The sequence below is a fragment of the Micromonospora sp. DT229 genome, assembly GCF_049844505.1.
In the GTDB taxonomy this organism is placed as follows: domain Bacteria; phylum Actinomycetota; class Actinomycetes; order Mycobacteriales; family Micromonosporaceae; genus Micromonospora.
The window spans coordinates 370,643-422,031 of the sequence record NZ_JBNCLD010000003.1; the positions used below are offsets into that span (position 1 = coordinate 370,643).

49 protein-coding genes (1 of these 49 cut by a window edge) are annotated in these 51,389 nt (G+C 71.7%); 28 read left to right on the forward strand and 21 right to left on the reverse strand.

Annotated elements, in window-relative coordinates; genetic code table 11:
• The 3 genes in view from ACLQ2T_RS07200 to ACLQ2T_RS07210 are tightly spaced (at most 51 nt apart) and all read left to right on the forward strand, a layout consistent with a single transcriptional unit that may run on beyond the window.
• On the forward strand, nt 1-736 hold the 3' portion of the coding sequence (locus tag ACLQ2T_RS07200) for a sulfurtransferase (RefSeq protein WP_425765181.1). The gene continues 122 nt to the left of window position 1, outside the view; the window shows 736 of its 858 coding nt (coding positions 123-858); the start codon falls outside the window, past its left edge; the stop codon is at nt 734-736.
• Nucleotides 737-787: 51 nt separating this feature from the next.
• The gene (locus tag ACLQ2T_RS07205) at nt 788-1,969 is read left to right on the forward strand and encodes an acetoin utilization protein AcuC (protein ID WP_425765182.1); all 1,182 of its coding nucleotides are present in this window, start codon (nt 788-790) and stop codon (nt 1,967-1,969) included.
• A gap of 25 nt (nt 1,970-1,994) precedes the next feature.
• Entirely contained in the window at nt 1,995-4,550 is a 2,556-nt protein-coding gene (locus ACLQ2T_RS07210; protein ID WP_425765183.1) for a GNAT family N-acetyltransferase, read from the forward strand.
• Nucleotides 4,551-4,588: 38 nt separating this feature from the next.
• Here ACLQ2T_RS07210 and ACLQ2T_RS07215 read toward each other — a convergent pair whose 3' ends face one another.
• Together ACLQ2T_RS07215 and sigB are read right to left on the reverse strand one after the other, a co-directional pair.
• Nucleotides 4,589-4,996 carry a VOC family protein gene (locus tag ACLQ2T_RS07215; protein WP_425765184.1) on the reverse strand — a complete coding sequence of 136 codons (408 nt, stop codon included), beginning with the start codon at nt 4,994-4,996 and terminating at the stop codon, nt 4,589-4,591.
• Between the two features lie 294 nt (nt 4,997-5,290).
• Nucleotides 5,291-6,295, reverse strand: a complete 1,005-nt coding sequence (gene sigB / locus ACLQ2T_RS07220) for an RNA polymerase sigma factor SigB (protein WP_425765185.1) — start codon at nt 6,293-6,295, stop codon at nt 5,291-5,293.
• A 237-nt stretch (nt 6,296-6,532) separates the two neighbouring features.
• Between sigB and ACLQ2T_RS07225 the strand changes: the two genes are divergently transcribed.
• Entirely contained in the window at nt 6,533-7,321 is a 789-nt protein-coding gene (locus tag ACLQ2T_RS07225) for a sporulation protein (RefSeq protein ID WP_425765243.1), read from the forward strand.
• Nucleotides 7,322-7,365: 44 nt separating this feature from the next.
• On the opposite strand, the gene dtd is transcribed toward ACLQ2T_RS07225, so the two are convergent.
• Together dtd and ACLQ2T_RS07235 are read right to left on the reverse strand one after the other, a co-directional pair.
• Nucleotides 7,366-7,788, reverse strand: a complete 423-nt coding sequence (gene dtd / locus ACLQ2T_RS07230; RefSeq protein ID WP_425765186.1) for a D-aminoacyl-tRNA deacylase — start codon at nt 7,786-7,788, stop codon at nt 7,366-7,368.
• Nucleotides 7,788-9,272: a DUF7059 domain-containing protein gene (locus tag ACLQ2T_RS07235; protein ID WP_425765187.1), complete on the reverse strand. Its 1,485-nt coding sequence runs from the start codon at nt 9,270-9,272 to the stop codon at nt 7,788-7,790. The genes dtd and ACLQ2T_RS07235 overlap by 1 nt, the downstream gene beginning before the upstream one ends.
• A gap of 178 nt (nt 9,273-9,450) precedes the next feature.
• On the opposite strand from ACLQ2T_RS07235, the gene ACLQ2T_RS07240 reads away from it, so the two are divergent.
• On the forward strand, nt 9,451-10,671 hold the full coding sequence (locus tag ACLQ2T_RS07240; RefSeq protein WP_425765188.1) for a S8 family peptidase: 1,221 nt from the start codon (nt 9,451-9,453) through the stop codon (nt 10,669-10,671).
• 47 nt (nt 10,672-10,718) lie between these two features.
• On the opposite strand, the gene ACLQ2T_RS07245 is transcribed toward ACLQ2T_RS07240, so the two are convergent.
• From ACLQ2T_RS07245 to ACLQ2T_RS07255, 3 genes are all read right to left on the reverse strand, one after another.
• Nucleotides 10,719-11,792, reverse strand: a complete 1,074-nt coding sequence (locus tag ACLQ2T_RS07245) for an ABC transporter ATP-binding protein (RefSeq protein ID WP_425765189.1) — start codon at nt 11,790-11,792, stop codon at nt 10,719-10,721.
• A gap of 34 nt (nt 11,793-11,826) precedes the next feature.
• On the reverse strand, nt 11,827-13,362 hold the full coding sequence (locus ACLQ2T_RS07250; RefSeq protein WP_425765190.1) for an ABC transporter permease: 1,536 nt from the start codon (nt 13,360-13,362) through the stop codon (nt 11,827-11,829).
• Nucleotides 13,363-13,427: 65 nt separating this feature from the next.
• The gene (locus ACLQ2T_RS07255; protein WP_425765244.1) at nt 13,428-14,486 is read right to left on the reverse strand and encodes an iron ABC transporter substrate-binding protein; all 1,059 of its coding nucleotides are present in this window, start codon (nt 14,484-14,486) and stop codon (nt 13,428-13,430) included.
• Nucleotides 14,487-14,689: 203 nt separating this feature from the next.
• Here ACLQ2T_RS07255 and ACLQ2T_RS07260 point away from each other — a divergent pair, with 203 nt between their 5' ends.
• The gene (locus ACLQ2T_RS07260; RefSeq protein ID WP_425765191.1) at nt 14,690-15,268 is read left to right on the forward strand and encodes an HhH-GPD-type base excision DNA repair protein; all 579 of its coding nucleotides are present in this window, start codon (nt 14,690-14,692) and stop codon (nt 15,266-15,268) included.
• A gap of 4 nt (nt 15,269-15,272) precedes the next feature.
• Here the strand turns inward: ACLQ2T_RS07260 and ACLQ2T_RS07265 are convergent, their stop codons facing one another.
• The gene (locus ACLQ2T_RS07265; protein ID WP_425765192.1) at nt 15,273-15,584 is read right to left on the reverse strand and encodes a hypothetical protein; all 312 of its coding nucleotides are present in this window, start codon (nt 15,582-15,584) and stop codon (nt 15,273-15,275) included.
• 2 nt (nt 15,585-15,586) lie between these two features.
• The gene (locus tag ACLQ2T_RS07270) at nt 15,587-15,886 is read right to left on the reverse strand and encodes a hypothetical protein (protein WP_425765193.1); all 300 of its coding nucleotides are present in this window, start codon (nt 15,884-15,886) and stop codon (nt 15,587-15,589) included.
• A 105-nt stretch (nt 15,887-15,991) separates the two neighbouring features.
• On the opposite strand from ACLQ2T_RS07270, the gene ACLQ2T_RS07275 reads away from it, so the two are divergent.
• Nucleotides 15,992-16,348 carry a DUF3099 domain-containing protein gene (locus ACLQ2T_RS07275; protein WP_425765194.1) on the forward strand — a complete coding sequence of 119 codons (357 nt, stop codon included), beginning with the start codon at nt 15,992-15,994 and terminating at the stop codon, nt 16,346-16,348.
• Nucleotides 16,349-16,440: 92 nt separating this feature from the next.
• Here ACLQ2T_RS07275 and ACLQ2T_RS07280 read toward each other — a convergent pair whose 3' ends face one another.
• Nucleotides 16,441-17,370 (reverse strand): carbohydrate kinase family protein, encoded by a 930-nt coding sequence (locus ACLQ2T_RS07280; protein ID WP_425765195.1) that lies wholly within the window; start codon nt 17,368-17,370, stop codon nt 16,441-16,443.
• A 4-nt stretch (nt 17,371-17,374) separates the two neighbouring features.
• Nucleotides 17,375-18,295, reverse strand: coding sequence for a pseudouridine-5'-phosphate glycosidase (locus ACLQ2T_RS07285; protein ID WP_425765196.1), 921 nt, complete (start codon nt 18,293-18,295; stop codon nt 17,375-17,377).
• Between the two features lie 92 nt (nt 18,296-18,387).
• Here ACLQ2T_RS07285 and ACLQ2T_RS07290 point away from each other — a divergent pair, with 92 nt between their 5' ends.
• The 3 genes from ACLQ2T_RS07290 to ACLQ2T_RS07300 all read left to right on the forward strand — a co-directional run bounded on the left by ACLQ2T_RS07290 (nt 18,388) and on the right by ACLQ2T_RS07300 (nt 21,222).
• Entirely contained in the window at nt 18,388-18,606 is a 219-nt protein-coding gene (locus tag ACLQ2T_RS07290) for a DUF3039 domain-containing protein (RefSeq protein ID WP_425765197.1), read from the forward strand.
• A 28-nt stretch (nt 18,607-18,634) separates the two neighbouring features.
• Nucleotides 18,635-19,288 carry a trimeric intracellular cation channel family protein gene (locus ACLQ2T_RS07295; RefSeq protein WP_425765198.1) on the forward strand — a complete coding sequence of 218 codons (654 nt, stop codon included), beginning with the start codon at nt 18,635-18,637 and terminating at the stop codon, nt 19,286-19,288.
• Nucleotides 19,289-19,491: 203 nt separating this feature from the next.
• The gene (locus tag ACLQ2T_RS07300; RefSeq protein ID WP_425765199.1) at nt 19,492-21,222 is read left to right on the forward strand and encodes a DEAD/DEAH box helicase; all 1,731 of its coding nucleotides are present in this window, start codon (nt 19,492-19,494) and stop codon (nt 21,220-21,222) included.
• A 288-nt stretch (nt 21,223-21,510) separates the two neighbouring features.
• Here ACLQ2T_RS07300 and ACLQ2T_RS07305 read toward each other — a convergent pair whose 3' ends face one another.
• Nucleotides 21,511-21,744 carry a DUF7455 domain-containing protein gene (locus ACLQ2T_RS07305; RefSeq protein WP_091672175.1) on the reverse strand — a complete coding sequence of 78 codons (234 nt, stop codon included), beginning with the start codon at nt 21,742-21,744 and terminating at the stop codon, nt 21,511-21,513.
• A gap of 243 nt (nt 21,745-21,987) precedes the next feature.
• Nucleotides 21,988-23,601, reverse strand: coding sequence for an RNA polymerase sigma factor (locus ACLQ2T_RS07310; RefSeq protein ID WP_425765200.1), 1,614 nt, complete (start codon nt 23,599-23,601; stop codon nt 21,988-21,990).
• Between the two features lie 284 nt (nt 23,602-23,885).
• On the opposite strand from ACLQ2T_RS07310, the gene ACLQ2T_RS07315 reads away from it, so the two are divergent.
• The gene (locus ACLQ2T_RS07315) at nt 23,886-24,701 is read left to right on the forward strand and encodes an inositol monophosphatase family protein (RefSeq protein WP_425765201.1); all 816 of its coding nucleotides are present in this window, start codon (nt 23,886-23,888) and stop codon (nt 24,699-24,701) included.
• Nucleotides 24,702-24,860: 159 nt separating this feature from the next.
• Here ACLQ2T_RS07315 and ACLQ2T_RS07320 read toward each other — a convergent pair whose 3' ends face one another.
• Nucleotides 24,861-25,376 carry a LytR C-terminal domain-containing protein gene (locus tag ACLQ2T_RS07320; protein ID WP_425765202.1) on the reverse strand — a complete coding sequence of 172 codons (516 nt, stop codon included), beginning with the start codon at nt 25,374-25,376 and terminating at the stop codon, nt 24,861-24,863.
• A 421-nt stretch (nt 25,377-25,797) separates the two neighbouring features.
• On the opposite strand from ACLQ2T_RS07320, the gene ACLQ2T_RS07325 reads away from it, so the two are divergent.
• Both ACLQ2T_RS07325 and ACLQ2T_RS07330 read left to right on the forward strand, forming a co-directional pair.
• Nucleotides 25,798-26,094, forward strand: coding sequence for a DUF4193 domain-containing protein (locus ACLQ2T_RS07325; RefSeq protein WP_007075406.1), 297 nt, complete (start codon nt 25,798-25,800; stop codon nt 26,092-26,094).
• A gap of 208 nt (nt 26,095-26,302) precedes the next feature.
• Entirely contained in the window at nt 26,303-27,100 is a 798-nt protein-coding gene (locus ACLQ2T_RS07330) for a hypothetical protein (protein WP_425765203.1), read from the forward strand.
• Between the two features lie 137 nt (nt 27,101-27,237).
• On the opposite strand, the gene ACLQ2T_RS07335 is transcribed toward ACLQ2T_RS07330, so the two are convergent.
• A complete protein-coding gene (locus tag ACLQ2T_RS07335; RefSeq protein ID WP_425765204.1) occupies nt 27,238-27,726 on the reverse strand; it encodes a DUF3093 domain-containing protein in 489 nt (162 codons plus the stop codon).
• 84 nt (nt 27,727-27,810) lie between these two features.
• Between ACLQ2T_RS07335 and dut the strand changes: the two genes are divergently transcribed.
• The 4 genes from dut to ACLQ2T_RS07355 all read left to right on the forward strand — a co-directional run bounded on the left by dut (nt 27,811) and on the right by ACLQ2T_RS07355 (nt 30,280).
• Nucleotides 27,811-28,341, forward strand: a complete 531-nt coding sequence (gene dut / locus ACLQ2T_RS07340; protein WP_425765205.1) for a dUTP diphosphatase — start codon at nt 27,811-27,813, stop codon at nt 28,339-28,341.
• Complete coding sequence (locus ACLQ2T_RS07345) at nt 28,338-28,994, forward strand: DUF3710 domain-containing protein (RefSeq protein ID WP_425765206.1); 657 nt, start codon at nt 28,338-28,340, stop codon at nt 28,992-28,994. Before dut ends, ACLQ2T_RS07345 begins: the two co-directional genes overlap by 4 nt.
• A gap of 145 nt (nt 28,995-29,139) precedes the next feature.
• The gene (locus ACLQ2T_RS07350; RefSeq protein WP_425765207.1) at nt 29,140-29,520 is read left to right on the forward strand and encodes an OB-fold nucleic acid binding domain-containing protein; all 381 of its coding nucleotides are present in this window, start codon (nt 29,140-29,142) and stop codon (nt 29,518-29,520) included.
• A gap of 76 nt (nt 29,521-29,596) precedes the next feature.
• A complete protein-coding gene (locus tag ACLQ2T_RS07355) occupies nt 29,597-30,280 on the forward strand; it encodes a DUF3159 domain-containing protein (protein ID WP_425765208.1) in 684 nt (227 codons plus the stop codon).
• A gap of 17 nt (nt 30,281-30,297) precedes the next feature.
• Here the strand turns inward: ACLQ2T_RS07355 and ACLQ2T_RS07360 are convergent, their stop codons facing one another.
• Together ACLQ2T_RS07360 and ACLQ2T_RS07365 are read right to left on the reverse strand one after the other, a co-directional pair.
• Nucleotides 30,298-30,987, reverse strand: coding sequence for a potassium channel family protein (locus tag ACLQ2T_RS07360; protein ID WP_425765209.1), 690 nt, complete (start codon nt 30,985-30,987; stop codon nt 30,298-30,300).
• 2 nt (nt 30,988-30,989) lie between these two features.
• Entirely contained in the window at nt 30,990-31,652 is a 663-nt protein-coding gene (locus tag ACLQ2T_RS07365; protein WP_425765210.1) for a potassium channel family protein, read from the reverse strand.
• Between the two features lie 155 nt (nt 31,653-31,807).
• Between ACLQ2T_RS07365 and ACLQ2T_RS07370 the strand changes: the two genes are divergently transcribed.
• The 3 genes from ACLQ2T_RS07370 to dxs all read left to right on the forward strand — a co-directional run bounded on the left by ACLQ2T_RS07370 (nt 31,808) and on the right by dxs (nt 37,208).
• Nucleotides 31,808-33,895, forward strand: a complete 2,088-nt coding sequence (locus ACLQ2T_RS07370; RefSeq protein WP_425765245.1) for an APC family permease — start codon at nt 31,808-31,810, stop codon at nt 33,893-33,895.
• A gap of 5 nt (nt 33,896-33,900) precedes the next feature.
• Nucleotides 33,901-35,160: a class I SAM-dependent RNA methyltransferase gene (locus ACLQ2T_RS07375; protein ID WP_425765211.1), complete on the forward strand. Its 1,260-nt coding sequence runs from the start codon at nt 33,901-33,903 to the stop codon at nt 35,158-35,160.
• Between the two features lie 98 nt (nt 35,161-35,258).
• Nucleotides 35,259-37,208 (forward strand): 1-deoxy-D-xylulose-5-phosphate synthase, encoded by a 1,950-nt coding sequence (dxs, locus tag ACLQ2T_RS07380; RefSeq protein ID WP_425765212.1) that lies wholly within the window; start codon nt 35,259-35,261, stop codon nt 37,206-37,208.
• Nucleotides 37,209-37,920: 712 nt separating this feature from the next.
• On the opposite strand, the gene ACLQ2T_RS07385 is transcribed toward dxs, so the two are convergent.
• A complete protein-coding gene (locus tag ACLQ2T_RS07385) occupies nt 37,921-39,096 on the reverse strand; it encodes a hypothetical protein (protein ID WP_425765213.1) in 1,176 nt (391 codons plus the stop codon).
• Nucleotides 39,097-39,406: 310 nt separating this feature from the next.
• On the opposite strand from ACLQ2T_RS07385, the gene ACLQ2T_RS07390 reads away from it, so the two are divergent.
• Entirely contained in the window at nt 39,407-41,263 is a 1,857-nt protein-coding gene (locus ACLQ2T_RS07390) for a hypothetical protein (RefSeq protein WP_425765246.1), read from the forward strand.
• A 4-nt stretch (nt 41,264-41,267) separates the two neighbouring features.
• Here ACLQ2T_RS07390 and ACLQ2T_RS07395 read toward each other — a convergent pair whose 3' ends face one another.
• Nucleotides 41,268-43,019 carry a hypothetical protein gene (locus ACLQ2T_RS07395; protein ID WP_425765247.1) on the reverse strand — a complete coding sequence of 584 codons (1,752 nt, stop codon included), beginning with the start codon at nt 43,017-43,019 and terminating at the stop codon, nt 41,268-41,270.
• Nucleotides 43,020-43,204: 185 nt separating this feature from the next.
• Between ACLQ2T_RS07395 and ACLQ2T_RS07400 the strand changes: the two genes are divergently transcribed.
• The 6 genes from ACLQ2T_RS07400 to ACLQ2T_RS07425 all read left to right on the forward strand — a co-directional run bounded on the left by ACLQ2T_RS07400 (nt 43,205) and on the right by ACLQ2T_RS07425 (nt 49,582).
• On the forward strand, nt 43,205-44,491 hold the full coding sequence (locus tag ACLQ2T_RS07400; RefSeq protein WP_425765214.1) for a PQQ-binding-like beta-propeller repeat protein: 1,287 nt from the start codon (nt 43,205-43,207) through the stop codon (nt 44,489-44,491).
• 82 nt (nt 44,492-44,573) lie between these two features.
• The gene (locus tag ACLQ2T_RS07405; protein ID WP_425765215.1) at nt 44,574-45,860 is read left to right on the forward strand and encodes a PQQ-binding-like beta-propeller repeat protein; all 1,287 of its coding nucleotides are present in this window, start codon (nt 44,574-44,576) and stop codon (nt 45,858-45,860) included.
• Nucleotides 45,861-45,972: 112 nt separating this feature from the next.
• Nucleotides 45,973-46,641, forward strand: coding sequence for a response regulator transcription factor (locus ACLQ2T_RS07410; protein WP_425765216.1), 669 nt, complete (start codon nt 45,973-45,975; stop codon nt 46,639-46,641).
• Nucleotides 46,638-47,831, forward strand: coding sequence for a sensor histidine kinase (locus tag ACLQ2T_RS07415; protein ID WP_425765217.1), 1,194 nt, complete (start codon nt 46,638-46,640; stop codon nt 47,829-47,831). The genes ACLQ2T_RS07410 and ACLQ2T_RS07415 overlap by 4 nt, the downstream gene beginning before the upstream one ends.
• A gap of 117 nt (nt 47,832-47,948) precedes the next feature.
• A complete protein-coding gene (locus ACLQ2T_RS07420; protein WP_425765218.1) occupies nt 47,949-48,335 on the forward strand; it encodes a VOC family protein in 387 nt (128 codons plus the stop codon).
• Between the two features lie 155 nt (nt 48,336-48,490).
• Nucleotides 48,491-49,582, forward strand: a complete 1,092-nt coding sequence (locus ACLQ2T_RS07425) for a Glu/Leu/Phe/Val family dehydrogenase (protein ID WP_425765219.1) — start codon at nt 48,491-48,493, stop codon at nt 49,580-49,582.
• 142 nt (nt 49,583-49,724) lie between these two features.
• On the opposite strand, the gene ACLQ2T_RS07430 is transcribed toward ACLQ2T_RS07425, so the two are convergent.
• Complete coding sequence (locus ACLQ2T_RS07430; RefSeq protein WP_425765220.1) at nt 49,725-50,222, reverse strand: polyketide cyclase; 498 nt, start codon at nt 50,220-50,222, stop codon at nt 49,725-49,727.
• A gap of 66 nt (nt 50,223-50,288) precedes the next feature.
• A complete protein-coding gene (locus ACLQ2T_RS07435; RefSeq protein ID WP_425765221.1) occupies nt 50,289-50,837 on the reverse strand; it encodes a TetR/AcrR family transcriptional regulator in 549 nt (182 codons plus the stop codon).
• 151 nt (nt 50,838-50,988) lie between these two features.
• Here ACLQ2T_RS07435 and ACLQ2T_RS07440 point away from each other — a divergent pair, with 151 nt between their 5' ends.
• Nucleotides 50,989-51,213 carry a hypothetical protein gene (locus ACLQ2T_RS07440; protein ID WP_425765222.1) on the forward strand — a complete coding sequence of 75 codons (225 nt, stop codon included), beginning with the start codon at nt 50,989-50,991 and terminating at the stop codon, nt 51,211-51,213.
• The last annotated feature ends 176 nt before the right edge of the window (nt 51,214-51,389 follow it).

Here is a 51,389-nt window from a genome sequence, read left to right on the forward strand (position 1 = left end):
CTACGCGGCAGGACATCTGCCGACCGCGGTCTTCGTCGACCTGGACACCGCCCTGTGCGGCCCGCCGGGACCGGAAGGTCGCCACCCCCTGCCCGACCCGGCCGCATTGCAGTCCGCGCTGCGGGCCGCCGGGGTGCGGGCCGGTCACCCGGTGGTGGTGTACGACGGGGGTGACGGCATGGCCGCGGCCCGCGCCTGGTGGACCCTGCGGTGGGCCGGACACCGTCCGGTACGCCTCCTGCACGGCGGCTTCCCGGCCTGGGCGGCGGCCGGTCTGCCGGTCAGCACCGACGAGCCGGACCCGGTACCGGGGGACGTGACCCTGACGCCGGGCGCGTTGCCGGTGCTGGACGCGGCGGGCGCCGCCCGGCTGGCCGCCGCCGACGAGGGGGTCCTGCTCGATGTGCGTGCCGCACCCCGGTACCGGGGCGAGCATGAGCCGATCGATCCGGTCGCCGGGCATGTCCCCGGTGCGGTCAACCTGCCCGCCCCGGAGTACGTCACCGAGGGACGGTTCGGCTCTGCTGCGGCCCTGCGCGACCGGTTCATCGCCGCCGGGGTGAGTCCCGGCGCGCCGGTCGGGGCGTACTGCGGCTCCGGGGTGACGGCCGCGCAGGCCGTGCTGGCGCTGCATCTGGCCGGTCGACCGGACGCCGCGCTCTATGTCGGCTCCTGGAGCAACTGGGTGGCCGACCCGCAGCGGCCGGTCGCGGTCACCCCTCCGTCGGGCCCCTGACCGCGCCAGCCGACCCCTGACGCCCGGCTGGTTGCGTGCGACCATGGTCAGATGTCCGAAGACACGGTGGTGGTGTGGGACGAGTCCCTGCTCGCCTACGACCTCGGTGACCACCCGCTTGACCCGGTACGGGTGGAGTTGACCATCGCACTCGCCCGGGAACTGGGTGTGCTGCAACGGCCCGGGGTACGGCTGGTCCGGCCGTGGCCGGCCGACGAGGCGCTGCTCACCCGGGTGCACGACCAGCGTTACCTGGACGCGGTCCGGATGGCCCCCCGCGAACCGTACTTCTCCGGCTTCGGTCTGGGCACCTCGGACAACCCCGTCTTCGACCGGATGCACGAGGCCAGCGCGTTGATCGCGGGTGCCTCCGTGGCCGCCGCCGAGGCGGTGTGGTGGGGGCAGGCCCGCCGGGCGGTCAACGTGGCCGGCGGCCTGCACCACGCCATGGCCGCCCGGGCGGCCGGGTTCTGTGTCTACAACGACCCGGCGGTGGCCATCGCCCGCCTGCTCGACCTCGGCGCGCAGCGGATCGCGTACGTCGATGTCGATGTTCATCACGGCGACGGGGTGCAGCAGATCTTCTGGGACGACCCCCGGGTGCTGACCGTCAGCCTGCACGAGACCCCGTTGGCGCTGTTCCCCGGCACCGGCTTTCCCGACGAGACCGGCGGCCCGGGTGCCGAGGGCACCGCGGTCAACATCCCGTTGCCGCCCGGTGTCTCCGACGCCGGTTGGCAGCGCGCCTTCCACGCGATCGTGCCGTCGGTACTGCGTGCGTTCCGCCCCCAGTTGCTGTTCACCCAGTGCGGCGCGGATGCCCACCGCAGCGATCCCCTGGCCGACCTGCATCTGTCCGTCGACGGTCAGCGGGCCACCTACCTGGCCCTGCGGGCCCTCGCCGACGAACTGTGCGAGGGACGCTGGGTGGCCACCGGCGGCGGCGGGTACGCCCTGGTGGAGGTGGTGCCCCGGGCCTGGACCCACCTGCTGGCGGTGGCCACCGGGGCGCCGCTGGACCCGGCCACCCTGACCCCACCGGCCTGGCGGGCCCTGGCCGCCCAGCGTCGGCCCGGCACGGAGGTGCCGGTGCGGATGACCGACGACGTCGATCCCGGGTACGAGCCGTGGCAGCCCACCGGCGAGCCGAACCCGGTGGACCGGGCGATCGCGGCGACCCGCAAGGCGGTCTTCCCGTTACTCGGCCTCGACCCGCACGATCCGCGCGACTGAGCCGGCCAGGGGAGGGCCGCCCGAGGTGACCACAGCAGAACATGCCATCGACGTCCTGCTCAGCGATGGCCGAACGGTCCAGTTGCGACCGATCCAACCGTCGGACGCCCCGGCGATCGTCGCCATGCACGCCCGGTTCTCCGAGCGCACCCGTTACCTGCGTTACTTCTCGCCGTACCCCCGCATTCCCGAGCGGGACCTCCAGCGGTTCGTCAACGTCGACCATGTCGACCGGGAGGCCTTCGTGGTGCTGGCCGGCGAGCGGATCGTCGCGGTCGGCCGCTACGAGCGGCTCGGCCCGGCCGCACCCGACGCCGAGGTGGCCTTCGTGGTGGAGGACGCCTACCAGGGGCGGGGGATCGGCTCGGTGCTGCTGGAACACCTGGCCGACGCCGCCCGCCGGGCCGGCATCGTCAACTTCGTCGCCGAGGTGCTGCCGGCCAACGGCGCCATGCTGCGGGTCTTCGCCGACTTCGGCTACCAGGTGCAACAGCAGTTCGCCGACGGGGTGGTGCACCTGACCTTCCCGATCGCCCCCACCGAGGCGACCCTGGAGGTGCAGCGCGGCCGGGAGCAGCGGACCGAGGCCCGCTCCATCGCCCGGCTGCTTGCCCCGCGTGGCGTGGCCGTCTACGGGGCCAGCGCGACCGGCCAGGGGGTCGGCGCGGCCGTGCTCGGGCACCTGCGGGACGGGGGTTTCACCGGCTCGGTGGTGCCGGTGCATCCCAACGCGACCCGGGTCGCCGGGCTGCCCGCGTACCGCTCGGCGGCCGACGCGGGGCTGCCGGTGGATCTGGCGGTGGTGGCCGTACCACCGGAGTCCGCGCCCGAGGTGGTCGCGGACGCGGCCAAGGCCGGGGTGCACGGCCTGGTGGTCATCTCCGCCGGCTTCGCCGAGGCCGGGGTGCAGGGTGCGGCCGCCCAACGGACCCTGGTCCGGGCGGCCCACGCGGCGGGCATGCGGGTGATCGGCCCGAACTGCCTGGGGGTGGCCAACACCGACCCGACGGTACGCCTCAACACCACCCTGGCCCCCCGGCTGCCGGTGCCCGGTCGGGTCGGCATCTTCAGTCAGTCCGGCGCCTTCGGGGTGGCGCTGCTGGCCGAGGCGGATCGACGTGGCCTGGGCCTGTCCAGCTTCGTGTCGGCCGGTAACCGGGCCGACGTGTCCGGCAACGACCTGTTGCAGTACTGGCAGGACGACCCGGCCACCGACGTGATCATGTTGTACCTGGAGACCTTCGGTAACCCGCGCAAGTTCGCCCGGCTGGCCCGGCGCATCGGCCGGGACAAGCCGGTGGTGGCGTTGGCCTCCCCGGCCCGCCCGCCCGGGGTGGGTGACTCCGTCGGCCCGGACGAGGCGGCCGTGAGCGCCCTGTTCGCGCAGTCCGGGGTGATCCGGGTGGACACCGTGGCCGAGTTGCTCGACGTCGGGGTGCTGCTGGCCAACCAGCCGCTGCCGGCCGGTGACCGGGTGGGCATCGTCGGCAACTCCTCGGCGTTGACCGGGCTGGCGGCCACCGCCTGCACGTCCGCCGGGCTGACCGTCGCGGTGGGGTACCCCCGGGACGTCGGGCCACGGGCCAGCGCCTTCGACTTCGCCGAGGCGCTGGCCGCCGCTGCGCAGGACGAGAACGTCGACGCCCTGGTGGCCCTCTTCGCCCCGCCCCTGCCCGGCCAGCTGACCGGCACGGAGGCGGACTTCGCGGCCGCCCTGCCGGTGGCGTTGACGGCCGACAAGCCTGCGGTGGCGACCTTCCTGGTCGGCCGGACACCGGCCGGAGTGCCCGCCTACCCGAGTGTGGAGGAGGCCGTCCGCGCCCTCGCCCGGGTCACCGCGTACGCCGACTGGCTGCGCCGACCCCCCGGGGTGCTGCCCGAACTGCCCGACATCGACCCCCAGGCGGTGCAGGCGGCGCTGCGAGGGGACGGGGCCGACAATGCGGCCCTGCTGGCCGCGTACGGCATCGAGGTGGTCGAGTCCGTGCCGGCCGGTTCGGCCGAGGAGGCGGTCGAGGCGGCGACCCGGCTCGGCTTCCCGGTGGCCCTGAAGGCCGCCGCCGCTGGCCTGCGGCACCGCCTCGACCTCGGCGCGGTCCGGCTGGACCTGGCCGACGCCGCCACCGTACGCCGCACCTACGCGGAACTGGCGACGACCTTCGGCACCCAGGTGCTGGTGCAACCGATGGTCCCGCCCGGGGTGGCCTGTGTGGTCGAGGTGGTGGAGGATCTGGCGTTCGGTCCGGTGGTCGGATTCGGGCTGGGTGGGGTCGCCACCGAGTTGCTCGGCGACCGGGCCTGGCGGGCCGTTCCGCTGACCGACCGGGACGCCGCCGAGCTGGTGGACGCGCCGCGCGCGGCACCACTGCTGCACGGGCACCGGGGAGCCGCTCCGGTGGACCGGTCGGCCCTGATCGACCTGCTGTTGCGGGTCGGACGGCTGGCCGACGAACAGCCCCGGGTCCGCTCCCTGACCCTCAACCCGGTGCTGGCCCGGCCGGACGGCCTGTCGGTGCTGCACGCCGGTGTCGGGGTGGGCTCCGCGGTAGCCCGCCCCGACACTGGCCCCCGTCGTCTGTGAAGCGTCGACGCGCGGCATCCGACCGGGTGTCGGATCGGTCAGGCCCGGCTGGAGATCTGCTGTACCGCCCAGGCATTGCCGTCCGGGTCCGCGAAGTGGATGAAGCCGACGTTGTCCAGCGGGTCCGGTACCGGCCTGGGGTTCTCGCCCAGCACCTGGATCTCGCTGACCTGGACGCCGCGTTCGAGTAGTTGGGCCCGCGCCTTGTGCAGGTCCGGTACGACGAGCTGGAGCCCCTTCAGCGACCCCGGCGGCATCTGCGGCACCGCGCCCTTGCCGATCACGATCGAGCAGCCGGAGCCCGGCGGGGTCAACTGCACCAGCCGGATGTCGTCGTTGACCACGGTGTCGTGGTCGACCGTGAAACCGAGTTGGTCGGCGTAGAACGCCTTGGCCCGGTCGAGGTCCGAGACCGGTACGACGACCACTTCCAGTGTCCAGTTCACAGCTTCACTCCTGGTGTTGTCGCCAGCAGTCCGGCGAGTCGGATGTAGCTCTCGGTGACGCCCGCGGGTCATCGGGTAGCGCAGTGCCGTGGCCCGCCCGAGGGGGTGGCGAAGCGCAGCGTGGTGCGCCGGCCAGTTCGGTGAATTCGTGGTCGACCACTGTCTCGCCGGGGTACGACTGATCGTCGAACAGTTCAGTGTAGATCAGCCGGTGGGGCGGGGTCAAGCCGACACGACGATGTCGGCCCCGGCGAAACCACCGGGGCCGACATCGCAGCAGTTCACCTCACCCGCTCAGCAGGCGTACGCCTCCAGTCGCTGGGCCCGCTCCGGGGCCCGCAACTTGAGCAGCGTCACCTTCTCGATCTGCCGGATGCGCTCGCGGGACAGGCCGAACTCCCGGCCGACCTCGTCCAGGGTGCGCTGGCGGCCGTCGTCCAGCCCGAACCGCAGGCGGATCACGGCCTGCTCGCGCTGGGACAGGGTGGCCAGCACGATGCTCACCTCGTTGCGCAACTCCCCCTGCACGGCTTCGTCGGCGACCATGGGGTCGGCGGCGGCGACGAAGTCACCCAGAGCACTCTCGCCGTCCTCGCCGACGGTCTGGTCCAGACTCACCGGCTCCCGGTCGTACGAGATCAGCTCGATCACCTGGAACTCGGGCACGTCGAGGGCCCGGGCGATCTCGGCGACGGTAGGTTCGCGGCCCAGCGACACCGACAGCTCGCGGCGGGCCCGGACCATCCGGTTGACCTGCTCGACCATGTGGACCGGGATGCGGATGGTGCGGGCCTGGTCGGCCATGGCGCGGGTGATGGCCTGTCGGATCCACCAGGTGGCGTAGGTGGAGAACTTGTAGCCCTTGGTGTAGTCGAACTTCTCGACGGCGCGGATGAGGCCGAGGTTGCCTTCCTGGATGAGGTCGAGGAAGGCCATGCCGCGACCGGTGTACCGCTTCGCGATGCTGACCACCAGGCGCAGGTTGGCCTCCAGCAGGTGGTTCTTCGCGGCCTGACCCTCCTGCACGATCACCGTCAGGTCGGCGCGCAGCTCGGCGGAGACCGGAGTGCAGGTGCTCAGCTTCTCCTCGGCGAAGAGCCCGGCCTCGATCCGCTTCGCCAGGTCGACCTCCTGAGCGGCGGTGAGCAGCTTCGTACGGCCGATGCCGTTGAGGTAGGCGCGGACCAGGTCGGTGGAGACGCCGCGCTCGTCGGTGGCGTCCAGGTCGGTCAGGGTGTCGATGCCGGGCTCGGCCTCGATGCCGACGCGCGTCTGGTGCTCCATCATCTGCAGACCCATCTCCGTCTCCCCGTTTCGTCCGTGCGATGTTGCGCGGCCAGTTCTGCCGGTGACACACAGCTTGGCGGTCGGGGCGTAAAACGGGAGTGAGGCGATCGAGAACCCGACAGCACCACATCGGTCGATTCGGTTGATTCGCCGGGTTCGGGTTGCCGACTCCGGTTACCGTGCCTGCGGCCGGGCCGACGAGGTGGTCTGCCGAGGTGGGACAGAGACGGTCGAGTGACGGAGGCAATGGTGGTCTTCAAGCGACTCATGCAGGCGATGGGAGTCGGTGGCCCCTCGGTGCAGACGGTGTTGGCGAATCCGAACTGTCGGCCGGGAGGCCAACTGGAGGGCACCATCACGGTCAACGGCGGAGAGCACACGGTGGACATCTCCTACGTGGCGCTGGGGTTGCTGACCCGGGTCGAGGTGGAGAGCGGCGACAGCGAGTACTCGACCAACCAGGAGTTCCACCGGCAACACGTCACCGGGGCCTTCCGGCTGGAAGCCGGACAGCGGCACGACATCCCGTTCCGCTTCGAGGTGCCCTGGGAGACCCCGGTTACCGAACTGTACGGACGGCACCTGGCCGGAATGACCATGGGACTGCGTACGGAACTGGAGGTGGCCCGGGCGGTCGACTCCAGTGACCTGGACGCGGTGGCGGTGCACCCCCTGCCGGCCCAGGAGCGGCTGCTGGAGGCGTTGCTGCGGTTGGGTTTCCGGTTCGCCCGAGCCGACCTGGAACGGGGGCACATCTACGGTGTGCACCAGACCCTGCCGTTCTACCAGGAGATCGAGTTCTATCCGGCCCCGCAGTACGCCGGCGCGATGAACCAACTGGAGGTCACCTTCATCGCCGACCCCCGACAGGTGCAGGTGGTGTTGGAGCTGGACAAGCGCGGCGGGCTGTTCACCGAGGGTAGGGACGTCTTCGGCCGGTTCACCATGGACCACGCGACCCTGGACCAGACCGACTGGGCCGCCCGACTCGACGGCTGGCTGCGGCAGTCCCTGCAACGCCGAGGACTCTTCGGCTGACCTCCCGGGCCGCCCTCACCGCGCAGGTGAGGGCGGCGCGCTCGTCAGAGGTCGAGCAGGATGGTGCGGGGGCCGACGTTGACGCTCTCCACCAGCATGTGCGCCCGGAAGCGACCGGTGTGGACCTGGGCACCACGCTGACGCAGCGCCTCGACGACCGCCTCGACCAGGGGCTCGGCCACCTCGGCCGGGGCCGCGGCCGTCCAGGAGGGGCGGCGACCCTTGCGGGCGTCGCCGTACAGGGTGAACTGGCTGACCACCAGGATCGGCGCGGCGACCTCGGCGGCGGAGCGTTCCTCGTCGAGGATCCGCAGCTCGTGCACCTTGCGGGCCATCGTCCGGGCGGTCTCGACGGTGTCGGTGTGGGTCACCCCGAGCAGCACCAGCAGCCCGTCGGTGATCGCACCGACCACCTCGCCGTCGACCGTGACGCTGGCCCGTCCGACGGTCTGCACCACCGCGCGCACTAGGACCCCACCGGCTCGATGAAGCCCCGCTCCACCAGGTGCGCCACGATCGGACCGGCGGCCTCGGCCAACTCCTCGACGGCGACGTCGTGCGCCACGGCGAGCAGGGCGAGCTGGTCCCGCAGCGGCAGCCGCCCGTCGGCCCCGCCGACCAGGGCCAGCACCAGCGGGTCGATCTCCTCGTTCCAGCGCAACCCGTGCGGCATGGCCAGGACCTGACGATCCACCCCCCAGCCGTCCTCGCCCATGGTGGCCTCCTGGTGCAGCCGCAGCCCCTCGGCGGCACGGTAGCGGGCGGCCAGCAGGCCCTCGGTGCCCTGCGCCCGCAGCCAGTCCTGCCGATCGAACCAGGTGGCGATGCGCTCACCCAGGGGCGACTGCACCCGTTGGCGCAGATCCTCGACCCGCAGCACCGGGTCGTCGTGCCCACTTCGACGCAGCGAGACGATGCCGAAGCCGATCGCCTCCACCTTGTGCGCGTCGAACCAGTCCAGCCAGTCGGCCATCCGCTGGGGATCGGCGACTTCACCGACGTCGGTGAGCCACAGGTTGACGTACGCCATCGGGTCGGCCACCTCGCGCTGGATGACCCAGGCGTCCAGTCCGGTGTCGGCGAACCAGCCGGTCACCCGCTCTGCCCAGTCCTCGCCGGTCACGTGCACCCAGTTGGCGAGGTACTGCATGGTGCCGCCCTCGGTGAGCAGGCGCGGCGCGGCTGCGGCCAGCTCGGCGCCGATGGCGTCGCCGACCCGGCCGGAGTCGCGGTACACATGGGTGGTGGTGCCCGGTCCGACCACGAAGGGCGGATTGCTCACCACCAGGTCGAAGCGGCGCCCGGCCACTGGTGCCACCATGTCGCCGCGCAGCAGCTCCCAGTCCTGACCGTTGAGGGCCGCGGTGGTGGCGGCGAAGCGCAGGGCCCGCCGGGAGACGTCCGTGGCGGTGACCCGCCGCGCGTGGGTGCTCAGGTGCAGGGCCTGCACCCCGGAACCGGTGCCCAGGTCCAGGGCGGTCTCCACCGGCCGTCGGACGGCGGCGCCGATCATGGTCTGGGTGGCCCCACCGATGCCGAGGACGTGCTCGGCGTGCAGGGGGCGGCCGGGGCGGGCGCTGGCCGGCACGTCCGCCAGCACCCACCAGTCGTCGTCGTACGGTTCCAGGTCCAGACCCATCCGCAGGCCCTCGCCGTGCCGTTCGACCAGCCCGGCCTCCAGTGCCTCGGCGATCGACAAAGGGGCGAGGGCCGCCGCCACGGCGGCCTCCGGCTCGGTCTGCTCGCAGATGAACACCCGGATCAGGGTGGCCAGGGGATCCCGGTCGGTGGTGGCGCGCAGGGCGGCCCGGAAGTCGTTGCGGGCCACCCCGCCGGTCGCCGCCGAGCCGAGCCGGGTGGCGATGCCGTTGGCGGTGAAGCCGGCGTTGGTCAGCGCGGTCCGCAGCGCGTCGACACCGGCGGGGGAGAGCAGCATGTCGTGTCCGTCCACCCTGTCATCCTGCCTGGTCGCACCGCCCTCTACTGCTAGCACCCGTGACATCCGAAGTCAATCGATGCACATCTCTGTTATATCCATCGATCTGACGCTAGCATCTCCTGCAACTCAATCCACGGGCGGGTCGTCCGGCCAGGAACCGGTCGGCTGCCCAGGTAAGGGAGGCAAGACGATGTCCTCAGGGTCCCCCGCGCGGCGTAGCCTCATCCGGGCGTTCGCCGTCGTCGCCACCGCGGCGGCCGTCTCCGCAGGCACCACCACCGCTGCGGTAGCCGCACCCACCGGCGAGATCCGCGGTGCCGGCGCGTCGAACGCGATCAGCGGAAGCTACCTTGTCGTCCTTCGCTCCGACGCGGTCGGCGCCGCCGGCTCGTCGGCCGCCCGGGCCGCCGTCCCGGACCGGGCCAGCACCCTGGTCAAGCGGTACGGGGGCAATGTCTCCGACGTGTTCAGCGCCGCGCTGACCGGCTTCTCGGTCAAGATGACCGCCGCCCAGGCCGCCCGGCTGGCCGCCAACCCGGCAGTGGAGTACGTGGAGCAGGACCAGAAGATCACGCTCGCGGCCACCCAGACCAACCCGACCTGGGGCCTGGACCGCATCGACCAGCGCAACCGTCCGCTGAGCGGCACCTTCACCTACCCGAACACGGCCACCAACGTGCGGGCGTACATCATCGACACCGGCATCCGGACCACCCACGGTCAGTTCGGCGGCCGCGCCACCTGGGGCACCAACACGGTGGACAGCAACAACACCGACTGCAACGGCCACGGCACCCACGTCGCCGGCACGGTCGGCGGCTCGACCTACGGTGTCGCCAAGGGGGTCCGCCTGATCGCGGTCAAGGTGCTCAACTGCTCCGGCAGCGGCACCACCACCGGCGTGATCAACGGCGTGAACTGGGTGACCGCCAACGCGGTGAAGCCGGCCGTGGCCAACATGAGCCTCGGCGGCGGGGTCAGCACGACCCTCGACAACGCGGTGGCCAACTCGATCCGCGCCGGCATCAGCTACGCCGTGGCGGCCGGTAACTCGAACGCCAACGCCTGCAACTCCTCGCCGGCCCGTACCTCTACCGCGATCACGGTCGGCTCGACGACCAACACGGACGCCCGGTCGTCCTTCTCCAACTACGGCTCCTGCGTGCACATCTTCGCCCCGGGCTCCAGCGTGCTGTCGGCGTACCACACCAGCAACACCGCCACCAGCACCCTGAGCGGCACCTCGATGGCCGCGCCGCACGTGGCCGGCGCCGCCGCCCTCGTCCTGTCGGCCAACCCCTCCTGGACCCCGGCCCAGGTCAAGACCTACCTGGTCAACAACGCCACCACCGGCGTGGTGACCAGCCCGGGCAGCGGCTCCCCGAACCGCCTGCTGTACGTGGTCAACTGACCCTCACCTGAGACCGGCCCGGCGGATCACCGATCCGCCGGGCCGCCTCATGCCGCCAGGCCGACCAGCACGGAGGTGGCCGAGTCGGGTCCGGCCTGGGTCGGGAAGACCCGGGCCGGGCCGTCGACCTGCACCGTGACCCGATCACCCACCGGGCAGGGCGGACCGCCGTCGAGAATCCGGGCGGTGATCCGGGTGCCGTCGTCCAACCGGAGCCCGATCAACGCGTCATGTCCGTGGAAGTCGTGCCGCAGAACGCTGGCGCTGATTCCGGCCTGACCGGTGGCCAGGCGAATCTGCTCCGGGCGGACCAGCACGGTCACCGGACCCTCGGTCACCGTCCCGGTGACCGGCAGCGCCCCCAGGGCGGTCCGTGCGGTTCCCCGCTCGACGACCGCCGGCAGCAGCACCGCGTCGCCGACGAACCCGGCCACCCAGGCGTCGACCGGCTCCCGGTAGATCGTCGCCGGGGCATCAGCCTGGACCACCCGCCCGTCGCGGAGCACCACCACCTTGTCGGCCACCGACAGGGCCTCGCCCTGGTCGTGGGTGACCAGCACACCGGTCGCACCGTCGGCCCGCAACGCCTCGCGTACGTCGTGCCGCAGTCCCGCCCGCAGACCCGCGTCGAGGGCGCTGAACGGCTCGTCCAGCAGCACCACCGAGGGGCGGGGGGCCAGCGCCCGGGCCACCGCCACCCGCTGCTGCTGCCCGCCGGAGAGCTGATGCGGCATCCGGGAGCCGTACCCGGCCAGCCCGACCAGGGTCAGCACCTCCTCGACCCGGTCGGATCGGCGGGCCGCGCGGTCCAGGCCGTAGCCGACGTTGTCGGCGACACTCAGGTGCGGGAAGAGGGCACCTTCCTGGGGCACCACCGCGATGTGGCGTCGGTGCGCCGGCAGGTGCCGCCCACCGCCGGCCACCCGGTTGCCGTCGATCCGGATCTCCCCGGCGTCGATCCGCTCGAAGCCGGCCAGGCTGCGCAGCAGGGTGGTCTTTCCGCATCCGGAGGGACCGAGTACGGCGGTCAACTGACCGGAGGGCACGCTGACGTCCACCCCGGCCAGCGCGGTGACCCGCCCGTACCGCTTGACCACCCCGCTGAGCACGACCTCGCTCATGCCGGTCCTCCACTGAGTTGATGAATCGTTCGGCTCATGCCCGCTCCTCCTTGTCGAGCAGGCCGCTGCGGGCGACCAGCCACCAGGTGGGCAGGGCGGAGATCGCCACCAGCAGTGCCGCGTAGGGTGCCGCGGCGGCGTAGGCGCCGACCGCGGTGCTGGTCCACAACTCGGTGGCCAGGGTGTCCATCCCGGTGGGCCGCAGCAGCAGGGTGGCGGGCAGTTCCTTCATGCCGGTGAGGAAGACCAGCGCGGCCCCCGCGCCGATACCGGGCAGGGTCAGGGGCAGGGTGACCGTCCGCAGCACCGTCCACGGCCCCCGGCCCAGGGACCGGGCCACCTCCTCCAGCCCGGCGGGGGACTGGGCGGCCGCGCCGGCCACCGCACCGACCGCCAAGGGCAGGAACAGGGTGGCGTACGCGAGAGCCAGCAGCCACCGGGTCTGGTAGAGCGGGAAGGCCACATTGATCCCGAAGAAGATCAGGGAGAGCCCGATCACCACCCCGGGAAGGGCGTGGGCCAGGTAGGCCAGCCGGTCCAGCAGGCTGGTCAGCGGGCCGGGTGCCCGCGCGGTGAGCAACCCCAGGGGCAGCGCCAGCAGCATGGTCAGTGCCGCCCCGGCCAGGGAGACCGTCAGTGAGTTCCCGGCGGCGGCGAGCACCTCGGGCAGGGCGCCGGGGCGGGACACCCCGGCGGCCAACCGCCGCCCGAGGCTGACCGCCGGTACGCCCAGCGCCAGCCCGGCCACCCCGACGAGCACCGCCATGACCGGCCAGCGGGCCGGGCCCAGCGACAGCCGGGATGCCGGCCGGCGGGCGCCGCCGAGCCGGGCGTACCGGGCACCCCGACGACGGGTGGCGGTCTCACCGGCCAGCAGCAGCACCGTGAGCGCCACCAGCACGCTGGAGAGCACCAGCGCTCCGGTCCGGTCGAAGCCCAGGTCGAAGGCGACGAAGATGGCCCGGGTGAAGGTGTCCGCGCGCAGGATGGACACGGCGCCGAAGTCGGAGAGCACGTAGAGCGCGACCAGCAGGGCGCCGGCCGCGGTGGCCGGACGGATCTGCCGCAGGGTGACCGCGGTGAAGGTCTGCCAGCCGCTGCGCCCCAGCGACCGGGACACCTCCTCCTGGGCCGGGTCGGCCCCCCGCAACGCGGCCGCGACCGGCAGCAGTACGTAGGGGTAGGAGCAGAGGGTGAGCACCAGGGCGGCCGGCCAGAAGCCCTCCAGCCGGGGCAGCGCGGAGACCCAGGCGAAGGCGGCGATGTAAGTCGGTACGGCCAGCGGCAGGGCCGCCAGCACGGCGAAGACCCGACGACCGGGCAGGTCGGTGCGGGTGACCAGGAATGCCGTACCCACGCCGAGCAGCACACAGGCCGTGGTGACCACGGCCGCCAGGCCGATGCTGCGCAGGGCGAGCAGGCCCACCCGTTCGGTCCACAACTCCGCGGCGATCCGGTCCCAGCCCGCCTCGGCGGTGCGGACCGCCAGGTAGGCCAGCGGGATCAGGGCGACGGCCACCGCGGCGGTCGAGGCCGCCAGCAGGGTGGGCCGGGGGACCATCCGCCGCACCTGTCCGGATACGCCGGACAGGGCCGACCCGGTGTGGGACGGCCCTGTGACGGTCGGCGGAGCGGTCAGGGGACCAGCCCCGAGTTCTTGATCATGGCGACGGTGGCGTCCAGGGTGTCCAGGTCGTTCAGGTCGATCTGCGGCACCGCCAGGTCGGCCAGCGCGGGCACGAACGCCGGGCCGGGCACGCCGTCGATCACCGGGTACTCGTGGGTCTGCTCGGCGAAGTAGGTCTGGGCTTCGGTGCCGAGCAGGAAGTCCACGAACTTCTGCACGTCCGGGTTGTCGGCCGCGCGCTTGAGCACCCCCACACCGGCGACGTTGACCAGGGCGCCGGTGTCGCCGCCGGGGAAGAAGTGCAGCTTGGCCTTGAGGGCGTCCGGGGTGGTGCCCTGCTCCTTGGCGACCTCGCCGAGGTAGTAGTGGTTGATCAGGCCGACCGGGGTGGCCCCGTTGAGCACGTCCTCAAGGATCTTGCCGTTGCCGTCGCGGATCTGCGGGTCGTTGGCCTTGAGCCCACGCAGGAACTCCTCGGCCTTGGCGTCGTCGTGCTGCACCCGGATGGCGGTGACGAACGCCTGGAACGACGCGTTGGTCGGTGCCACGCCGACCTTGCCCTTCCAGGCCGGCCCGGTGAGGTCGAACACCGAGGCGGGCAACTGGTCGGCCGACACCAGGTCCGGGTTGTACGCCAGCACCCGGGCGCGGGCGCTCACGCCGACCCACTGGCCGTTGCCGGCACGGTAGGTCGCCGGCACCTTGGCCGTGGTGGCCTCCGGCAGGGTGTTGAACATGCCCTGCTTGGCGACCGTGCCGAGGGCCCCGGCGTCCTGAGCGAGGAAGACGTCCGCCGGGGACTTGTCGCCCTCCTCGACCAGTTGGGCCGCAAGCTGCGCGGTGTTCGCGAAGCGGGCGTTGACGGCGATGCCGGTCTGCTCGGTGAACTTGTCCAGCAGCGGCTTGATCAGTTGCTCGTTGCGGCCGCTGTAAACCGTGATCTGCTTGTCGGTCGACTGGCCGGAGCCGTTCGTCGTGTCCTCCTCGCCCGATCCGCAGGCGGCCAGGCCCACGGTGAGCAGGCTGGCGGCAAGCAACGCACTCGCGATGCGGCGGGTGGCAGGCACGGTGAACCCCTTCTCCGGTTGGTTGAGCAGCCGCCCGCTGAGCGAAACGGCCGACGCCGAAGTTAGCACAGCCTAACCTCAGTTCCGAATACTGTCGCTTGCTGCACCGGTTGAGGAGAGGGAAGGTCGGCCTGCTGACGGGGTTCGGCGCGCCTCGGTCATCCGGCGCCGGTGGCCCGGGCCGGTAGGGAAACATGACTGCCATGACCCTCGTACTGCCCATTGACCCGGAGGCGAACCGGCTGCTGGCCCGCGATCCGCTGGCCCTGCTCGTCGGCATGGTGCTGGACCAGCAGGTGTCGATGGAGAAGGCGTTCTCTTCTCCGTACGTGCTGACTCAACGACTCGGCCACGACCTGGACGCCCGGGAGATCGCCGGGTACGACCCGGAGGCCCTGGTGGCGCTCTTCGCCCAGCCGCCGGCCCTGCACCGGTTCCCCAAGGCAATGGCGGCCCGGGTGCAGGAGGTGTGCCGGGCGCTGGTCGAGCACTACGACGGCGACGCCGCCCGGCTCTGGGCCGAGGTGCCGGACGGGGCGCAACTGCTCGCCCGGATCACCGCCCTGCCCGGCTTCGGTCGGCAGAAGGGGCAGATCTTCCTCGCCCTGCTCGGCAAGCGGTTCGGGGTGCAACCGCCCGGCTGGCGGGAGGCGGCGGGCGACTACGGCGACCCGGACGCCTACCGCTCCGTGGCCGATGTCACCGACGCGGAGTCACTGCGGCTGGTCCGTGAGTACAAGCAGCAGATGAAGGCGGCGGCGAAGGCGAAGGCCGCCGGGTAGCTCGTCAGGCGGCGCTGGGCTGGGCCAGCGAGGCGATGGCCCGTCGGACGTCGGCCAGCGAGACCGTGGCGGAGTCGTCCAGATCGGCGAGGCCGGCCTCGATCCACTGCCGCATCAGGGTGGTCACCCCGATGCCCCGGGCGTCGGCCGCTTCCCGGACCCGCTCGTAGGTCTCCAGCGGCAACCTGACCGAGCGGCTGACCATCGGGGTGTCGGTGTCGGGGACAGGTAGCTCCACGGGTCGGCTCTCGTCGATCAACTCGGCGAGTCGCTCGCCGCCGCCGTGGAACTGCTTGGTCGCGTCGTGACGGTCCATCGTCACCGCCTCCTGCTCTCCGGAGATCTTCGTACGGCCTCGTCGTAGCGCTTGGCCTCGACGTCACTCAACTCGCGGGCGGACAGGACGTCCCAGTCGTTGTCGGCCCCGTCGGCCTCGGCCAGCAGCACGGCGATCCGCCGCCCGTGGGCGGTGGTGGCGTAGACCACCATCACGTCGTCGCCGAGGTGGCGGATGACTCGCCGACCGCTGTGCAGCGCCGCCCAGACTTCCCCCGGTGTGACGTCGTAGACCCGCAGGTTGGCCAACGCCTCGTCGGTGAAGCTGAACCGGCTGCCCACGGCGAGAGCGTACCACGCGCGTAACACGGGATCCCGGGGCCGACAATCCTCGTCGGCGGGCCGGTGGCAGTGACAGGATGGGACCAGTCCCCGAGGAGGTAGACGGTGAAGCGTCAGGCGTACCGACCGATCCTCATCACCGACGCCTCGCAAAGCCAGGACGACCAACTGACCACCCGGCAACGGCGCTACATCGCGATGATGGGCGTCCGGGTGGCCTGTCTGATCGTCGGTGCCATCCTGGTCGGCGCCCGCACACCCCTGCTCTGGCTCTGGTTGCCCCTGCTGGCGGTGGGCATGCTGGTCGTCCCCTGGCTGGCGGTGCTGCTGGCCAACGACCGCCCGCCGAAGGAGCGACACCGGCTGGCCAACCGCTTCCGGGCCCGTCGACAGACCGAGGCCCCGGCGATGAGTCTCACCGCCGAGGAACGGCCCCACAAGATCATCGACGGCGAGCCCTGACGGCCGGGTAGCCGGATCTGCCCACCGCCCCCGCGGTACCGGTTCTGCCCGCGGGGGCGGTGTCGTCTGGTTCGCGGGACCGCCCGGCCGGATCAGCCGGCCGGGCGGGCGCCGACCTGGGAGACCGCCGCCGCGCCGAGGCGGGTGGCCCGCTCCAGTGCGGCGTGGGGTGGCGCGTCGGCCAGCCACGCGGTCAGCAGCCCGGCGGCGAAGGCGTCACCGGCTCCGGTCACGTCCACCACCGCCACCCGGCGCGCCGGTATGGCCACGATCGTCGGCTGTCGGTCCACCCAGGTCGCGCCGGCCGCAGCCTGCTTGACCACCACCCGTCGGGCCGAGGCCACCAGGGCCCGCCCCTGCGCCACCGGATCCAGTCCGCCGGCCAACACGGCCGCCTCGTCGGTGTTCACCAGCAGCACATCCACCCCGCGTACCCAGGACAGGAAGGCCACCGCCCCGGCCGCCCGCAGGGGTGCCGCCGAGGCCGCGTCGACGCTTGTGGTCAGGCCCCGCTGACGGGCGAGGGCCAGCGCGTGCAGCCCGGCCGGTCGGGAACCGGGGTCCAGCAGGGCGTACCCGGACAGGTGCAGATGGGTCGCCTCCGGCGCCCCGGCCAGGGCCTGCTCGACATGTTCCGGGGTCAACCGGAGATTCGCCCCGCGCTCGGTGATCATGGTGCGTTCGTCGCCTGCGGCCAGCACGATCACCGTGCCGGTGGAGCATCCGGCGATCCGGGCCACGGCGCAGTCCACCCCGGCGGCGGTCAACTCCGCCACCCGGTCCCGCCCTGCGGCGTCGTCACCGACCGCGGCGACGAGCGTCACCGGAACCCCCTGGGCGGCCAGCCAGGCAGCCGTGTTGGCGGCCTGGCCGCCCCCGGTGAACCGGATCTCCGCCGCCGTGTCCGAGCCGGACGCCAGCGGGCCGGCCAGCATCGCCACCACGTCGGTGATCACGTCACCGACGACCAGGATCCGACCGCCGTGACCGGCCGGACCGGGTCTCGCGGGGTCGGAGGGCACGGCGTCACCCACGGCGGGCGGCGGCGACCGCGATCCGGGCGGCGAGGTCGGCGTTGCGCAGGATGATCCGGACGTTGACCGCCAGGCTCGCGCCCTGGGTGGCGGAGTGGAAGTGGGCCAGCAGGTACGGCGTCACGGCCTTGCCGCTGATCCCGTCGCGCTCCAGCCGGGCCAGCCCCTCGGCGAGGGTACGGTCGTGCAGTTGCGGATCCAGCTGCTCCTCGGTGGGCAGCGGGTTGGCGACGACCAGGCCGCCGTGCTGGACGCCGTGCTGTTCGCGCGCGGCCAGCACCTCGGCGATCAACTCCGGGGAGTCGACGGACCAGTCCAGGTCGAAGCCGCCGTCGGTGATGAAGAAGCCGGGGAAGCGGCGGGTGCGGTAGCCGACGACGGTCACCCCCAGGGTCTCCAGGCGTTCCAGCGTCGCGCCCACGTCGAGGATCGACTTGACCCCGGCGCAGACCACCGCGATCGGGGTGGCGGCCAGGGCCACCAGGTCGGCGGACTCGTCGAAGGTCTGCGCCGCCTCCCGGTGCACCCCGCCGAGCCCACCGGTGGCGAACACCCTGATCCCCGCCGCTGCGGCCAGGGCACTCGTCGCGGCCACCGTGGTGGCGCCGTCCGCGCCGGTGGCCGCGGCCACGGCCAGATCGCGTACGGAGAGCTTGGTCACCCCGTCGGCGGTGGCCAGCCGGGTCAGCTCGGCGTCGTCGAGGCCCACCACCAGCTCACCGGAGACCATGCCGATGGTGGCCGGCACCGCGCCCGCGTCCCGTACCGCCTGCTCGATCTGACGGGCGACCGTCAGATTGTCCGGCCGGGGCAGGCCGTGCGAGACGATGGTGCTTTCCAGGGCGACCACCGGACGGCGTTCGCGCAGCGCCTCGGCCACCTCGGTGCCGTAGCGAAGATGAAAGTTGGTCACGGTTGCCCACCGTACTGCCCAGCGGCGCTGGTCACCCTCAGGTGGACCGGGGCCACGCGGACCTGCAAGACTTGACGGCCGGAGGTGCAGACGTGAGCGCACAGGTCCTTGAGCGTCCGGAACTGAAGGACGCCGACACCGGTCCGGAGATGTTCCACTACGTCCGGAAGGAAAAGATCGCCGAAAGTGCCGTCATGGGCACCTTCGTCGTGGCGTTGTGCGGCGAGACCTTTCCGGTGACGAAGACTCCCAAACCGGGATCGCCGGTCTGCCCGAAGTGCAAGGAGATTTACGACTCGTACAAGGAGTGAGCCTGCTCGGGCGGCGTAACCTGCGGCGGTGACCACCTCCACCGCCCTGCTCCTGGCTGACCTGGCCGGAGTGACGGTCTTCGCCGCCTCGGGTGCCTCCGCGGCGGTGGCCAAGCGGCTCGACCTGTTCGGTGTCGTCTTCGTCGGCTTCGTCGCCGCCCTTGGTGGCGGGATCGTCCGGGATCTGGTGATCGGCGAGGTTCCGCCTCTGGCCTTCGCCGACTGGCGGTACGCGACCACCGCCGCGGTCACCGCCGGGGCGATCTTCTGGCTGCACCCGCAGTTCGCCCGGCTCCGCACCACCGTGCTGGTGCTGGACGCGGCCGGGCTGGGGCTGTTCACCGTCGCCGGCACCCTCAAGGCCCTGGACGCCCAGGTGCCCCCGGTGGGTGCCGGCCTGATCGGCATGATCACCGCCATCGGTGGCGGGCTCTGCCGCGACCTGCTGACCGCCGAGATCCCGGTCGTGCTGCGACGGGAGATCTACGCCGTGGCCGCCCTGGCCGGGGCGATCCTGGTGGTGCTCCTGAACACGCTCGGCCACACCGGGCCGGCCCCACTCACCGCGGCGGCGGTCCTGGTCTTCGGCGTACGCCTGGTGGCCCTGCGGCGGCGCTGGTCGGCGCCGGTGGCGACCTTGCGACCACCGCGCACCGGCGCCCCCGGACCGTCACCGGACTAGCGCGACCCCGTCGCAGGGCGATGGCGCAGCGCACGGACCACCGTGTGGCGTCGAGTGGGGCGCGAGGCCGCTGCTGGTTATGCTGAACCGGCCTTCGCGGCCGTGGTGCGCGGAGGCGTTTTCATGGGGCGACCGACCTGCCCCTCGGCCCGGTCCGTCGGCCTGCGGTCGGGCCATCGTGCGCATCGGAGAGGAGCCAACGCGTGGCAGCCCGGACGCCGGCGCTCGAGACCTTCCCGCCCCTGCGGGCCTGGCAGCGTAAGGCACTGGTGGAGTACCTGCGCCGGCGCAGCGAGGATTTCACCGCGGTCGCCACCCCCGGCGCCGGTAAGACCACCTTCGCCCTGCGGATCGCGGCCGAACTGCTGGCCGACGGCACCGTCGAGGCCGTCACCGTGGTCGCTCCGACCGAGCACCTGAAGACCCAGTGGGCGCAGGCCGCGGCCCGGGTCGGCATCCAACTGGACGCCGCCTTCCGCAACGCCGACCTGCACTCCTCGGCCGACTTCCACGGCGCGGTGGTCACCTACGCACAGGTGGGCATGGCCCCCCAGGTGCATCGACGCCGCACCATGACCCGGCGAACGCTGGTCATCCTGGACGAGATCCACCACGCCGGCGACTCCCGTACCTGGGGCGACGGGGTGAAGGCGTCCTTCGAGCCCGCGGTACGCCGGCTGATGCTGACCGGTACCCCGTTCCGCTCGGATGACAATCCGATCCCCTTCGTCAGCTACGAGCGCGGCGAGGACGGTCTGCTGCGCTCCCGGGCCGACTCGGTCTACGGCTACTCCGACGCCCTGCGCGACGGCGTGGTGCGGCCGGTGCTGTTCCTGGCGTACTCGGGGGAGACCCGGTGGCGCACCAACGCCGGTGAGGAGCTGGCGGCCCGGCTGGGTGAGCCGATGACGCAGGATCTCGTCGCCCAGGCGTGGCGTACCGCCCTGGACCCGGCCGGTGACTGGATGCCGCAGGTGCTGCGGGCCGCCGACGCCCGGCTGAGCGTGCTCCGGGAGGCCGGTATGCCGGACGCCGGTGGACTGATCATCGCCACCGACCAGCAGGCCGCCCGGTCGTACGCCAAGCTCATCGAGCAGGTGACCGGGGAGAAGGCCGCCGTGGTGCTCTCCGACGACGTGGGTGCCTCGGCCCGGATCGCGACCTTCGCGGCCTCTGAGCAACGCTGGCTGGTCGCGGTGCGGATGGTCTCCGAGGGGGTGGACATCCCCCGGCTGGCCGTCGGGGTGTACGCCACCAGCGCCAGCACCCCCCTGTACTTCGCCCAGGCCATCGGGCGGTTCGTTCGGGCTCGTCGGCCGGGGGAGACCGCCTCGGTCTTCCTGCCCAGCGTGCCGCACCTGCTCGGGCTGGCCAGTGAGATGGAGACCGAGCGGGACCACGTACTGGGCAAGCCCAAGGACCGGGAGGGCTTCGACGACGACCTGCTGGAGCGGGCCCAGCGGGACGAGCAGGCCAGCGGCGAGTTGGAGAAGCGCTTCGCCGCCCTGTCCGCCACCGCCGAGCTGGACCAGGTGATCTTCGACGGCGCCTCCTTCGGCACGGCCGCCCAGGCGGGCACCCCGGAGGAGGAGGAGTACCTGGGACTGCCGGGCCTGCTGACCGCGGATCAGGTCGCCGCGCTGCTGTCCAAGCGGCAGGCCGAGCAGTTGGCCGCCCAACGCCGCCGCGCCGCCGAGCGGCAGTCCGAGTCGTCGGCTCCGGTGGCGGCCCCACCGGCCCCGATGAGCGCCGCCCAGCGCCGGGTGGCCCTGCGCCGGCAACTCAACGCCCTGGTCGCCGCCCGCCACCACCGCACCGGTCAACCTCACGGCAAGATCCACGCCGAGCTGCGCCGACTCTGCGGCGGCCCTCCCAGCGCCCAGGCCACCATCGAACAACTAGAAGAACGCATAGCCACCGTCCAAACCCTCTAACCCCTCCACCCCCCAAACCCACCCCCAAACCCATCCCCAAACCCACCCCCAAGCTCGCCGCCCAAGCTCGCCGCCCAAGCTCGCCGCCCAGCTCGTGTTGATCAAGAAGTTTGCGTCAAGAAATCGCTTTCTCGTGACGCAAACTTCTTGATCAACAACGCCAGGGTGCGGGGTGCCGGGTGCGCGGGTGGGGGGTGGGAGCGCGGTGGGGGTGAGTGGGGTGGGGACGAAAGCGGCCGGAGGCATCCAGGGGATGCCTCCGGCCGCTTTATGTCGGGTTGTGGATCCTCAGTTGGCCATCAGGTCGGCGCCGCGCCAGGAGAACTCCGGGTCCGTCGCGAACCGTACGGTGATCTTCACGAGATCCTCGGCGTACTTGTTGGCGTGGTGTCCACAGAACACCAGCTCACTGCCTCCCGCGAGGGTGATCCGGAGCTTGCCGGCAGCATTGCAGCGGTCGCACCGTTCATCGGCGGCCGGGGGGCTCACCGTCTCGGGCGGCGGCGTGAGGGTCGGGGTCATCGCCTTCCTCCTCTGGTCGTCACCGATGAACACTCTCTTCGGTCTTGGTCACCTATCGTGCAACACCCATTCCGGGTCTCGCCTTCCCTGTGTGCCCCCGGGGGACCGAGGTCACACCTGACACCGACAGTGTGCCGGGTACCCAGGGTGTCACGTCAACGATCACATTCGTGCAACCACCTGATCAGCGCCCGGCCTTGACGCCTGGTGATCAAAACGACACGATCGGTTGACGATTGCTGATCAGTCGAGGTAGTCGCGCAACACCTGGGAACGCGACGGGTGTCGCAACTTGGACATGGTCTTGGATTCGATCTGCCGGATGCGTTCGCGGGTCACGCCGTAGACCTGGCCGATCTCGTCCAGGGTGCGCGGCTGCCCGTCGGTCAGGCCGAACCGCAGGCGTACCACACCCGCCTCACGCTCGGACAACGTCTGGAGCACCTGCTGAAGCTGATCCTGGAGCAGCGAGAAGGAGACCGCGTCGACCGCCACCACGGCCTCGGAGTCCTCGATGAAGTCACCGAGCTGGCTGTCGCCCTCGTCGCCGATGGTCTGGTCGAGCGAGATGGGCTCCCGGGCGTACTGCTGGATCTCCAGCACCTTCTCCGGTGTGATGTCCATCTCCTTGGCCAGCTCCTCCGGGGTGGGCTCGCGGCCCAGGTCCTGGAGCAGCTCGCGCTGGATCCGACCCAGCTTGTTGATCACCTCGACCATGTGGACCGGGATGCGGATGGTGCGGGCCTGGTCGGCCATGGCGCGGGTGATGGCCTGTCGGATCCACCAGGTGGCGTAGGTGGAGAACTTGTAGCCCTTGGTGTAGTCGAACTTCTCGACGGCGCGGATGAGGCCGAGGTTGCCTTCCTGGATGAGGTCGAGGAAGGCCATGCCGCGACCGGTGTACCGCTTCGCGAGCGAGACGACCAGCCGGAGGTTGGCCTCCAGCAGGTGGTTCTTCGCCCGCTCACCGTCCCGGGAGATCCAGAGCAGGTCACGCTGCATGTCGCGGGCGAGCTTCTCCTCGCCCTCGTCGGCGGCCCGCAGGCGCTCGGCGGCGTAGAGGCCGGCCTCGATCCGCTTGGCCAGCTCCACCTCCTGCTCCGCGTTGAGCAGCGGAACCTTGCCGATCTGCTTGAGGTACGCCCGGACCGAGTCGGCCGAGGCGGTCAGCTCGGCGTCCCGGCGGGCCTGCTTGAGGGCCTCGGACTCCTCGTCGTCCCACTCGAAGTCGTTGTCGCTGGCGGAACTCGCCGCGTCGGCCTCGGCCGCCTGGGTCAGCTCGGCCGGCTCCTCGACCACCACGTCCTCGATCTCGGCGGCGAGTTCCTCGGGGTCGACGTCGCCCTCGGCGCCCTCGCCCTTGGCCTTACCGGCGGCCTTGGCGGGCTTCACGGCGCTCGCGGCGGCCACGGTCGCCTTGGTGGCCCGGGTCGACTTCTTGGCCGGAGTGGCAGCCTTGGCGGCCACCTCGGCGGCGGTGCCGGGCTTGCGGGAGGTCGCCTTCCGGGGGGCCGGGGCGGTGGCCTCCTCAGCGGCGGGTGCCTGCTTCGGGGCGGCCGGGGCGGGAGGGGCCGCCTTCTTGGTGGTCTTGGCAGTGGTGGCGCGGGACGCCGGGGTCGCGGAGCGGGCGGCGGCAACCCGGCGGCGGGTGCTGGCCGAGCCGTCGACCACCACGGTCACTCCAGCCTCGGAGAGCGCCCGCAGGATCTTCTTGGCCTGGGCCGGAGTCACCTCGGCGGACTCGACGGTGCGCGCGAGCTGGGCCGACGTGAGCTGGCCGCCGGCGCTCTGCGCGTGGGCGATCAGGGTGTCGGTGAGCGAGCGAACGTCGGCGCCGGTCTGGCGGGGTTCTGTCACGAATGACCTTCCGGAGGCGAAGAGCGAGCACGGCCGGATCGTCCGGCGCAGAGTGGTGCACCGTGCCGGGCGATGTGGTTGAGGAACCCCCGTGTCCCCGGTCGACCGATCGTTCGGCCATCCGTGGCGCGTGGGCAGGGGTGAATTGTAACGCCGTCTGCGGCGATCATCCTGCGCCGCACGGCTGAACGACGGCCGAGGCCGCCGATTCGGTGCGCTTGTGGAGTTTGTAAAGATGATACCCGCGTGCGACCCGGACACCCGGCCGTGCGGGAAGGGGACGGATGATGGATCGCCCGGCGGCGCAGGAACTGTTGGAAATCGCGGTCGAGGTGGCCCGGGAGGCCGCCGACACCGCCTCCCGGATGCGCTCCGAGGGGGTCTCGGTCGCCGCGACCAAGAGCACCGTCACCGACGTGGTGACCGCCGCCGACCGGGCCGTCGAGCGCCAGATCAGCGAGGCGCTGCGGCGGCTTCGGCCGGACGACGCCATGTTGGGCGAGGAGTACGGCGCGGCGGCTCCCGGTAGCGTCGCCGCCCAGGTGCGCTGGATCGTGGATCCCATCGACGGCACGGTCAACTACCTGTACGGGCTGGGGCATTCGGCGGTGTCCATCGCCGCCGAGGTCGAAGGCCAGGTGGTGGCCGGTGTGGTGCGCAACATCCACACCGGCGAGGAGTGGACCGCCACCCTCGGCGGCGGGGCCTGGCGGGCCGGCCGGCGGCTGCGTTGCTCCGCCGAGACCGACCTCGGACAGACCCTGGTGATCACCGGATTCGGCTACGACCCGGCCCGTCGGGCCCATCAGGCCCGGGTGGTGGCCGAGTTGATTCCGCAGGTACGGGACATCCGCCGACTCGGCGCCGCCGCCATCGACCTCTGCCTGGTGGCCGAGGGCCGGGCCGACGCGTACTACGAGAAGGGGCTGGCCGTCTGGGACCAGGCGGCCGGGGCGCTGGTCGCCACGGAGGCGGGTCTGCGGGTCGATGGCCTGCGGGGGCGGGCCCCCGGTCCGGACATGGTCGTCGCCGCGCCTGCGGCGCTCTTCACCCCGCTGCACGACCGCCTGGTCGAACTGGACGCCGACGGCGGCCCCTGAGCCCGTACGACCCTCGCCGAACCGGCCCGGGGTCGACCTCGACCCCTCGGTGTCGTCCGGCCGGACGAGTCGGGATCTGACCGTGCGGCCGGTCATGTCGGTCCGTACGGTCAGGGGTGCTGCCCCGGTCACGGGATTCGAGCGGCCCGGTGGCCGAAGTCAGTTGTCGACCGGCAACGGGCAGGAGCCGGGCGGAGCGACCGGGGCACCCAGGTCACCGATGGACTGGTTGACCTCGGTGGTGGTGGCCAACTGCTGGAACTCGTTGCCGAGCACGACGTCGACGACATCGTCCGGGCGCTTGGCGTCGTACTCCAGTTCGGCGTTGCCGAGGAAGTAGGCCCGCAGCAGATGGGCCGATCCGACCCCCTTGGGGCCGTAACGCAGCACCGCGACCTCGTCGATCTGCTTCTTCTCGTTTGCTTCCTTTTCCACCTGGAAGTCGCGGTTGCGGAAGTCGTCGCCGACGCTGGAGGCCAACCCGGGGCGGTCGGTGCCGTTGAACACCCGGATCTTGACATCCTTGTGGTTGCGCAGGGTCACGTCGGCGCGGGGCCAGTCCGCGGGGCATCCCTCGGCGGCACCGGCGTTACTCTGGGTGTCCCGGACCACCGCGATCACGACGAAGACCAGGGCGATCACCGCCAGCATGCCGACGATTACGAGTGCTCGCACTCGCGCAAAACTCATCAGGGCGCTCCCGGACAGTGATGGGTGGCGGCGGACGTCGACGGTCGGGCCGTCTGGTACGCCGCTGAGGTTAACCGCTGTCCGACCGTCGCGTGGAAACAGTCCGACATACCGGCGCGCCACCCGAGAACCGGGTAGTACTACCCCTATCTTCGTGTCGCCTGAGTCACATTGGGAACAACTTCCCGTGCAGGGGCGTACATCTCAGCCACGAGGGCGGTATACATGCCTCGCCTAAAGGGGGGGTAGGGTTCCGCGCTCGCCGGGAGATTCTTCCGGGCGGACCGGCCCGAGCGGTCGTCGGGTCGGGTGGCCGACACTAGCGGTGGCCGGCCAGCGGAACCGAAACAGCGTCGCCCGGCGTTACAACCGGAAGCGACAACATCGAAATGGGAGAGTGAAACCGATGGCCACCGACTACGACGCTCCGCGCCGGGACGAGGTCGACCTCGGCGAGGACAGCCTGGAAGAGCTGAAGGCCCGGCGTGTCGACTCGCAGTCGGGCGCCGTGGACGTCGACGAGGCCGAAGTGGCTGAGAGCTTCGAGTTGCCTGGTGCTGACCTGGCCGACGAGGAGTTGACGGTCAAGGTGCTGCCGATGCAGCAGGACGAGTTCCGCTGTGCTCGCTGCTTCCTCGTGCACCACCGCAGCCAACTGGCGGTCGAACGCAACGGCGAGCTGATCTGCCGCGAGTGCGTCTGACCGACCACCCGACACCACCACCGCACGGCGGCGGCTTCCTCGGGGAGCCGCCGCTGCCCGGCTCGGCGAGCGCCGCGCCGATCGACCTGCTTCACTCGTAAGGGGTGGCCGTCGCGCCGGCGGCCGCCAGTCGGGGAGGTCGGGCAGTGAGGGAACGAACCATCGGCGTACGGCGGTGGCGCGAGTGGGCGTCGACCGGAGCGTCGGCATGAGCGAGTGGAGCGCGGGCATCGACGGCGACGGTGCCGACGAGCTGGGTACGACCGTCGCGGCGTTGACCGCCGACGAGATCGAGCCGGCTCGGCGGCGTCAGTTGCTGGGGCGCCTGGTCCGGCAGGCCCGGGCCCGTGGGGTCGGCGGGCTGTTCAAGCCGAGGACGGCGCTGCGCTGGATGACCGAGGTGGTCGCCGAGATCGCCCCACACGTGCCGATCCGTGACCTGGCCACCCTGCGCCGGCACTTCCCTGACCTGGACGACGAGGCGCTGGCCGATCGGCTGGTACGCAATGCCGCCAGGGCGACCGCCGGTGTCGGTGCGGCCGGCGGGGGCGCCTCGGCGGTCCAGTGGACGGTCACCCCCAGCCTGCTCTCCGCGCCGGTCCTGCTCGCCGCGGAGACCGTGGCCGTGGTGGCCATCGAGTTGAAGCTGACCGGGGAGCTGCACGAGATCTACCGGGCCCCGCTGCCCGCCGCGGGTGCCCAGCGCACCGTCGCGCTGCTTCAGGCCTGGGCCAACCAACGCGGGGTCAACCCGATGGTGCCCGGGGTGGGCATCGGTGCCGTACTCGGCACGGCCGCCCGACGGGAGCTGCGGGACACCCTGCTCAAGCGCTTCGGCCGGAACCTGACCACCCTGGGACCCTTCCTCACCGGTGCGGCCGTGGCGAGCTACCTGAACCGGCGGGCCACCCGCACCCTGGCCGACCAACTCCGCACCGACCTGCGCCGGCAGCGGCGCAGCCTGCCCGACGCCCCACCGGTCCCGCCGGCGCTACCCGGCCCCTGATCGCCGTCACCCGGCCCTGATCGCCGTCACCCGGTCCCATGGCCGTCGTCAGCTGGCACCTGAACGCCGTTACACGGCCTCTGGCCAGGATGTGCTCCGGCGGGATCACGGGGGGGTGTACCGGGGCGCTGGGGCGGTCAGCGGCTGGCGTCGCGGGCGTCCAGCAGGGCCTCGGCCAGGGCGACCGGATGGCGGGTGCTGACCACCCAGAACGGAGTGGGGTCGTTCGGGTCGTCGAGGACCACCTGCACCGCGCTGGAGATCCAGGGCCGCTGGACGACGAAGGCCAGCGGATCGGCCCCGACCCCGAGCACCTCACGGCGCCCGTCGGCGTCCAACGCGATGACCTCGGCGACGAACTGTGCCGGTAGCCGGGCGTCGTCCACCCGGAACTCCCCGTCGGTGACCGCGATCCTGATCCGACCCAGCCAGGTCAGCGCGGCGACGGCGGCGGGCAGCAGCACCACGAAGGGCAACCAGGCGCGTACTCCGGTCGCGCCCATCCACAGCTCCACCGCCAGCAGGCCGGTGGCGGCCAGCCCGGCCAGCCACAACCACCAGGGCAGGCTGAGCCGTTCGGCGTAGGCCCGGGTAGCCGCATCGGTGGGGGAGGGTGACACGCTCACTCATACCAGGGTACGGCGCGTGGCCGCCGGGGTACCGGGCAGGATGGCAGGGTCACCTCCGCGCAGAAGACGAAAGAGGCAACCGTGACCGACGTGGTGCCCGTGCTGGTCCGCCAGCTCGACCCCGAGCTGCCGCTGCCGGCGTACGCCCATCCCGGCGACGCCGGTGCCGACCTGGTGGCGGCTGCGGACGTCGAGTTGCCACCCGGCGGTCGGGTCCTGGTGCCCACCGGCGTGGCGATCGCACTGCCCGAGGGGTACGTGGGCCTGGTTCATCCCCGTTCGGGGCTGGCGGCCAGACTCGGCGTGACCGTGCTCAACGCGCCCGGTACGGTCGACGCCGGCTACCGGGGTGAGATCCTGGTCAACCTGATCAACCATGATCGGGCTGTGCCAGTGAAGATCTCCCGGGGCGACCGGATCGCGCAACTCGTTGTGCAACGGGTGGAACGGGCGGCCTTCCAACCGGTGGCCGAGCTGCCCGAGTCCGGACGCGGAGGCGGCGGGCACGGGTCCACCGGCGGACACGTCGCTCTGGTGCCGCCACCGGCGGCCGACGGCGCGGACGGAGGAGAGGGCACGGTGAGTGTGAACAGCGGAAGGTGGACACAGTGATCTTCTCGCGGAAGCGGGCCACGGGGCGGCACGCCAGTGACGAGCGGACCGTCGAGGCGTCGGAGACCGTCGAGGCGGCCCCGCCACGCGGGCCGTACGACGTCACCGAGGCCCCTGTCGGGGTGCAGCGGCTGGACCTGGGCAGCCTCCAGATCCCGGCGGTGCCCGACGTGGAGGTGCGGGTGCAGGCCGACCCGCAGGGCGTGGTTCAGCAGGTCGTCCTGGTACACGGGCAGAGTGCCCTGCAACTCGGGGTCTTCGCCGCTCCCCGCAGCGAGGGCATCTGGGATGAGGTGCGTGAGGAGATCCGGCAGTCGCTGTTCAACGACGGCGCCGCCGCCCAGGAGGTGACCGGCGAGTACGGCACCGAGCTGCGGGCCCGGGTGCGCACCGAGGACGGCCTGACCGATCTGCGGTTCGTCGGGGTCGACGGGCCCCGCTGGATGGTCCGCGCGGTCTACCAGGGCGAGGCGGCGACCAACCCGGACGCGGCCGGGGCCCTGGCCCGGTGCATGGAGGGGCTGGTAGTCGACCGCGGCATCGAGGCCAAGCCGGTACGCGAGCCGCTGCCGCTGCGACTGCCGCGCGAGGCGGGCGAGGCGGCTGAGCAGGCCGCGGCCTCGGAAGGCGCACCGGCGCCCGGCGCGAACTGAGGCGGATCCGCCCGGCGGGCGCGCGATCGTCAGCACCGGGAGGGCCTCACGTCGGCGTACGCTGGCGAGGGGCCCTCCCGGTCTGCTGCGGGAGCGGCCGGGGTCGGTGTGGGCCGGCCGGTCCGGAAAGGGTGACGCGGAGTTCATGACCACGCAGGAGGGGCAGGGTTCGCTGCGGCGGATGCTGCGCCGGCTCACCGCCAGTGAGGCCGAGATCGAGGCCCAGCTGTTGCGGCAGGAGAGTGCCCGCTGCGGCGGGGTGCCGGTGACCCAGTGCGTACGAGGTCAGCTGGTCTCCGTCGCCGGGCGGCTGCGTACGGTCGTCTACACCCCCCGGACCAACCAGCCGGCGCTGGAGGCGGACCTCTACGACGGCAGCGACGTCGTCACCCTGGTCTGGCTGGGCCGACGGCACATCACCGGGATCGAGCCGGGACGACACCTGACCGCGCGGGGCCGGGTCGCGCTGCGAGACGACCGCAAGGTGATCTACAACCCGTATTACGAGTTGGAGCCGTCGACGTGACGTTCGTGACCCGGAGGATGAGAGACTGTCCGGAAACCCCGGCACGACAGCCACGATTCTGCCGGAAAGGCGGGCGATGACCACCGGACAGCAACCGGCCACCCAAGCGACCAGCGGAGCCGACGACGAGGAGCGGCTGCCCACCGTCGCCGAGCAGATGGCCGACCAGCTCGGCGGCTGGCGAGGGCTGGTCGAGTCCAGCATCCCGGTCGTGGTCTTCGTGGTGGTCAACGTCGTCGGTTCGCTGCGACCCGCGGTGATCGCCTCGGTCGGTGTGGCGGTGCTCATCGGTGGGCTGCGGCTGGCGCAGCGCAAGCCGGTACGGCACGCCGTCAACGGGCTGTTCGGCATCGGTATCGGCGCCGCGATCGCCTGGCGGACCGGTGAGGCCCGGGACTTCTACCTGCCCGGCATCCTCTACGGCATCGGCTACGGGCTGGCCCTGCTGGTCTCCGCCGCGATCCGTCAGCCCCTGGTCGGTTGGCTCTGGTCGGTGCTGGTGGCCAAGGGCAGCTCCACCTGGCGGGAGGACCCGAAGCTGGTCCGGACCTTCACCGGGCTGACCGTGCTCTGGGGGGTGGTGTGGCTGGCCAAGGTCGGCGTGCAGGCCGCGCTCTACCTCGCCGAACAGGACACCGCCCTCGGTGTGGCCCGACTGGCGTTGGGCTACCCGCCGTACGTGATGCTGCTGTTGATCACGGTCTGGACGGTACGCCGGGTCACCCGGCAGGCCGAGCCGGCGCCGCTGGCCGGTAGCTGACCGACGCGGCGGCACCCTCACCGCGACTCGCGGGTGCGTTCGACGCTGTCCGGGCCGAGTATCACCGCGCGTACCGCGTCCTCCATCTCGGCCGTGCAGACGAAGATCAGCTCGTCGCCGACCTCGATCGGATCGTCCGGGCTGGGCACCAGCACCCGCTTGCCGCGCAGGATCGCCACCAGGGCGGCATCGCGGGGCAGCGGCACCGCACGCAACGGTTGACCGACATGCGGTGCGGTCGGCGGCAGGGTGATCTCGACCAGGTTGGCCTCGCCCTGGCGGAAGGTCATCAGCCGTACCAGGTCGCCCACCGTCACCGCCTCCTCGACCAGGGCGGCCATCACCCGGGGCTTGCTGACCGCGACGTCCACCCCCCACTGCTCGGTGAACAACCACTCGTTCTCGGCCCGGTTTATCCGGGCGACCACCCGGGGGACCGCGAACTCGGTCTTGGCCAGCAGCGAGACCACGAGGTTGGCCTTGTCGTCACCGGTCGCCGCGACCACCACGTCGCAGCCGGCCAGGTCGGCCTCCTCCAGGCTGGTCAGCTCGCAGGCGTCCGCGAGCACCCAGCGGGCCTGCGGCACCCGCTCGGGCCGCAGCATCCGGGGCTGCCGCTCGATCAGCATCACCTGGTGGCCGTTCTCGATCAACTCCTGGGCGATGGAGCGGCCCACGTTGCCGGCACCCGCGATGGCGACTCGCATGATCACTGCCCTCCGTCCGGGGCCGCCGCGATCTCGGTGACCGCGGCCACCATGTCGTCGGTGACCAGCATGAAGATCTGATCACCCTCCTGCACCACGCTGGAGGCGGTGGGCAGGGTGCCGATGCCGAACCGCAGCAGGTAGGCCACCCGGGCCCCGGTGGCCTGTTCCAGGCGCTGCACCCGGTGCCCGATCCAGTCCTTGTGCACCGGCACCTCGATGATCGACACGGTGCTGGTCGGGTCGCGGAAGATCTCCACGTTGCCCTCCGGCAGCAGGTGTCGCAGCATCCGGTCGGCGGTCCAGCGCACGGTCGCCACGGTGGGGATGCCGAGTCGCTCGTAGACCTGCGCCCGCCGCTGGTCGTAGATGCGGGCCGCCACCCGGGACACCCCGAAGGTCTCCCGGGCCAACCGCGCCGAGATGATGTTGGAGTTGTCCCCGCTGGAGACGGCGGCGAAGGCGTCCGCCCGCTCGATGCCGGCCTGGCGCAGCACCTCACCGTCGAATCCCGCCCCGGTGACGGTGGTGCCGGCGAAGTCGGACCCCAGTCGGCGGAAGGCGTCGGCGTCCTGGTCGATCACCGCCACCGAGTGCCCGCGGGACTGGAGGCTCTGCGCCAGGGTCGACCCGACCCGGCCACACCCCATGATCACGATATGCACGCCGCCCTCCCAAGGTGCGCCCGTCACCGCGAGCCTGCCACGTCATGACGCCAGGCGGACACCGACGCTACTCCGCCGGCCGCAGACCCCCGTAGTGCCCTGACCGGCGGTGCGGGGCGACCAGGTTGCCGATGGCGGTCGTACGCTTGGCGACCGTGGCCCGAACCCTGCTGAAGCGGCTGCTCGTCGGTCGACCGTTCCGGTCCGACCGGCTCAAGCACACCCTTCTGCCGAAGCGCATAGCGCTGCCCGTCTTCGCCTCGGACGCGCTGTCCAGCGTCGCGTACGCCCCGGACGAGATCCTGCTGATGCTCTCCATCGCGGGCGCCTCGGCCTTCGTCTTCTCGCCCTGGGTGGCCCTCGGAGTCGTCGTGGTGATGCTGACCGTGGTGGCCAGCTACCGGCAGAACGTGCACGCCTACCCCTCCGGCGGCGGCGACTACGAGGTGGCCACGGTCAACCTGGGCCCCCGGGCCGGGGTCGGGGTGGCCAGCGCCCTGCTCGTCGACTACGTGCTGACGGTCGCCGTGTCGGTCTCCTCCGGGGTGGCCAACCTCGGCTCGGTGATCCCCTTCGTCGCCACCCACAAGGTGCTCATCGCGGTCGGCGCGGTGGTCCTGCTGACCGCGGTCAACCTGCGAGGGCTCAAGGAGGCGGGGAGCGCCTTCGCCGTCCCCACCTACGGGTTCATGATCGTGATCGTCGGCATGATCCTGACCGGGCTGGTCCGCATCGTGGTGCTCGGTGAGGACCTGCGGGCACCCAGCGCCGACCTGGTCATCGCCGCCGAGTGGCACGACACCACCGGTTGGGCGATGGCCTTCCTGCTGCTGCGCAGCTTCTCCTCCGGCTGTGCCGCCCTCACCGGGGTGGAGGCCATCTCCAACGGGGTGCCCGCCTTCAAGGCACCCAAGAGCCGCAACGCCGCCACCACCCTGCTGATGCTCGGTGTGGTCGCGGTGACCATGCTGGTCGGCATCGTGTGGCTGGCCCGGCTGACCGGGTTGCAGTTCGTCGAGGACCCCGGCCACCAGATCGTCTCCGGCCCCGAGGGGTACGTGCAGAAGACGGTCACCGCCCAACTCGGCGAGACGATCTTCGGCTCCGGGTCGGTGCTGTTGTACCTGGTCGTCGGGGTGACCGCCACGATCCTGTTCGTGGCCGCCAACACGGCCTTCAGCGGCTTCCCGGTCCTCGGGTCGATCCTGGCCCAGGACCGCTACCTGCCCCGCCAACTGCACACCCGAGGCGATCGGCTGGCCTTCTCCAACGGCATCCTCTTCCTGGCCGCCTTCGCGATCGTGCTGATCGTCGGGTTCCAGGCCGAGGTGACCAAGCTGATCCAGCTCTACATCGTGGGGGTGTTCGTCTCGTTCACCCTCTCCCAGGCCGGCATGATCCGGCACTGGAACCGGCATCTGCGTACCGAGCGGGATCCGCAGCTGCGCCGACGGATGATCAGGTCCCGGGCGATCAACACCTTCGGCATGGTGATGACCGGTGCGGTGCTGGTCATCGTGCTGATCACGAAGTTCCTGCTGGGCGCCTGGATCGCCATCGTCGCGATGGGCGTGATCTATCTGCTGATGCTGGCCATCCGCCGGCACTACGACCGGGTGGCCGTCGAGTTGGCACCGGACGACGGACGACCGGTGCTGCCGGCCCGCAACCACGCGATCGTGCTGGTCAGCAAGCTGCACCAGCCCACCCTGCGGGCCGTGGCGTACGCCCAGGCCACCCGGCCGGACACCCTGACCGCGGTGACCGTCAACGTGGACGACGTCGACACCCGGCAGTTGCAGACCGAGTGGGAACGCCGGGACGTGCCGATCCCGCTGACGGTGATCGACTCCCCGTACCGGGAGATCACCCGCCCGATCCTGAACTACGTGGCCGGGGTCCGCCGGGCCTCGCCGCGCGACGTGGTCACGGTCTTCATCCCGGAGTACGTCGTCGGGCGCTGGTGGGAGAACCTGTTGCACAACCAGAGCGCGTTGCGGCTCAAGGGCCGGCTGCTGTTCGAGCCGGGGGTGATGGTCACCAGCGTGCCGTGGCAGCTCGCCTCGACCGCCGGTAAGGATCTCGACCGGATGGACGCCACCCTGGGTCGGGGGCCGGTCCGGGGTCCCCGGGCGGTGCCCCGCAGCACCCTGCCGCCGACCATCGAGCCGGTGGACCCGGTGCCGGTTGACCCCGCGTCCTCCGGGCCGGGCCAGCAGTCGTCGAACGGAGAGACACGGTGAACGAGATGACCTTCCCAGGGCAGCAGTCCGATGCGGCCGACGGTCGTAGTGGACTGACCGAGGCCGAGCAGGTCGAGTTGACCGTGGCGGCGGTGGCTCCCGGTGGGCACTGCGTGGCCCGGGTCGACGGCCAGGTGGTCTTCGTCCGGCACGCTCTGCCCGGCGAGCGGGTGGTGGCCGAGGTCACCGAGGTGCACCGGGGCTTCGTCCGGGCCGACGTGGTGAAGGTGCTGGAGCCCTCCCCGGATCGGGTCGAGCCGCCCTGCCCGTACGCCCGGCCGGGGCGCTGTGGGGGCTGCGACCTGCAACATGTCGCGGTGCCCGCCCAGCTGCGCTGGAAGACCGAGGTGGTGCGGGAGCAGTTGCTACGCCTCGGTGGCCTGGACGAGGCCGGGTGCGACGCCCTGGAGGTCCGGGTCGAGGCGCTGCCCGGCGGCCCGCTCGGCTGGCGTTCCCGGGTCCGGTACGCGGTCGACGCGGCGGGCCGGGCGGGTCTGCTCAAGCACCGCTCGCACGAGGTGGTGCCGATCGACCGGTGCCTGATCGCCCACCCGGCCATCCAGGACCGGCCGGTGCTCACCTCCAGCGGCACCAGGTGGCCCGAGGACGATGCGGTGGAGGTGGTCGCCTCCACCGGCGGTGACGTGACCGTGACGGCCTCCACAGCGGGGCGTACCCGGCGGGTCAGCGGCCCGGAGCGGGTCCGGGAGCGGGCCGCGGGCCGGGACTGGACCCTGCCGACCTCGTCGTTCTGGCAGGTCCATCCCGCCGCCGCGGACACCCTGGTCGCCGCCGTGCTGGAGTTGACCGGGCCGGGGCCGGGGGAGCGGGTCTGGGACCTCTACGGCGGGGCCGGGCTGTTCGCCGCGGCCCTGGCCGACCGGGTCGGCGAGACCGGCCGGGTCACCCTGGTGGAGGCGGCCGGTGACGGGGTCGGCGCGGCCCGGGAGAACCTGAAGGACCTGGCTCAGGTGGAGGTGGTGGCGGCCCGGGTGGAGACCGCCCTGGCCCGCCGACGGATCACCGCACCGGTCGACGTGGTGGTGCTCGACCCCCCGCGTACCGGCGCGGGCGCGCGGGTGGTGCGCGACCTGGTCGCCGCCGGTCCGCGGGCCGTGGCGTACGTGGCCTGTGACCCGGCCGCCTTCGCCCGGGACGTGCGGGTCTTCACCGACCTGGGCTGGGAGCTGTCCGCCTTGCGGGGGTACGACCTGTTCCCGATGACCCAGCATGTGGAGTTGGTGGGACTGCTGTTGCCGAGGTGAGAACCGCCTGCTCCGGCGGGTGGTGCAGGTCTCGCGCGCGGGTCCCCGCTGCGGTGACCGAGCTGCGAGGTGGGCGAAGGCCGATAGACTCTGCGGTCATGAGTGCTGAAGAGGACACGGCCAACCAGGGCCGGCTGCTGGCCAGGGTGCACGGTCCGCAGGACGTCAGGCGGATGTCGGGCACCGAGCTGGACAACCTCGCCGCCGAGATCCGTGACTTCCTGGTCGCCAAGGTGTCGCGTACCGGCGGGCACATCGGCCCCAACCTGGGCGTGGTGGAACTCACCCTGGCCATGCACCGGGTCTTCGACTCTCCCCGTGACCGGCTGCTGTTCGACACCGGTCACCAGGCGTACGTCCACAAGATCATCACTGGCCGGCAGGACGGCTTCGACCAGCTGCGTCAGCGCGGCGGGCTCTCCGGCTACCCCAGCCAGGCCGAGAGCGAGCACGACGTCATCGAGAACTCGCACGCCTCCACCGCCCTGTCGTACGCCGACGGGCTGGCCAAGGCGTACGCCCTGCGCGGCGAGGCCCGCAGCGTGGTGGCCGTGGTCGGCGACGGGGCCCTGACCGGCGGCATGTGCTGGGAGGCGCTGAACAACATCGCCTCCGCCGGCAACCCCCTGGTGATCGTCGTCAACGACAACGGCCGCTCGTACGCCCCGACCATCGGCGGGCTCGCCGACCACCTGTCGACCCTGCGGCTCAACCCCGGCTACGAGAAGGTCCTCGACACGGTCAAGGACGCTCTCGGCTCGACCCCGCTGGTCGGCAAGCCGATGTACGAGGTGCTGCACGCGGTCAAGCGGGGCATCAAGGACGCGGTCGCCCCGCAGGCGATGTTCGAGGACCTCGGCATCAAGTACGTCGGCCCGGTCGACGGGCACGACGTGGCCGCGGTCGAGACCGCGCTGCGGGCGGCGAAGAACTTCGGCGGCCCGGTGATCGTGCACGCGGTCACCCGCAAGGGCTACGGCTACCGCCCCGCCGAGGAGGACGAGGCGGACTGCTTCCACGGCCCCGGTGCCTTCGACATCGCCACCGGCAAGGCCACCGCCGCACCCACGGTGAAGTGGACGAACGTCTTCGCCGACGAGCTGGTCAAGATCGCCGACGAGCGGCCCGACGTGGTCGGCATCACCGCCGCGATGGCCGAGCCGACCGGGATCGCCAAGCTGGCCCGCAAGTACCCACAGCGGGTGTACGACGTGGGCATCGCCGAGCAGCACGCGGCCACCTCGGCCGCCGGGCTGGCCCTGGGCGGCCTGCACCCGGTGGTGGCGGTCTACGCGACCTTCCTCAACCGGGCCTTCGACCAGGTCCTGCTGGACGTGGCGATGCACAAGCTGCCGGTCACCTTCGTGCTGGACCGGGCCGGCATCACCGGCCCCGACGGCCCCAGCCACTACGGCATCTGGGACATGTCGGTCTTCGGGGTGGTGCCCGGCCTGCGGATGGCCGCCCCCCGTGACGCCGCCACCCTGCGCGAGGAGCTGCGCGAGGCGGTCGCCGTCGACGACGGCCCCACCGTGCTGCGCTACCCGACCGGCGCGGTCGCGGCCGACCTGCCCGCCGTGCGGCGCATCGGCACGGTGGACGTGCTGACCGAGTCGGACCGGGCGGACGTACTGCTGGTGGCCGTCGGTTCCTTCGGTCAGATGGGCATGGAGGTCGCCGCCCGGCTGGCCGAGCAGGGCTACGGGGTCACCGTGGTCGACCCCCGCTGGGTCCGCCCGATCCCGGCCGAACTGGTCGAGCTGGCCGCCCGGCACCGCCTGGTGGTCACCGTCGAGGACGGCGTCCGGGTCGGTGGTGTCGGTGACGGCCTGGCCCAGGCCATGCGCGACGCCGACGTCCAGGTGCCGCTGCGCGACCTGGGGGTGCCGGCAGCCTGGCACCCGCACGGCTCCCGTACCCAGATCCTCGCCGACCTGGGCCTGACCGCCCAGGATGTCGCCCGCGACGTCACCGGCTGGATCTCCCGCCTGGACACCGAGACCGTGGAGGCGTTGCCGGTCACCGACAACACCCCCACCCACAACTGATCCACCCGCCGGTCGACACAGCCACTCAGCTGGATCGACTCGTCGCTCAGGTGAACCGGCCCCGGTGACCTCCCGGGGCCGGTCCCGCCCGCCTGGTACCGATGTGGTCACCGGCACGGTCCCGCCGCGATCACCTGCCCCCCCGCCCGACCCGGCACCCGTTGCGGTGACCGTGTCGAAGTCGGGCAGGTGGCAGCGCCGGGCGGACGAAGCCCTGCGAAGCCGTACCGATAACGGTACGTGCTGCCCCCGGCAGTCGTCCGTACCCCTGCTCGGCCCCTTTGCTCTGCTTCAACCCACGCAACGGTTCACTTTGAGTGTCGGGCGGGCGGCGACGGATGCCGGTCCCGCTCGTCGTTTCCGCAGCTCGGCACCCATTGCGTGGGTTGAAGCAGAGCAAAGGGGGGGGAGAGGGGTGTCGGGAGGGTGACGGGTCCGCGTGACGTTCAGTGACGGGTCTGGGGGTCAACGGCGGTCACTGGCAGTGACCAGCCTGTGTGTGGGGGCCGGTGTCGGTCGGGCCTGGTGGGCCTCCGCCATGCGGCGGTGCGGTCAGCGGCCGGCGGCCCGCGAGGGCGGCGAGCCGTCACGGCCGCCTTGCGCCGGGGACGAACCAGCTCGACGGTTGGCCAGCAGCGGCTGGGCAGCAGCGGCTGGGCAGCAGTGGCTGGGCAGCGGATCGGTCAGCAGCGACCTAGGGCTGGTGGGTTGGTCAGCGGCGGGCGGAGCCGGCGGTGCGGTAGTGGGTCTTGTCCTCGGCGGCGAGGCTGAAGGTCTGACGACGCTCGGGCAGCGGCGCCACGACCAGACCGGGGCGATCGACCAGGCGGACCGTGCCGGGGGGCACCGACAGGTTGGTGTCCTTGGTGGACCGCCAGCTGAGCACGACCAACGGGTGCCCGGGCACCGGCAGTTCGTAGACCTGCAAGGCGTTGGTCCGGTCGGCGGGTGAGAACACCACCGGAGCGCCGTCGGCCGGTCGGTAGACCACCGCACTCATCGTGCCGTCGGCGGTCTCCCAGGTCAGTTGCTCCAACTCGGCCGGTTGGCCCCCGTCGAGGGCCACCTCGCCGAGGGTACGGACGGCCAGCTTCATCTTGGGCCAGGAGGCCGGTACCGAGTCGGGGGAGTTCCGGTCCCCTACCCGCCGGGTCATGCTGCCGAAGGGGCCGTCCGACCCGGCCAGTTGGCAGGTGTCCAGGTCGGCCAGCGCCCGTCGCCCGGAGCCGCTGTCGTCGCGGACCAGCGGGTACCGGGGTGCCGTGATGCCGATGCCGAGATCGAGCAGTCGGTCGGCGGAGCGGCCCCGAGGCAGGGAGGTGGTGGACCGCAGGGTGGCCGTCACCGGCACCGCGCGGCATGCCGGCACCTCCACCGGGTCGGTGAGGCCCTCGGTGACCGGCAGCACCCGACCCTGGGGGCCGACCAGTCGGCGGACCCGTTCGGAGGTGAAGTAGCGCCGCCGGTCGGCGGCCTGCACCGGCAGTACGTCGGAGTAGACGAGGTAGCCGGGATCGGTGTACTCGGTGGCGTGGCTGACCTGGTACCCCTCGCCGTCGCCGGTCAGTTGCAGCAGCCAGGAGGCGGCCTGACCGGGCACCGAGGCGGCGACCAGGGCCAGTGGGGCGCCGTCGACCTGGCCGGAGTAGAGGATGCCGGAGGACGGCACGTGCACCCGATCGTCGACCGGGGAACGCCAGTCGCGTACCGCCCGGGTCACCGCGGCGGTCGCCGCGGGGTCCTCGATCAGCGAGCCGCGCGGCGGCCAGACGGTCAGCGAGCCGTCCAGACTGTCGTAGCCGACCCGCAGGTCCTGCGGTCGGCGCTCGGCCACGGGACCACAGGCGGCGACGGTGACCAACAGTGCCGACAGGCCGGTGGCCGTCAAGCCGCGCCAGCGGACTGGACCCACCTGTTACGCCCCCGATCGCGTCGGTCGTCGTGTCGGAGGGCAATAGTACGAGATGTCACCCCGACGCTTTCCCCCGCCTCACGCTGCGTCGTGGCGCTGTTCAACGACCACAAGGGACCTGCCGGTCGACTTTGGGGCTATTTCCCCACTCCGGTAGACTCCGCCGACTGTGACGCCTGCCGAGATTAGCGCCGCAAATCCGCTGAAAACCGACGTCACCCCGGGTCTGCCAGCCGAAACCGTCACGGTGCGTGAGGAAGCCCCCGTCGCGGTCGCCCCAGATTCGATCGTGGACGGTGAATCGACCGGCGGCAGCGCAGCCGGCGATGATGCGGTCGGCGGCGGTGCGGTCGGCGGCAGCTCGGTCGAGGATGGTGCGGATCGGGCGGAGGCCACCCCGAAGCGACGCCTCCGCTGGACTCCCCGTCGGGTGGACCTGGCCGTCTTCGGTGGATTCCTGCTCGTCGCGGTCTGGGTGACCAGCCAGATCTGGGCGGACCCGGCCGGTCGGGTCGCCTCCCTCTACAGCAGTGACCCGGCCCAGGTGCAGTTCTTCCTGGCCCACTCGGTGCGGGTGGTGCTGCACGGAGAGTTCCCGTTCTTCACGGAGCAGTTCAACTATCCCGACGGGGTCAACCTGATGGCCAACACGGCCATCCTGGCGCTGGGCATCCCGATGGTGCCGGTGACCCTGCTGTTCGGGCCGGCGGTCACCTTCGTGGTGCTGGTCACCCTGGCCCTGGCGGGCACCGCCTCGGCCTGGTACTACGTGCTGTCCCGGCACGTGGTGAGCAACCGGCTGGCCGCCGTGGTGGGCGGCTGGTTCTGCGGTTTCTCGCCGGCGATGCTGTCCCACGCCAGCTGGCACCCCAACATCATCAGCCAGTTCCTGCTGCCCTTCATCGTGTGGCGGGTCATGGTGATCACCCGTTCGACCCGGCCCTACCGGGACGGGGCGGTGCTGGCGCTGCTGGTCACCGTGCAGGCCTTCATCAACGAGGAGATCCTGCTGTTCACCGCGATGGGCTGCGGGATCTTCCTGATCGCGGTGGTGGTCCAGCGTCCGGCCCTGTGGTCGGCCGCCTGGCGACCGCTGGGCAAGGCGGTGGCCACCTGCACGGTGATCGCCGGGGCGCTGCTGGCCTACCCGCTGTACATCCAGTTCGCCGGGCCGATGGCGTACCACGGGCTCAGCGACGCGGTACGCGACTACGGCAACGACATCGCCGCGTACCTGGCCCCCGGGTCGCCGACCATCGGCGGTAACCAGCGGGCCAACGTCAACCTGGCGCCGAACTACTCCGAGGAGAACGCCTTCTTCGGCTGGAGCCTGGCACTGATCGCCGTGGGCATCGCGCTGTGGCTGCGGCGGGAGGTGCTGGTCCGGGCCCTGGCCGCCACGGCCGCGTTCTACGCCCTGCTCTCCCTGGGCGAGCGCATCACCTGGTGGGACCGGGAACTGATCGTGGGTCCCTGGGAGTGGCTGGTCCGACTGCCCCTGCTCGACGCGGTCGTACCGACCCGGTTCGGCATGATCACTAGTGTGGTGGTGGCGATCCTGCTGGCGCTGGCCATCGAGCGCAGTCGAGCGCTGCCCCTGGATCCGCGCACCCTGCGTACGCTCACCGCCGGTGGGCTGGTCCTGGCCCTGCTGCCGATCGCGCCCATGCCGCTGCCGATGACCTCCCGGCCGCCGGTGCCGAAGTTCATCACCTCCGACCGGTGGCGGGCCTACGTCGGGCCGGACCAGACCCTGGTGCCGATCCCGGTACCGAGCATGGGCAACACCCACGGTATGCGGTGGGCCGCCGCCACCAACCTCGACTTCAAGATCCCGGGCGGCTACTTCCTGGCCCCCCGCAACGGCAACACCGGCGACCCGGGCCGGTTCGGTGGCCGGCCCAGCGGCATCGGCCGACTGCTGGAGGAGGTCGCCACCACCGGGCGTACCCCCGAACTGGACGACCGCCAGCGGCGCCGCTCCCTCGACGAACTGCGGCACTGGCGGGCGGCCGTGCTGGTGCTGCCGGTGAGCCAGCCGCACTCCGAACCGCTGCGCCAGACCGTCGAACAACTCGTCGGTCCGGCGCGTCAGGAACTGGACGTCTGGGTCTGGGACGTACGGGCGTTGACCGACCGCTGATCGCTCACACCCGGTCGCGGACGTCCCAGAGCCAGACGTCGTCGACCCGCTGCGGTTCGCCGAGCAGGGCGGTCATCAACTCGCGCAGTACGGCCTCCTTGGGGTGGGCGCCGAGGACCACCACCGAGGCCCGCCAGAAGCGCAGATCCTCGACCGCCCGCCGGCGGTCCTCCTCGGTCAACTCCGGCAGCTCACCGGTGTCCATGCTGCGGTAGATCAGGGTGCTGGTGGGCCGGTTGGGGGCGCCGAAGACACCCTCTCCGTCCAGGTTGGGGCCGATGAAGTAGCCGGCCGGGATCGGGAACTGGTGCTGGGTCAGCGCGCTCCACCGCAGGGTGGACAGCCCGTGCACATTGCTGGGGATCGGCACCGGCACCAGGGTCCTGCCCTGCGGCACGTACGGCCGCCAGGCGCCGGAGGTGATGAAGGTCGGCGGCGGATCGACCGGCTTGGCCGGCAGCGGGGTGGGGATCAGCGGCAGCACCGCCAGGGTGATCGCCGTGTACCCGAGGGCCTGCTGCCAGCGCGGTCGCCGCCACCGCGCCACATCCGCCGACTGCGGGGCGCGGGGGGCCGGCACCGGCGGTCGGTTCCGGCCGGAGACCGCCTCCCAGGCCAGCGCGAGCAGGACGCCGAGGGCGGCCGTGGTCACCAGGGTCAGCCGGGTAGGCATCATCATCTCGACCAGCGGCAGGTCCTCCGAGATGTAGGACCAGGGTCCGGGGATCCCGGTCAGCTCGCCGTTGAACCGGATCTCCGGGCCGAGTGAGGCCACGGAGAAGACCACCACCAGCACCGCCAGGATCCGGGCCACCAGCGATCGGCGTACCAGCACCGCCAGGGCCACCACGGACAGCAGCACCAGCGGCCAGCCGAACCAGGTGTTCTGTTCGGTCAGCCCGATGGTCTTCTCCACCACCTCGGTGCCGGCGATGGTGTCGCGGGGGAAGGTGACGAAGGCGACGAGGTCCTCGCCCCAGCTGTGGAACACCCCGCCCTGCAACCCCCGGTAGGACTGCGGGCCGTTGAACTGGAACCAGATCGGGTACGCCGTCAGCAGCAGGGCCAGCCCGCCGCCGAGGCCCAGCCCGGCGGCGAAGGTGCCGGCCCGCTGCCGCGCCGCGTGCGGCCGCATGATCGCGTACGCGATCACGATGACCAGGCAGGCCAGCGCGGTGAGCAGCAGCATCTCCTCGTTGATGAAGATCTGGTACGCCACCAGCAGTCCCAGTATCAGCCCGTTGCGCCGCCACCGGCCCGGCTCGGCCAGTCGGAACACCCGCACCACGATCAGCGGGAGCAGGAAGTTGGAGACGAAGTTGGGCTGGCCGTTGGCGTGGTGCACGATGCCGGGGGCGAAGCCGAGGAACCCGCCGCCGATGAAGGCCGCCGCCCGCGAGCGCACCAGGTGCCGCGACAGCATCCAGTACGCGGTGCCGGCCGTGGCGGCCAGCGCGCCACCCAGGTAGAGCGCGTACACCACCTGAGGGCCGAGCAGCCAGGTCAGCGGGGCCAACGGCAGGGTCACCCCGAGCAGCGAGGTGTTGGCCATCATGTTCACCCCGTCCGGGGCGTTCTGCTGCGTGCTGAACAGCGGGTTCTCCAGGTTGCGTACGGAGTACGCGCCGTGCGAGAACAGCCACTCGAACCAACTGTGGTCGGTGGGCAGATGCGAGGAGACCCGGTTGTTGACGTCCACCCAGTAGTTGAGGCACACGAGAACGCCGAGCAGCACATAGGCTCCGAGGGCCACCATGTCGGCCCGGGCCGGTCGCCGTCGGGGCCGCCGTGTCGATGATTGCGCCTCGACGGTCGGGGAGACGGGGTTCAGCGAAGGATCTACCACCGGCACAGCCACGACGGGCCATCGTACAGGCGGGCTCTTGGGGCTTTGGCACCCATAGGGCGCGTACCGGATGTGTCGCGGGGGAGAGGGTGAGCGTGACGGTGATCGACCTCGGCGACCGGACCGAGCCGACCGATTCCCGGGGGCGTCGTCGCCGGCCCCCGCCTTCCCGCTCGTTCCTGGTGCCGGTGGCGCTGGTCGTGCTGCTGGCGCTGACCGGTGCGGCACCCCCGGCTCCCCGGATGCAGGCGATCCTGCCGTCGTCGCTGTCCGCCCAGGTGTTCCTCACCGGCGGCGGCCAGATCGTCGCCGTGAAACCGGTGACCGGTGTCGCCGACGGTAGCCAGGAACTGCTCGCCTATCGGCAGCCGGAGCGGGCCACCGGTGCACCGCAGCAGCTCACCGCACTGTGGCGGACAACCATCGGGTCCGCTCAGCCCATGGTGGTCGAACGGGTGGACGACTCCGCGCTGCTGCTTTCCCTGACCGGTACGGATGCCGGCGTGGAGACCATGCTGCTGGACAGCCGTACCGGTCAGCGCCGCTGGCGGCAGAAGGGGGTCGCGGTGTTCATCGCCTCGCACCTGATTCTGCTGCAGACCTACGAGAGGCAGGATCTGGACCGGGTCACCGCGGTCGACGTGGCAAGTGGCCGCGAGCTGTGGTCGGTGTCGTCGAAGGCGTTCTGGCCCTCCTATCACCGGGACCCAGCGGGGATCGATGTCGTGGTGGTCTCCACGGTGGGCGGTGATGTCGAGGTGCTGGACGCGCGGAGCGGCACGCGGCGAGGCCGTCTCCCCGCCGATGCGGACGATCCCGGTGACCAGCGGTACGCCTCGGTCATCGGTGACCTCGTGGTGGTTCGCAGCTCCAGCGCAGTGGCCGCGTACCAGCTCGACGGTCTGGCCCGGCGATGGCGGACCGACGTGCAGTCGGTCGAGCTGATCTACAGCTGTGGAGCCCTGATCTGTGCGTCGAGTGCCGGATCCGGTGTGCATCTGCTCGACCCGGCGACCGGGGCCATCCAGTGGACCGTCGGCGAGGGCTTCGACGTTCTGCATGCCGGGGACCGGCGTGCTTTGGTGGTCGACCACCGGCAGCGCCCACCAACGGTCGCGACCATCGAGGCGGGAACAGGACGGCCTCCGACCGCCGACGACAGCTGGGACCTGGCGCAAGACTTCGGTGTCGCCTCACATCCGCTCGGGACGCGGTCCATTCCCGACGTGGGCGCGGTGCTGGCCCGGCTCGATCCGGCCGGCGGGCAGCCACGCCGCATCGACCTGCTGCCTGGTGCGGTCGGCAACTGCCGTCACCGGGACGGCCTGATCGTGTGCCGCCGTCGGGACGGCAATTTCGGGCTGTGGCAGCTGCGTGACTGACCGCAACGCGGCTGGAGTGGCTCGCTTGCCTGCGGCGTTAAGCTCCGGCGACCAGCGAGGTGCGTGGCGGAGAGGGACGAGCGTGACGGTGATCGACCTCGGTGTGATGACCGTGTCGGACGACCCTCAGCCGCCACCCCGACGGCCTCGCCGTGGCACCCGGCACTGGCCGGCCGCGCTGGTGGCCCTGGCCGCGCTGGTGACGCTCTCCGGTGCCGCACCCCCACCCGTGCGGGTGCACGCGACGGTACCGGCCGGTCTGGCGGCCGACCTGTTCCTCACCGCGCAGCGCATCTTCACCGTCACCCCGGTCCGCGGGGTGACCGACGGATCGCGGGAACTCACCGCGTACCCCCGGCCCCGGCGAGCCACCGTCACCCCGCAGCGCCTCGTACCGCTGTGGCGGGTGCCGGTGCCACCAGGAATCCGGTTCATCCGGGTGGAGGACACCGCCGCCGGCGTGCTGTTGTCGCTGGTCCCATCGCAAGACCTGGGCCGGTTCAGCGAGACCATGCTGCTGGACGCCGCCACCGGGCAGCAGCGCTGGCTCAGCGCTGGGTTCGGCACCCGCGACGCGTCGGGTCGGGTGCTGCTTCAGACGTGGGCCGTTCAGGAGTCGACCACGCTGCGTTCGGTCGAGGTGGCCACCGGCCGTGAGCTGTGGTCCCGGACGTTGCCCCCGTCGTTCGTGGAGCATCACCAACGTGACGGTGTGATCGACGCCATCGTGGTGTCCACCGCCGCCGGTGACGTCGAGGTGCTCGACGCCCGGACCGGACAGCTCCGCGACCGGCTGCCCGCCGCCGACAGCACCGGCTACCAGCAGTCGTCGGTGGTCGATGACTTGCTGCTGGTGGTCCGTAACTCGCGGACCATCACCGCCTACGACCTGGCCGGTCTGGTGCTGCGCTGGCAGACCACCGTGCCGCTGGCGGACCACGTGACCCGCTGCGGCGCGCTGCTCTGCGCCAGGGCCAACAGAGGCGGCACGCATGTCATCGACCCGGTGGCCGGGGACGTGCGGTGGAGCACCAGCGAGGATGGCGACCTGCTGCGGGTGACGCCGACGAGGGCTCTCGCGCAGTTGGGCGACTCAGGGCTGGTCACGCTCGACGCGGCCACCGGGGAGGTGGTGACCGCGTACGGCTCCTGGAAGACGGTCGCCAGCTACGAGCAGGAGCTCAGGCTGCTCGGCATCCACCTGTTGCCCGAGGTGGGCGCGGTGCTGGCCCGGCTCGACCCGGCGGAGGCACAGCCACGGCGCATCGACGTGCTCCCCGGTGTCGTCGGCGACTGTCAGAGCCGGTACGACCTGATCGCCTGCCGCCGCCAGGACGGCGACTTCGGCGTGTGGACGCTGCCGGACTGAGCCGGGTGGGGCCGAAAGCTCAAGAACTCCGACCCTCCGCAGCGGGGGGTTGGGGTCGGGTTGGCCAGCAGCGCTAGGTTGTCGAGTTGTCGTCGCCGGGAAGGGGCTGGACATGCGGGTACTGGTGGTCGAGGACGAACGCCACCTCGCCGACGCGATCGCGCGGGGCCTGCGCAAGCGCGGCATGGCGGTGGATGTGGCGTACGACGGCGACAGCGGTCACGAGATGGCCTTCGTCACCCGCTACGACGTGGTGGTGCTCGACCGTGACCTGCCCGGGATGCACGGTGACCAGATCTGCGCCGAACTGGCCACCTCCGGGGCCCTGACCCGGGTGCTGATGCTCACCGCCAGCGGCACGGTGGCCGACCGGGTCGAGGGGCTGCAGCTCGGCGCCGACGACTATCTGCCCAAGCCGTTCGCCTTCGACGAACTGGTCGCCCGGGTGCAGGCGCTGGGCCGGCGGGCCACCCCGGCAGCCCCGCCGGTGCTGGAACTGGCCGATCTGGTCGTCGACCCGGCCCGCCGGACGGCCACCCGGGGCGGGGCCCCGGTGGAGCTGACCAACAAGGAGTTCGGCGTCCTCTGCGAGCTGCTCAAGGCCCGAGGTGCGGTGGTCTCCAGCGAGGAACTGCTGGAGCGGGTCTGGGATGCCAACACCGACCCCTTCACCACGATCGTCCGGGTCACCGTGATGACCCTGCGTCGTAAGCTCGGCGATCCGCCGCTGATCGAGACCGTGGTGGGGGCCGGCTACCGTACCGCCGAGGTGTCGGTATGACGGGCATCCCGCGGGAGGAGTTGCGCCCGCGCCTGCGACCCACCCTGCGGCTGCGGCTGACCCTGCTCAACGGGGTGCTGCTGGTGGGGGCGGGGGCCATCCTGGTGCTGCTGGCCTGGCTGCTGGTCCGCGACGCGCTGCGCCCCACGGACGAACTGCTACCGGGCACCACCGTCCTGCTGGCCGACGGGCGTTCCATGGACGCCGCCGCCTGGCAGCGGCAACTGGTCGACTCCGCCTCCGGGGAACTGCTGGCCAAGGGGCTGGCCGCCCTGCTGGCGATCGGGACCGTCGGGGTGGTCGGGGCGTACGCGGTGGCCGGTCGGGCGTTGCGCCCCCTGCACCAGGTGACCGCGACCGCCCGGCGACTCGGCGAGACCACCCTGGATCAGCGGATCAGCTACTCCGGGGCGAACGACGAGGTGGCCGAGCTGGCCGACACCTTCGACGAGATGCTGGACCGGATCGCCGCCGCCTTCGAGGCGCAGAAACGGTTCGTCGCCAACGCCTCGCACGAGCTGCGTACCCCCCTGGCCGTGATGCGTACCGAGATCGACGTGACCCTCAGTGACGACGAGGCGGATGCGGCCGAGTACCGCCGGATGGCCACCGTGGTGCGCGACGCCTCCGAGCGGGCCAACGGCCTGGTCGACGCGCTGCTGGTGTTGGCGCGCAGCGAGGCTCAGACCGGCCGCCGACTGGGTCGGCGTACCGAGTGTGACCTGGCCGCCGGCACCCTGAACGCCTTGTCGGCGGTACGCCGTGAGGTGGAGCGGATCAAGCTGGATGTGCAGACCTCGCTGGAACCGGCACCGGTGGTCGGTGATCCCGGTCTGCTGGACCGGTTGGCCGGCAACCTGATCGAGAACGCGGTCCGCTACAACCACCTGCACGGCCGCCTCTGGGTACGCACCGGCTCCGACGGGCAGCGGTCGTGGCTGGTGGTCGGCAACACCGGTTTCGAGGTGGATCAGGCGGACGTGCCGGGGCTGTTCGAACCCTTCCGGCGGGGTGGCCGGGAGCGGACCGGGGCACGCGGGTCGGGGCTGGGCCTGTCCATCGTCCGGGCGGTCTGTGACGCCCACGGCGGCACGGTGACCGTGGTGGCGCAGCCCGGGGGTGGCCTGGAGGTGACGGTAGACCTGCCGGCCGCCGACGCCGCCGAGACCGGGGAGAATCCCGGCCGGTGACCCGGCGTGGGCTGGGTGACCCGTGTGGGCTGGCGACCCGGCCACTGCGGGTGATCCGGTGCGAGCCGGGTGATCCGGCGGCGGTAATTCGCTTGATCATGGTGAGAGATTGGGCCCATGACTTCCAGGGTGCGTTGGATCGATTTTGACTGTGCCGACCCGTTCACCATGGCGACCTTCTGGGCCGAGGCGACCGGGATGCGGCACGATCCGGACAACAAGCCGGGGGAGCCGGAGTGCGCCCTGCTGTCGGGGGCGGAGATCGCCGAGGGCGGGATGCTGTTCCAGCGGGTACCGGAGGGCAAGACGGCGAAGAACCGGGTACACCTGGATCTCCAACCGACCGACCGGACCCGCGACGAGGAGATCGACCGCCTGCTGGCCCTGGGTGCCGCACTGGTCGACGATCAGCGTCGACCCGACGGCACCGGTTGGGCGGTCCTGGCCGACCCGGAGGGCAACGAGTTCTGCGTGGAGCGCAGCGCGGCCGAGCACTCGGCATGACGGGCCGGCTCACCGCCAGCCCTGGGTGAGGCGGGTGCTGGCCTGGAGGAGTTGCTGGGCGAGGAGGTCGGCTCGCCGTTCGTCGACCCGGTGTGCGGGGGGCGGAGATGTCGACACCGACCTCACCACCCCCTGAACCGCTGAAAGGCAAGCCCATGTCCGCACCCCAGCCGTCCGCCCCGGTTCTCGGCCGTTTCCCCGACTTCCCGCACGAGCAGGTGACCTTCTGCCAGGACCCGGAGACCGGGCTGCGGGCGATCATCGCCATCCACGACAGCACCCTCGGCCCGGCCGTCGGGGGCACCCGGATGCACCCGTACGCCACCGAGGCCGAGGCGCTGACCGACGTGCTGCGCCTGTCACGGGGGATGACCTACAAGAACGCGGTCGCCGGCCTGCCCTGCGGCGGTGGCAAGGCCGTCATCATCGGCGACCCCGACACGGTCAAGTCCGAGGCGTTGCTGGAGACCTACGGACGTTTCGTGCAGAGCCTGGGTGGCCGCTACGTCACCGCCGGTGACGTGGGGATCAGCGCCGCCGACCTCGATGTGATCGGCCGGGGCACCGACCACGTCCTCGGCCGCACCACGACCGCCGGAGGGTACGGCGACAGCGGCCCGATGACCGCGTACGGCGCCTTCCAGGCCCTGCGTGCCGCCGCTGCCGTCCGGTGGGGGACCGCCGACCTGGCCGGACGTACCGTCGGCGTCGAAGGGCTCGGCAAGGTCGGCTACGAGCTGGCCCGACTGCTGGCCGAGGCCGGTGCCAGAGTCACCGCCGCCGACCTCTCCGCGACCGCCCGCGAACGGGCTCGACGGGACCTGCCCGCAGTGCTCCTCGCCGAGCGGGTCATCGACGCGCCGGTCGACATCTACGCCCCGTGCGCGCTCGGCGGCGCCCTCACCAGCGACTCGGTCCCGACGATCCGCGCCGCTGTTATCTGCGGCGCCGCCAACAACCAACTCGCCACCCCCGAGGTGGAGGAGCAGCTCGCCGAGCGCGACGTCCTCTGGGTGCCTGACTTCGTCGCCAGCGCCGGTGGGGTGACCACCGGATCGGCCGAGTACCGGCGGATTCCCCTGGAGGAGGTGCCCGCCCAGGTTTCGAAGATCTTCGACACCGTGAGCGAGGTGCTCGACCTGGCCCGCCGGCAGGGCATCCTGCCCGGCGCGGCAGCCGAAGACCTGGCCCACACCCGCATCCGGCAGGCCCGAACCGGCCTCAAGCCCGGCTACCTGCCCCGCTGACCGGCTCCCGCTGTCGGCCCTGGCTGATCGACCTCCTTTCGACTTAGCTGATCGACTCCGTTACGGCGTAACGGCGCTATCCAGCCGGGCGGGTCACCGCCATTACGGCGTAACGGCGCGGCTGGCCGGCCGTGCCCGACGGTCAGCCCGGGCGTTCGGCCAGGTCCTTGAAGGTGAGCAGTTGGCGGCGGGCCATGATCAGGTCGCCGACGGCGAAGGCTGCCGCGTACACCCGATTGGTCTGCATGATGATCTTGAGCAGCAGTCGGGTGATGTCGTCCTCCTGGGGCACCAGGACGTAGGACAGGTAGGCGTTCATGATGGTCGCGGTCAGGTGCACTCCGGGCTCGACCGCGAGGATCCTGCCGTGCTGTCGCCCACCGGCGGTGGTGAAGGCCTCTCCCACCTGGGGCTCCGCAAGGCCGACCAGCCGTCGAGGTGAGCGGCGGCCGAGATTGTCGATCCAGTCGTAGGAGTACGGCGCCAGCCGGATCTGGGCTATCCACGGCCACACCGCCGTGGGCGGCGCGTTCACCCGTACTCCTCGCCAGACTTGCAGGGCCGGCGAGACGACGAAGTCGTCGCACGGATAGGCCCGCGCCATCTCGTGTTCGGTGACCCCCCACCGGTCACCGAACACGAGTGGCTCCTTCCCCTGTCGGCCCGACCCACAGGTCGACTCCGATCCTCTCGGCAACTGGCGGGCTCACACCGTCACCTCCGTGGGCCGCAGCGAGTCGACGGCGGCCTGGCTGCCCACGCTCAGGTCCATCCCCAAGGACTGGAGCATCACCACCAACGCGCCGAGGGCCAGCGTGTCGCGCAGCTGCCGCGGCGCGGCGGTGGACAGCCGTCCCGCCTCGTCGAGAATCCCGCCGAGCAGGGCCCGGCAGCGGGCCGCGACCACCTCGTCGGAGCGGGCCACCGCGCAGGCCTGCAACCACAGGCCGGTGACCACGCCGTCGGCGATCAGCGCCCGGAAATCGGCCCGCATCGCCGGCAACGGGTCCTCCGGATGCTCGGCCGCCGCCCGCCGGAGGACCTGCCGGATGCGGGCCTCCAGCTCGTCCAGACAGGCCAGGAAGAGGCCACGCTTGCTGCCGAACAGCCGGAAGACGTACGGCTGCGACACCCCCATCTGGTCGGCCACCTTCTGCATCGAGGCCGTCGTCAGGCCGTTGTCGGCGAAGACCCGCATCCCGAAGTCGACGGCATCCGTACGTCGTCGTGGCGCCGTGCTGCGCTGCGTTGCCATGCCGGCAGCCTTACATTAGTAACCACTTACATACAAGACTGTGATTGACTGGGATCGGTGTGCCGCGTACTCCCGGCAAAACGGCCCCTCCGCCGCTGCCCGTGACGGCGTTCCTGCCCTGGCGGGTGGGGCAAGCGACCATGGAGGCCCGATGATCCCGGCGCTGATCGTGTTCGGCCTGCTGTTCGGGCGCTGGTGGCGCCCGGCACTCATCCTCGCCGCGCTGGGATGGCCGGTTCTGCTGGTCGCCGGCGGTGTGGAGGAGGTCGGGCCGGGTCTGCTCGCCGCCGCCGGGCTGGCCGTGCTCAACACCGCCGTCGGCGTGCTGATCCATCAGGGTGTCCTGCTGGTGATCCGGCGACGACGAACCTCCTGACCATCACCGAGCGGTCCACGGATTCGGCGCAACAGCGTCTGATCGCAGGGTGCCCTGGTGCGCTGGCCGACCACCAGAACGAGATCGCGGTGGCCGCCCATCAGGGCGGCCACCGCGAAGACCCCCTGCCGGTGACAAAGTGTGCAGTCAAGGGACGTCAGGGCAGGGTTGAGCCA

Coding starts and splice junctions, on each gene's coding strand:
- ACLQ2T_RS07435 (WP_425765221.1), bottom strand. CDS start 50,837: ATGGCAACGCAGCGCAGCACGGCGCCACGACGACGTACGGATGCCGTC.
- sigB (WP_425765185.1), bottom strand. CDS start 6,295: ATGGGTCTGCAGATGATGGAGCACCAGACGCGCGTCGGCATCGAGGCC.
- ACLQ2T_RS07245 (WP_425765189.1), bottom strand. CDS start 11,792: ATGAGCGAGGTCGTGCTCAGCGGGGTGGTCAAGCGGTACGGGCGGGTC.
- ACLQ2T_RS07305 (WP_091672175.1), bottom strand. CDS start 21,744: ATGACCCCGACCCTCACGCCGCCGCCCGAGACGGTGAGCCCCCCGGCC.
- ACLQ2T_RS07360 (WP_425765209.1), bottom strand. CDS start 30,987: ATGCGAGTCGCCATCGCGGGTGCCGGCAACGTGGGCCGCTCCATCGCC.
- ACLQ2T_RS07415 (WP_425765217.1), top strand. CDS start 46,638: ATGACGGGCATCCCGCGGGAGGAGTTGCGCCCGCGCCTGCGACCCACC.
- ACLQ2T_RS07240 (WP_425765188.1), top strand. CDS start 9,451: ATGTCCTCAGGGTCCCCCGCGCGGCGTAGCCTCATCCGGGCGTTCGCC.
- ACLQ2T_RS07425 (WP_425765219.1), top strand. CDS start 48,491: ATGTCCGCACCCCAGCCGTCCGCCCCGGTTCTCGGCCGTTTCCCCGAC.
- ACLQ2T_RS07265 (WP_425765192.1), bottom strand. CDS start 15,584: ATGGACCGTCACGACGCGACCAAGCAGTTCCACGGCGGCGGCGAGCGA.
- ACLQ2T_RS07420 (WP_425765218.1), top strand. CDS start 47,949: ATGACTTCCAGGGTGCGTTGGATCGATTTTGACTGTGCCGACCCGTTC.
- ACLQ2T_RS07205 (WP_425765182.1), top strand. CDS start 788: ATGTCCGAAGACACGGTGGTGGTGTGGGACGAGTCCCTGCTCGCCTAC.
- ACLQ2T_RS07395 (WP_425765247.1), bottom strand. CDS start 43,019: ATGGTGGCCCTCGGAGCCTATGTGCTGCTCGGCGTTCTCGTGTGCCTC.
- ACLQ2T_RS07350 (WP_425765207.1), top strand. CDS start 29,140: ATGACCACGCAGGAGGGGCAGGGTTCGCTGCGGCGGATGCTGCGCCGG.
- ACLQ2T_RS07375 (WP_425765211.1), top strand. CDS start 33,901: ATGACCTTCCCAGGGCAGCAGTCCGATGCGGCCGACGGTCGTAGTGGA.
- ACLQ2T_RS07410 (WP_425765216.1), top strand. CDS start 45,973: ATGCGGGTACTGGTGGTCGAGGACGAACGCCACCTCGCCGACGCGATC.
- dxs (WP_425765212.1), top strand. CDS start 35,259: ATGAGTGCTGAAGAGGACACGGCCAACCAGGGCCGGCTGCTGGCCAGG.
- ACLQ2T_RS07330 (WP_425765203.1), top strand. CDS start 26,303: ATGAGCGAGTGGAGCGCGGGCATCGACGGCGACGGTGCCGACGAGCTG.
- ACLQ2T_RS07440 (WP_425765222.1), top strand. CDS start 50,989: ATGATCCCGGCGCTGATCGTGTTCGGCCTGCTGTTCGGGCGCTGGTGG.
- ACLQ2T_RS07260 (WP_425765191.1), top strand. CDS start 14,690: ATGACCCTCGTACTGCCCATTGACCCGGAGGCGAACCGGCTGCTGGCC.
- ACLQ2T_RS07315 (WP_425765201.1), top strand. CDS start 23,886: ATGATGGATCGCCCGGCGGCGCAGGAACTGTTGGAAATCGCGGTCGAG.
- ACLQ2T_RS07325 (WP_007075406.1), top strand. CDS start 25,798: ATGGCCACCGACTACGACGCTCCGCGCCGGGACGAGGTCGACCTCGGC.
- ACLQ2T_RS07355 (WP_425765208.1), top strand. CDS start 29,597: ATGACCACCGGACAGCAACCGGCCACCCAAGCGACCAGCGGAGCCGAC.